65 protein-coding genes and 1 tRNA gene (2 of these 66 cut by a window edge) are annotated in these 53,345 nt (G+C 61.0%); 45 read left to right on the top strand and 21 right to left on the bottom strand.

Annotated elements, in window-relative coordinates:
* On the bottom strand, positions 1 to 264 hold the 5' portion of the coding sequence (locus GTP45_RS20855; RefSeq protein WP_161015780.1) for a GGDEF domain-containing protein. It extends 780 nt beyond the left edge of the window; 264 of the gene's 1,044 nt are visible here — the first part of the coding sequence; the start codon lies at positions 262 to 264; its stop codon lies off the left edge, out of view.
* 257 nt (positions 265 to 521) lie between these two features.
* Between GTP45_RS20855 and GTP45_RS20850 the strand changes: the two genes are divergently transcribed.
* From GTP45_RS20850 to GTP45_RS20800, 11 genes are all read left to right on the top strand, one after another.
* Positions 522 to 698, top strand: coding sequence for a Flp family type IVb pilin (locus tag GTP45_RS20850; protein WP_161015779.1), 177 nt, complete (start codon positions 522 to 524; stop codon positions 696 to 698).
* Between the two features lie 55 nt (positions 699 to 753).
* Positions 754 to 1,188 (top strand): A24 family peptidase, encoded by a 435-nt coding sequence (locus GTP45_RS20845; RefSeq protein WP_161015778.1) that lies wholly within the window; start codon positions 754 to 756, stop codon positions 1,186 to 1,188.
* Between the two features lie 87 nt (positions 1,189 to 1,275).
* Positions 1,276 to 2,640 (top strand): DUF8689 domain-containing protein, encoded by a 1,365-nt coding sequence (locus GTP45_RS20840; protein ID WP_161015777.1) that lies wholly within the window; start codon positions 1,276 to 1,278, stop codon positions 2,638 to 2,640.
* Positions 2,637 to 3,476 carry a Flp pilus assembly protein CpaB gene (gene cpaB, locus GTP45_RS20835; protein WP_161015776.1) on the top strand — a complete coding sequence of 280 codons (840 nt, stop codon included), beginning with the start codon at positions 2,637 to 2,639 and terminating at the stop codon, positions 3,474 to 3,476. Before GTP45_RS20840 ends, cpaB begins: the two co-directional genes overlap by 4 nt.
* A gap of 7 nt (positions 3,477 to 3,483) precedes the next feature.
* Positions 3,484 to 4,923, top strand: a complete 1,440-nt coding sequence (locus GTP45_RS20830) for a type II and III secretion system protein family protein (protein WP_161015775.1) — start codon at positions 3,484 to 3,486, stop codon at positions 4,921 to 4,923.
* A 2-nt stretch (positions 4,924 to 4,925) separates the two neighbouring features.
* Positions 4,926 to 5,174 (top strand): hypothetical protein, encoded by a 249-nt coding sequence (locus GTP45_RS20825; RefSeq protein WP_161015774.1) that lies wholly within the window; start codon positions 4,926 to 4,928, stop codon positions 5,172 to 5,174.
* Complete coding sequence (locus GTP45_RS20820; RefSeq protein ID WP_161015773.1) at positions 5,171 to 6,343, top strand: CpaE/TadZ family protein; 1,173 nt, start codon at positions 5,171 to 5,173, stop codon at positions 6,341 to 6,343. The genes GTP45_RS20825 and GTP45_RS20820 overlap by 4 nt, the downstream gene beginning before the upstream one ends.
* A gap of 1 nt (position 6,344) precedes the next feature.
* Entirely contained in the window at positions 6,345 to 7,691 is a 1,347-nt protein-coding gene (locus GTP45_RS20815; RefSeq protein WP_161015772.1) for a TadA family conjugal transfer-associated ATPase, read from the top strand.
* A 5-nt stretch (positions 7,692 to 7,696) separates the two neighbouring features.
* Positions 7,697 to 8,674 (top strand): type II secretion system F family protein, encoded by a 978-nt coding sequence (locus GTP45_RS20810; protein ID WP_161015771.1) that lies wholly within the window; start codon positions 7,697 to 7,699, stop codon positions 8,672 to 8,674.
* Positions 8,675 to 8,686: 12 nt separating this feature from the next.
* A complete protein-coding gene (locus GTP45_RS20805; protein ID WP_161015770.1) occupies positions 8,687 to 9,616 on the top strand; it encodes a type II secretion system F family protein in 930 nt (309 codons plus the stop codon).
* A gap of 9 nt (positions 9,617 to 9,625) precedes the next feature.
* On the top strand, positions 9,626 to 10,255 hold the full coding sequence (locus GTP45_RS20800) for a LytR C-terminal domain-containing protein (RefSeq protein ID WP_161015769.1): 630 nt from the start codon (positions 9,626 to 9,628) through the stop codon (positions 10,253 to 10,255).
* Between the two features lie 90 nt (positions 10,256 to 10,345).
* Here the strand turns inward: GTP45_RS20800 and GTP45_RS20795 are convergent, their stop codons facing one another.
* The 3 genes from GTP45_RS20795 to GTP45_RS20785 form a co-directional block, all read right to left on the bottom strand.
* Positions 10,346 to 11,116 (bottom strand): GIN domain-containing protein, encoded by a 771-nt coding sequence (locus GTP45_RS20795; protein ID WP_229258568.1) that lies wholly within the window; start codon positions 11,114 to 11,116, stop codon positions 10,346 to 10,348.
* 23 nt (positions 11,117 to 11,139) lie between these two features.
* Entirely contained in the window at positions 11,140 to 11,334 is a 195-nt protein-coding gene (locus GTP45_RS20790) for a hypothetical protein (protein ID WP_161015768.1), read from the bottom strand.
* 113 nt (positions 11,335 to 11,447) lie between these two features.
* On the bottom strand, positions 11,448 to 12,350 hold the full coding sequence (locus tag GTP45_RS20785; protein WP_161015767.1) for a LysR family transcriptional regulator: 903 nt from the start codon (positions 12,348 to 12,350) through the stop codon (positions 11,448 to 11,450).
* A gap of 153 nt (positions 12,351 to 12,503) precedes the next feature.
* Between GTP45_RS20785 and GTP45_RS20780 the strand changes: the two genes are divergently transcribed.
* Both GTP45_RS20780 and GTP45_RS20775 read left to right on the top strand, forming a co-directional pair.
* Positions 12,504 to 13,343: an alpha/beta fold hydrolase gene (locus tag GTP45_RS20780; RefSeq protein ID WP_161015766.1), complete on the top strand. Its 840-nt coding sequence runs from the start codon at positions 12,504 to 12,506 to the stop codon at positions 13,341 to 13,343.
* A 151-nt stretch (positions 13,344 to 13,494) separates the two neighbouring features.
* Positions 13,495 to 14,271 carry a transporter substrate-binding domain-containing protein gene (locus GTP45_RS20775; RefSeq protein ID WP_161015765.1) on the top strand — a complete coding sequence of 259 codons (777 nt, stop codon included), beginning with the start codon at positions 13,495 to 13,497 and terminating at the stop codon, positions 14,269 to 14,271.
* Here the strand turns inward: GTP45_RS20775 and GTP45_RS20770 are convergent.
* Both GTP45_RS20770 and GTP45_RS20765 read right to left on the bottom strand, forming a co-directional pair.
* Positions 14,268 to 15,152 carry a dienelactone hydrolase family protein gene (locus GTP45_RS20770; RefSeq protein WP_161015764.1) on the bottom strand — a complete coding sequence of 295 codons (885 nt, stop codon included), beginning with the start codon at positions 15,150 to 15,152 and terminating at the stop codon, positions 14,268 to 14,270. The two genes, GTP45_RS20775 and GTP45_RS20770, sit on opposite strands and share 4 nt — an antisense overlap.
* Before the next feature lie 66 nt (positions 15,153 to 15,218).
* Positions 15,219 to 15,581, bottom strand: a complete 363-nt coding sequence (locus GTP45_RS20765; protein WP_161015763.1) for an HVO_A0114 family putative DNA-binding protein — start codon at positions 15,579 to 15,581, stop codon at positions 15,219 to 15,221.
* Positions 15,582 to 16,152: 571 nt separating this feature from the next.
* Here GTP45_RS20765 and GTP45_RS20760 point away from each other — a divergent pair.
* The 9 genes from GTP45_RS20760 to GTP45_RS20725 all read left to right on the top strand — a co-directional run bounded on the left by GTP45_RS20760 (position 16,153) and on the right by GTP45_RS20725 (position 21,907).
* Positions 16,153 to 17,460 carry a tyrosine-type recombinase/integrase gene (locus GTP45_RS20760; RefSeq protein ID WP_161015762.1) on the top strand — a complete coding sequence of 436 codons (1,308 nt, stop codon included), beginning with the start codon at positions 16,153 to 16,155 and terminating at the stop codon, positions 17,458 to 17,460.
* A 387-nt stretch (positions 17,461 to 17,847) separates the two neighbouring features.
* Positions 17,848 to 18,081 carry a hypothetical protein gene (locus tag GTP45_RS20755; protein ID WP_217363378.1) on the top strand — a complete coding sequence of 78 codons (234 nt, stop codon included), beginning with the start codon at positions 17,848 to 17,850 and terminating at the stop codon, positions 18,079 to 18,081.
* Complete coding sequence (locus tag GTP45_RS20750) at positions 18,081 to 18,485, top strand: hypothetical protein (protein ID WP_161015761.1); 405 nt, start codon at positions 18,081 to 18,083, stop codon at positions 18,483 to 18,485. The genes GTP45_RS20755 and GTP45_RS20750 overlap by 1 nt, the downstream gene beginning before the upstream one ends.
* Before the next feature lie 104 nt (positions 18,486 to 18,589).
* A complete protein-coding gene (locus GTP45_RS20745) occupies positions 18,590 to 19,009 on the top strand; it encodes a hypothetical protein (protein WP_174821670.1) in 420 nt (139 codons plus the stop codon).
* Between the two features lie 298 nt (positions 19,010 to 19,307).
* Positions 19,308 to 19,508 (top strand): hypothetical protein, encoded by a 201-nt coding sequence (locus GTP45_RS28075; RefSeq protein WP_166454685.1) that lies wholly within the window; start codon positions 19,308 to 19,310, stop codon positions 19,506 to 19,508.
* A gap of 404 nt (positions 19,509 to 19,912) precedes the next feature.
* A complete protein-coding gene (locus GTP45_RS20740) occupies positions 19,913 to 20,524 on the top strand; it encodes a DUF6651 domain-containing protein (protein WP_174821669.1) in 612 nt (203 codons plus the stop codon).
* A 113-nt stretch (positions 20,525 to 20,637) separates the two neighbouring features.
* Positions 20,638 to 20,955, top strand: a complete 318-nt coding sequence (locus tag GTP45_RS20735; protein WP_161015760.1) for a hypothetical protein — start codon at positions 20,638 to 20,640, stop codon at positions 20,953 to 20,955.
* A 30-nt stretch (positions 20,956 to 20,985) separates the two neighbouring features.
* On the top strand, positions 20,986 to 21,345 hold the full coding sequence (locus GTP45_RS20730) for a DUF2280 domain-containing protein (RefSeq protein ID WP_161015759.1): 360 nt from the start codon (positions 20,986 to 20,988) through the stop codon (positions 21,343 to 21,345).
* A 355-nt stretch (positions 21,346 to 21,700) separates the two neighbouring features.
* Complete coding sequence (locus GTP45_RS20725; RefSeq protein ID WP_161015758.1) at positions 21,701 to 21,907, top strand: hypothetical protein; 207 nt, start codon at positions 21,701 to 21,703, stop codon at positions 21,905 to 21,907.
* 307 nt (positions 21,908 to 22,214) lie between these two features.
* On the opposite strand, the gene GTP45_RS20720 is transcribed toward GTP45_RS20725, so the two are convergent.
* On the bottom strand, positions 22,215 to 22,391 hold the full coding sequence (locus GTP45_RS20720; RefSeq protein ID WP_161015757.1) for a hypothetical protein: 177 nt from the start codon (positions 22,389 to 22,391) through the stop codon (positions 22,215 to 22,217).
* 482 nt (positions 22,392 to 22,873) lie between these two features.
* On the opposite strand from GTP45_RS20720, the gene GTP45_RS20715 reads away from it, so the two are divergent.
* The 4 genes from GTP45_RS20715 (at position 22,874) to GTP45_RS20700 (ending at position 24,971) form a co-directional block, all read left to right on the top strand.
* Positions 22,874 to 23,773, top strand: coding sequence for an FRG domain-containing protein (locus GTP45_RS20715; RefSeq protein ID WP_161015756.1), 900 nt, complete (start codon positions 22,874 to 22,876; stop codon positions 23,771 to 23,773).
* A gap of 234 nt (positions 23,774 to 24,007) precedes the next feature.
* Positions 24,008 to 24,352 carry a hypothetical protein gene (locus tag GTP45_RS20710; protein WP_161015755.1) on the top strand — a complete coding sequence of 115 codons (345 nt, stop codon included), beginning with the start codon at positions 24,008 to 24,010 and terminating at the stop codon, positions 24,350 to 24,352.
* Positions 24,349 to 24,573, top strand: coding sequence for a hypothetical protein (locus GTP45_RS20705; protein WP_161015754.1), 225 nt, complete (start codon positions 24,349 to 24,351; stop codon positions 24,571 to 24,573). Before GTP45_RS20710 ends, GTP45_RS20705 begins: the two co-directional genes overlap by 4 nt.
* A gap of 86 nt (positions 24,574 to 24,659) precedes the next feature.
* Positions 24,660 to 24,971, top strand: a complete 312-nt coding sequence (locus GTP45_RS20700; RefSeq protein WP_161015753.1) for a hypothetical protein — start codon at positions 24,660 to 24,662, stop codon at positions 24,969 to 24,971.
* 98 nt (positions 24,972 to 25,069) lie between these two features.
* Here the strand turns inward: GTP45_RS20700 and GTP45_RS20695 are convergent, their stop codons facing one another.
* The gene (locus GTP45_RS20695) at positions 25,070 to 25,360 is read right to left on the bottom strand and encodes an Ea8.5 family phage-derived protein (protein WP_161015752.1); all 291 of its coding nucleotides are present in this window, start codon (positions 25,358 to 25,360) and stop codon (positions 25,070 to 25,072) included.
* Positions 25,361 to 25,579: 219 nt separating this feature from the next.
* On the opposite strand from GTP45_RS20695, the gene GTP45_RS20690 reads away from it, so the two are divergent.
* On the top strand, positions 25,580 to 26,146 hold the full coding sequence (locus tag GTP45_RS20690; protein WP_161015751.1) for a recombinase family protein: 567 nt from the start codon (positions 25,580 to 25,582) through the stop codon (positions 26,144 to 26,146).
* Positions 26,147 to 26,169: 23 nt separating this feature from the next.
* Here GTP45_RS20690 and GTP45_RS20685 read toward each other — a convergent pair whose 3' ends face one another.
* The 8 genes from GTP45_RS20685 to petA all read right to left on the bottom strand — a co-directional run bounded on the left by GTP45_RS20685 (position 26,170) and on the right by petA (position 32,239).
* Positions 26,170 to 26,700: a hypothetical protein gene (locus GTP45_RS20685; protein ID WP_229258567.1), complete on the bottom strand. Its 531-nt coding sequence runs from the start codon at positions 26,698 to 26,700 to the stop codon at positions 26,170 to 26,172.
* A 56-nt stretch (positions 26,701 to 26,756) separates the two neighbouring features.
* The gene (locus tag GTP45_RS20680; RefSeq protein ID WP_161015749.1) at positions 26,757 to 27,878 is read right to left on the bottom strand and encodes an ImmA/IrrE family metallo-endopeptidase; all 1,122 of its coding nucleotides are present in this window, start codon (positions 27,876 to 27,878) and stop codon (positions 26,757 to 26,759) included.
* A 158-nt stretch (positions 27,879 to 28,036) separates the two neighbouring features.
* Positions 28,037 to 28,112: transfer RNA gene (locus GTP45_RS20675), tRNA-Thr, on the bottom strand.
* A 26-nt stretch (positions 28,113 to 28,138) separates the two neighbouring features.
* A complete protein-coding gene (locus GTP45_RS20670; RefSeq protein WP_161015748.1) occupies positions 28,139 to 28,624 on the bottom strand; it encodes a ClpXP protease specificity-enhancing factor in 486 nt (161 codons plus the stop codon).
* Positions 28,625 to 28,702: 78 nt separating this feature from the next.
* A complete protein-coding gene (locus GTP45_RS20665; protein WP_072788101.1) occupies positions 28,703 to 29,314 on the bottom strand; it encodes a glutathione S-transferase N-terminal domain-containing protein in 612 nt (203 codons plus the stop codon).
* 115 nt (positions 29,315 to 29,429) lie between these two features.
* Entirely contained in the window at positions 29,430 to 30,194 is a 765-nt protein-coding gene (locus tag GTP45_RS20660; RefSeq protein ID WP_161015747.1) for a cytochrome c1, read from the bottom strand.
* Positions 30,195 to 30,216: 22 nt separating this feature from the next.
* Positions 30,217 to 31,629, bottom strand: coding sequence for a cytochrome b (locus GTP45_RS20655; protein WP_161015746.1), 1,413 nt, complete (start codon positions 31,627 to 31,629; stop codon positions 30,217 to 30,219).
* A 1-nt stretch (position 31,630) separates the two neighbouring features.
* Positions 31,631 to 32,239, bottom strand: a complete 609-nt coding sequence (petA, locus tag GTP45_RS20650) for a ubiquinol-cytochrome c reductase iron-sulfur subunit (RefSeq protein ID WP_161015745.1) — start codon at positions 32,237 to 32,239, stop codon at positions 31,631 to 31,633.
* A 342-nt stretch (positions 32,240 to 32,581) separates the two neighbouring features.
* Here petA and mscL point away from each other — a divergent pair, with 342 nt between their 5' ends.
* From mscL to GTP45_RS20635, 3 genes are read left to right on the top strand one after another with little or no spacing between them, the layout of a single operon-like run.
* The gene (gene mscL / locus GTP45_RS20645) at positions 32,582 to 33,019 is read left to right on the top strand and encodes a large conductance mechanosensitive channel protein MscL (RefSeq protein WP_161015744.1); all 438 of its coding nucleotides are present in this window, start codon (positions 32,582 to 32,584) and stop codon (positions 33,017 to 33,019) included.
* Positions 33,020 to 33,055: 36 nt separating this feature from the next.
* Entirely contained in the window at positions 33,056 to 34,219 is a 1,164-nt protein-coding gene (locus tag GTP45_RS20640) for a Do family serine endopeptidase (RefSeq protein WP_161015743.1), read from the top strand.
* Positions 34,220 to 34,226: 7 nt separating this feature from the next.
* Positions 34,227 to 34,916 carry a DUF2461 domain-containing protein gene (locus GTP45_RS20635; RefSeq protein WP_161015742.1) on the top strand — a complete coding sequence of 230 codons (690 nt, stop codon included), beginning with the start codon at positions 34,227 to 34,229 and terminating at the stop codon, positions 34,914 to 34,916.
* A 108-nt stretch (positions 34,917 to 35,024) separates the two neighbouring features.
* Here the strand turns inward: GTP45_RS20635 and GTP45_RS20630 are convergent, their stop codons facing one another.
* The 5 genes from GTP45_RS20630 to GTP45_RS20610 form a co-directional block, all read right to left on the bottom strand.
* Complete coding sequence (locus tag GTP45_RS20630; RefSeq protein ID WP_161015741.1) at positions 35,025 to 36,047, bottom strand: NAD(P)H-dependent glycerol-3-phosphate dehydrogenase; 1,023 nt, start codon at positions 36,045 to 36,047, stop codon at positions 35,025 to 35,027.
* A gap of 40 nt (positions 36,048 to 36,087) precedes the next feature.
* Complete coding sequence (locus GTP45_RS20625; RefSeq protein ID WP_161015740.1) at positions 36,088 to 36,531, bottom strand: SH3 domain-containing protein; 444 nt, start codon at positions 36,529 to 36,531, stop codon at positions 36,088 to 36,090.
* 60 nt (positions 36,532 to 36,591) lie between these two features.
* A complete protein-coding gene (gene secB / locus GTP45_RS20620) occupies positions 36,592 to 37,065 on the bottom strand; it encodes a protein-export chaperone SecB (protein ID WP_072788116.1) in 474 nt (157 codons plus the stop codon).
* Positions 37,066 to 37,225: 160 nt separating this feature from the next.
* On the bottom strand, positions 37,226 to 37,486 hold the full coding sequence (grxC, locus tag GTP45_RS20615) for a glutaredoxin 3 (RefSeq protein WP_161015739.1): 261 nt from the start codon (positions 37,484 to 37,486) through the stop codon (positions 37,226 to 37,228).
* A 15-nt stretch (positions 37,487 to 37,501) separates the two neighbouring features.
* Positions 37,502 to 37,903, bottom strand: a complete 402-nt coding sequence (locus GTP45_RS20610) for a rhodanese-like domain-containing protein (protein ID WP_161015738.1) — start codon at positions 37,901 to 37,903, stop codon at positions 37,502 to 37,504.
* 100 nt (positions 37,904 to 38,003) lie between these two features.
* Here GTP45_RS20610 and gpmA point away from each other — a divergent pair, with 100 nt between their 5' ends.
* The 15 genes from gpmA to gspE form a co-directional block, all read left to right on the top strand.
* Positions 38,004 to 38,750, top strand: a complete 747-nt coding sequence (gene gpmA, locus GTP45_RS20605; RefSeq protein WP_161015737.1) for a 2,3-diphosphoglycerate-dependent phosphoglycerate mutase — start codon at positions 38,004 to 38,006, stop codon at positions 38,748 to 38,750.
* A 43-nt stretch (positions 38,751 to 38,793) separates the two neighbouring features.
* Positions 38,794 to 40,305, top strand: a complete 1,512-nt coding sequence (locus GTP45_RS20600) for a murein hydrolase activator EnvC family protein (protein WP_161016158.1) — start codon at positions 38,794 to 38,796, stop codon at positions 40,303 to 40,305.
* 14 nt (positions 40,306 to 40,319) lie between these two features.
* Complete coding sequence (locus GTP45_RS20595) at positions 40,320 to 41,705, top strand: S41 family peptidase (protein WP_161015736.1); 1,386 nt, start codon at positions 40,320 to 40,322, stop codon at positions 41,703 to 41,705.
* A gap of 30 nt (positions 41,706 to 41,735) precedes the next feature.
* A complete protein-coding gene (locus GTP45_RS20590) occupies positions 41,736 to 42,497 on the top strand; it encodes a HesA/MoeB/ThiF family protein (protein ID WP_161015735.1) in 762 nt (253 codons plus the stop codon).
* A 2-nt stretch (positions 42,498 to 42,499) separates the two neighbouring features.
* Positions 42,500 to 44,629 (top strand): amidohydrolase family protein, encoded by a 2,130-nt coding sequence (locus GTP45_RS20585; protein ID WP_229258566.1) that lies wholly within the window; start codon positions 42,500 to 42,502, stop codon positions 44,627 to 44,629.
* Positions 44,630 to 44,764: 135 nt separating this feature from the next.
* Positions 44,765 to 45,208 (top strand): type II secretion system major pseudopilin GspG, encoded by a 444-nt coding sequence (gene gspG / locus GTP45_RS20580; RefSeq protein WP_161015733.1) that lies wholly within the window; start codon positions 44,765 to 44,767, stop codon positions 45,206 to 45,208.
* Positions 45,209 to 45,224: 16 nt separating this feature from the next.
* Complete coding sequence (locus tag GTP45_RS20575; protein WP_161015732.1) at positions 45,225 to 45,692, top strand: pilus assembly FimT family protein; 468 nt, start codon at positions 45,225 to 45,227, stop codon at positions 45,690 to 45,692.
* Between the two features lies 1 nt (position 45,693).
* On the top strand, positions 45,694 to 46,068 hold the full coding sequence (gene gspI / locus GTP45_RS20570) for a type II secretion system minor pseudopilin GspI (protein WP_161015731.1): 375 nt from the start codon (positions 45,694 to 45,696) through the stop codon (positions 46,066 to 46,068).
* The gene (locus tag GTP45_RS20565) at positions 46,065 to 46,712 is read left to right on the top strand and encodes a PulJ/GspJ family protein (protein WP_308494616.1); all 648 of its coding nucleotides are present in this window, start codon (positions 46,065 to 46,067) and stop codon (positions 46,710 to 46,712) included. The genes gspI and GTP45_RS20565 overlap by 4 nt, the downstream gene beginning before the upstream one ends.
* Positions 46,709 to 47,647, top strand: coding sequence for a type II secretion system minor pseudopilin GspK (gene gspK, locus GTP45_RS20560; protein WP_161015730.1), 939 nt, complete (start codon positions 46,709 to 46,711; stop codon positions 47,645 to 47,647). Before GTP45_RS20565 ends, gspK begins: the two co-directional genes overlap by 4 nt.
* A 27-nt stretch (positions 47,648 to 47,674) precedes the next feature.
* Positions 47,675 to 48,907, top strand: a complete 1,233-nt coding sequence (gene gspL / locus GTP45_RS20555; protein ID WP_161015729.1) for a type II secretion system protein GspL — start codon at positions 47,675 to 47,677, stop codon at positions 48,905 to 48,907.
* Entirely contained in the window at positions 48,904 to 49,413 is a 510-nt protein-coding gene (locus GTP45_RS20550; protein ID WP_161015728.1) for a type II secretion system protein M, read from the top strand. Before gspL ends, GTP45_RS20550 begins: the two co-directional genes overlap by 4 nt.
* Positions 49,410 to 50,183 carry a type II secretion system protein N gene (locus tag GTP45_RS20545; RefSeq protein WP_161015727.1) on the top strand — a complete coding sequence of 258 codons (774 nt, stop codon included), beginning with the start codon at positions 49,410 to 49,412 and terminating at the stop codon, positions 50,181 to 50,183. Before GTP45_RS20550 ends, GTP45_RS20545 begins: the two co-directional genes overlap by 4 nt.
* 16 nt (positions 50,184 to 50,199) lie before the next feature.
* Positions 50,200 to 52,413 carry a type II secretion system secretin GspD gene (gspD, locus tag GTP45_RS20540; RefSeq protein ID WP_161015726.1) on the top strand — a complete coding sequence of 738 codons (2,214 nt, stop codon included), beginning with the start codon at positions 50,200 to 50,202 and terminating at the stop codon, positions 52,411 to 52,413.
* A 1-nt stretch (position 52,414) separates the two neighbouring features.
* Positions 52,415 to 53,345, top strand: the 5' portion of a protein-coding gene (gene gspE / locus GTP45_RS20535) for a type II secretion system ATPase GspE (protein WP_161015725.1). The gene runs 491 nt beyond the window's last position; the window shows 931 of its 1,422 coding nt (coding positions 1-931); it begins with the start codon at positions 52,415 to 52,417; its stop codon lies beyond the right edge, outside the window.

Here is a 53,345-nt window from a genome sequence, read left to right as displayed (position 1 = left end):
GATGCACTGCGCCAGCGCCGGGTAGCTGGAAATCGGCTCGCCCGGGTTGTGCTGGTCGGAGGTATCGACCATGCGCGCGGCTTCGCCGGCGTTGATGACGGCGCGCGGCCGGACGAAAATCTTTCCTCGGACGGTGGCCAGGGTCAACACACGTACCTGATCGGCGCGGGCAAGCTCCTGCACCGCCGAAATCACCGAGATGTCGAGCATCGTGTGATCGCGGTGACCGGTCATGTCCACCATGTGTTTCAGTAGGGAGTCCATTTGCCTTTCCAAAGAACAGCTAAGCAGGATAATAGCTTTTTGCAATCGAGGCAATTCTTGTGTGCGAAAAAAAACTTACATTGCTGAAGAATGCGACCTTTTTCCGACACTCCTGTTTATCATAGACTAAAAAAGATTCCGCACGGAAAACTTGCGTCACGTCAACTCTCCAAAAACTGGTGTCCGTATAGTGAACCCAATGGCGCAGCAAGCAGGCGCCAGAGGCTTTCTTGATGGACTAACCAAAGGAGAACGACATGAACGCAATTATCGCAGTAGCGAAGGAGTTTGCGCGCGACGAAGACGGGATTACGGCCATTGAATACGGCCTGATCGCGGCGGTGATGGCGACGGCGGTTTCGGCTGCCTTCGGGCTGCTGGGGCCGGCGCTGAATACGGCCTTTACGGCGATCGCCACCAAAATCACGGGCTAAGCACTAGCCGGAGCTTTCCGGCCCGGGCCGGAAAGCTCCTTTCGGAGACACCGTCATGCTCAACGCGATTGAAATGATTCTGATCTGCCTGGTGGCGCAAGCAGCGCTCACCGACTTGGCCTTGCGCAAGATTCCCAATGTATTGATCCTCAGCGGTTTGCTGCTGGCGCTGATCCTGCACCTGCTGAGTGGACAGCCGGGAGCGCCGCTGTCGCAGTGGCTGGCCGGCGGATGCGCCGGCTTTTTTTTATTCCTGCCCTTGTACTTGCTGCGCGGCATGGCCGCCGGCGACGTCAAGCTGATGGCCATGGTCGGCGCGTTTGTCGGCCCGTGGCAAGCGGTGCAGATTGCCGCGCTATCGGCACAGCTGGGCGGCGCGATGGCGCTGTGGATGTGGTGGCGCTACTCGTCCAAGGTCAGCGTCGGCATTCCCTACGGCGTGGCTATCGCGCTGGGCACGGTCGGCGTTGTCGCCTGGCGGCATCATTGAGCTGAGCTTGCTGCACGTCAATGTCCACAAAGCATGGCCCGATAAACTTGATTCCATACCGAAACAAGTTTCCTTGCGGAGATAACCATGCTAGCCCTTGAACCGCCATCCCCCTATACCCAGTTGCTGGACGCCGAGCCGGAAGCGGTGCTGCCGCCGCAGCCGAAATCGGTGCGCGACAGCGGCTTGCCGCAGCAGCTGATTGTCGAATTGATCGCCAAGGCGCTCTACCTCGGCGGCAAGAGCCATCTGCCGGTGCTGACCACCAAGCTGCATCTGTCGATCAACGTGCTGCGCGAGGTGCTCGACTTCATGGTGGCCGAGCAGGTGGCGGAAGTGGCGTGGCGCGGCGACTCCGACCTCGACGTGCAATACCAGCTCACCAGCGCTGGCAAGCAGCGCGCCAGCGCGTGGCTTGAGCGCTGTCCTTACGCCGGGCCGGCGCCAGTCACGCTGGAAGCATATCGCGCCATGGTCGAGCGGCAGGCCGCGCAAGCGCCGCAGGCCTGCGCCGATGAACTGGCGGCGGAATTCACCGACGATTTTCTGGCGCCGCCGGTGCAGCGCATGCTGGGCGCGGCCATGTACGCGGGCCGCAGCATGCTGCTGTACGGGCCTTCCGGCAGCGGCAAGTCGGTGCTGGCGCGCCGCTTGGGCGCGCTGCTGCAAGGACTGGTGGCAGTGCCGCATGCGATCGTGGTGGGGCAGGACATCGTGCAGGTGTACGATCCGGCGATCCACCGCGCACCCTTGCCGCGCCAGGCGCGCCTCGCCCAGCAGCCGGAGCGCCGCAGCAGCGATCCGCGCTGGGTGCTGTGCCAGCGTCCGGTGGTGGCGCTCGACGCATCGTTTGATGCGGACATGCTCGACCTGCAACCCGATGCGGCCAGCGGCTGCTATCGCGCGCCGCCGCAGCTGAAGGCCAACAACGGCTTGCTGATCGTCGATGATTTGGGCCGCCAGCGCCTACCCGCTGCCGAATTGCTGAACCGCTTTGCCCAGGCGCAGGAGCTGGAGCGCAGCGTGTTGTCGCTGGCCGGCAGCTATCACTTCCATGTGCCGTGCCGCATGCGGCTGGTGTTTGTCGCCAGTCTGCCGCCGTCGTCGCTGCTGGACGATGCATCGCTGCGCCGCGTCGGCTACAAGATTCCCATCGGTGCGCTGAGCGCCGCCAACTACCGCACGCTGTTGCGCCAGCAGTGCTTGAGCATGGGGGTGGCGTATGACGAAGCGGCGCAGCGCTATCTGCTCGATGAGCTGCATGCGGGGCGCGGCTTGCCGCTGCTGGCTTGCTATCCGCGCGAGATCATTGGCCGCGTGGCGGATTTCGCCGGCTTCATGGGCGAGCCGGCGCGCATGTCGATCGCAACGCTCGATCAAGCTTGGATCAGCATGTTCGCAGGCGGCGAGTTGCGCGCGGCGGGCGACGGTGTGGAGACGCGGATAGCATGAAAAATCGGCGCGCACTGTTGATGATGGCGTTGGCCATCGTGTTCGGACTGGGGGCCGTGGTGCTGGCCTCGCGCTGGCTGCTGCGGCAGGCGCCCGGCGCATCGAACAAGATTGTGGTGGCGGCGCAGGACGTCAATCTCGGTCAGCGCTTGACGCCGGAGATGCTGCGCCAGATCGACTGGCCGGCCGAGAGCCTGCCGCGCGGTGCACTGCGCGACGGCAGCAAGCTGGTTGGCCGGGTGCTGAAAACCAGCGTCTTGCGCGATGAACCCCTGAGTGAGGCCAAGCTGGCGCCGGCCGGCACGCTGGGCGGATTGTCGGCCTTGATCGCCGAGGGCAAGCGGGCGATCACGGTGCGCGTCAACGACGTGGTGGGCGTGGCCGGATTTGCGCTGCCGGGGAATTTTGTCGACATCATCGTCAACACGCAGTCGAATGAGCGGGCCATCTCCAAGATTGTGCTGGAGCGCATATTGGTGCTGGCCGTGGCGCAGGAAGTGGGACGCGATGAGACCAAGCCGCGCGTGGTGAATGCGGTCACGCTGGAGGTGACGCCGGCGCAGGCCGAGAATCTGGATTTGGCGCGCAGCGTCGGCACCTTGTCGCTGGTGCTGCGCAACCAGGTTGACCCGCGGCCGGGAACGACGGAAGGCGCGACCAAGGGCACGCTGCTTGGCGCCCATGAGCTGCCGCCTGCATCGCCCGCGCAGCCTGTGACGCCGCCGGTGGCCGCGCCGCCGTCGCGCCCACGCGTGCAGGTAGCCGCTGCGGTCTTACGCGCGCGATCCTGCATCGGCGTCATCGCAGGCGTGCAGCGCACGCAAGAATGCCTGTGAGCGCGCCATGGAGCCGATCCGCCAAGCGGCGCGACTGCACCTCCCTGCGCTGCTGGCAGCGCTGACGCTGGCCGTGCCCGCGTGGGCTGCCGCGCCGGTCGCCGCGCCATCGCCATCGTCCGGTGACGGCGCCGCGCTACGCTGCAGCGGGCAAGCCGCGCAGCCGGGCAGCATGCAGCTGCAACTGGGGAAGTCCACCCTCATGCGCATGCCGGAAGCGGTGCAGGCGCGCAGCGTCGGCAATCCCTCGGTGCTGCAAGCGATGCTGGTTGCGCCGGACACGCTGTACGTGGTCGGTGTCGATATCGGCACCAGCAACATGATCGTGCAAGGCCGCAGCGGCTTGTGCAACGTGGTGGAAGTGGTCGTCGGCATTGATCCCTCCGCCTTGCAGCAGTCATTGGCCGCATTGATGCCTGAGCAGAAAAACATCGAGGTCAGCGCCGCCGGCGACACCCTGGTCATCAGCGGCATCGTCGACGATGCACCGACCGCCGCGCGCGTGCTGGAACTGGCCGCCGCCTTCGTGCGCCGTCCCGCGCAGCCGCTAGACGCCGGCGGCAAGGGCGCAGCCGTAGCGGGCGCCGCAGGCGCCGCCGCCAGCAACAGCGCGGCCCAGGCAGCGCAGGCCAGCGCCCGCATCGTCAACTTCCTCAACATCGGCGCGCCGCAGCAGGTGATGCTGGAAGTGAAAATCGCGGAAGTCTCCAAGTCCCTGCTGGACAAGCTGGAAGCCGGCGTCACCGTCAACTTCGGCGGCGGCAGCTGGGCCAGCACCCTTTCGTCCAACTTCGTCAGCGGCACCTTGAAAAGCCTGCTCAGTATCGGCAACCGCGCCCGCCTCTCCGCCGACAAACAAGATGGCCTGGTGCGCATGCTCGCCGAACCCACCGTGATGGCGATCAGCGGCCAGGAAGGCAGCTTCCTGGCCGGTGGCCGCATCTTCGTGCCGGTCGCGCAGGACAACAACAAGGTCACGCTGGAAGAAAAAGAATTCGGCGTCGGCCTGCGCTTCACGCCGACCGTGCTGGCGGGCGGCCGCATCAACCTGCGCGTGGCGCCCGAGGTCTCCGAGATTTCGCGCGAAGGCATCGGCATCTCGGCAGCAGGTTTCAGTGGCGCCTCCGTGCTGCCGCTGATCACCACGCGCCGCGCCTCCACCACCGTGGAACTGTACGACGGCCAAAGCTTCGCCATCGGCGGACTGATAAAAAACAGCCAGAACACCACCATCAACGGCCTGCCCATCCTCGGCGAACTGCCGGTATTGGGGGCGCTATTCCGCAGCACCGACTTCCAGCAAGACCGCACCGAGTTGCTGTTCGTCGTCACGCCCCACTTGGTGCAGCCGCTACCTCCCAACTACAAACTGCCGACCGACAGCGTCACCGCGCCCAGCCGCGCCAAGCTATTCCTCGGCGGCCAAATGGAAGGCACCAAGGAGTAATCATGCGATATTTACCGATCCTGTTGGCGGGCCTGATCTCCGCCTGTGCCCAGACTACGCCCCAGTGGGACGCCCGCTTTGGTGTTGATACGCGCCTCGTATTGGCGCAACAGGTGATCAACCCGGCGGCGGGCCGCAACACCGATCCCGTCTCCGGCATGGATGGCCGCAGCGCGCGCGCCGCCTACGAACGCTATCAAAAAACCGGCGGCGAACCGCAGCAAGCCACGTTGATGAATGGTGCCAAATGAGAGCGCTCATGATCAGCAAGGACAGCCTGCTGCACGCGGAGATTGCGGCGCAAGGTTCGGCGCGCATGCCGGCGGTGCAGCTGATCGCATCGCGCAATGGCCTGCGCGATGCGGTGGAACGCCAGCTGCCGGAGACGCCGGAGCTGGTGATACTGGACTCCAGCGGCATCGGCGCCGAAGAGGGCGAATTGGTGGATCGCTTGAGCAAGCAGTATCCGACCGCCTCCTTCATGCTGCTGACGCGCGATCCGCAGCAGGATTTGCTGATCCGCGCCATGCGCGCCGGCATGCGCGAGGTGCTGCAACTGCCGCTGGTGCATCGGGCCTTCCACGAAGCCATGGATCGCATCGAAGTAGCGGCGGGCCTGAGTCCTGTCCGCGAAGGCAAGGTGCTGGCCTTCATCTCCTGCAAAGGCGGCAGCGGCGCGACTTTTTTATCGACCAATTTCGGCTACGCACTGGCTGCGCTGGCCGACCGCAAAGTGCTGCTGATCGATTTGCACGGCCAGTTCGGCGACGCCACGCTGTACGTCTCCGATCAAAAGCCGGCCATGACGCTGTCCGACATCTGCGCGCAGATCAGCCGCATGGACGGCGCCTTTCTGGACTCCTGCCTGGTGCACGTGGCCTCCAACTTCGGCGTGCTGGCGGCGGCCGATGATCCCAACCACACCGTGGACATGAAGCCGGAACACATGGACATCATCCTGCGCGTGGCGCGCCAGCACTACGACTTCGTGGTGCTGGACGTGGGCCGCCAGATCGACGCCATATCTTTGCGCGCGCTCGATCAGGCCGACACCATTTACCCGGTGCTGCAACTGGCGCTGCCCGATATCCGCGACGGCCGCCGCCTGCTCGATATCTTCCGCTCGCTCGGCTACCCCAATGAACGCACGCGCCTCATCGTCAACCGCTACGAGAAGGGCGGCAAGCTGCGCCTGATGGATCTCGAACAGGCGCTGGGGGCGGATGTGCTGCACACAGTGCCCAACGATTACCTGTCCGCGACCGATTCGGTCAACCAGGGCATACCGGTGCTGCAGCTGTCGCGCAGCAGCGCCGTGGCGCGCAGCCTGGCCGAGCTGGTGGAGCTGGTGGCGGCACGCCGCGTATCGGAAAGCAAAGGACTATTTGACCGCATCTTCGGTCGCAATGATGGAGGGTGAGATGAGCTTACGCGAACGCCTGTCGCATGCAGGAGATGGTCCCCTTGGCGATTTTGGCCCGCCGGGCCTGGCCGCTGCGGCCTACCAGGAGCTGAAAAAGAGCATGCACCAAACCATCCTGGATCGCATCGACCTTGAGCGCCTGAAGCGCCTGACGCCGGAGCAGTTCAAGCACGAGCTGGCGCTGCTGGTTCAGCGCATCATCGAGGAAGAGCGCATCGTGCTGAATCAGCATGAGCGGCACAACCTCGTGCTGGATATTCAGCACGAGATGCTGGGCTTTGGCCCGCTGGAGCCGCTGCTGGCCGATCCCGGCGTGTCCGATATCCTGGTCAATACCGCCGCCAAGGTCTACGTGGAGCGCGCCGGCAAGCTGGAACTGACCGAGACCACCTTCAACGACAACGCCCACCTGATGAAGATCATCGAGAAGATCGTCTCGCGCGTTGGGCGGCGCGTGGACGAATCGAGCCCGATGGTCGACGCGCGGCTGCCGGACGGCTCGCGCGTGAACGCCATCATTCCGCCGCTGGCGATTGATGGGCCGATCTTGTCGATACGGCGCTTTGCGGTCAACCCGCTCAGTATCGAGAAATTGCTCGACTACCGCAGCCTGACGCCGCCCATGGTGCAAGTGCTGCAAGCGCTGGGACAGGCCAAGATCAATATTTTGATCTCCGGCGGCACCGGCTCCGGCAAGACCACCATGCTGAACGTGCTGTCCGGCTTTATTCCGCCGCATGAGCGCATCGTCACCATCGAGGATGCGGCCGAACTAGCGCTGCGCCAGCCGCATGTGGTGCGGCTGGAAACGCGTCCGCCGAATATCGAAGGCAAGGGCGAGGTCAATCAGCGCTCGCTGGTGCGCAATGCGCTGCGCATGCGGCCCGACCGCATCATCCTGGGCGAAGTGCGCGGGCCGGAAGCACTGGACATGCTGCAAGCGATGAACACCGGCCACGAAGGTTCGCTCGCCACCATCCACTCCAACACCCCGCGCGATGCGCTGGCGAGGCTGGAGAATATGGTCGGCATGGCCGGCGTGAACCTGACGCCGCGCGCGACGCGGCAGCAGATTTGTTCCGCCGTTACGGTCGTGATGCAGGTCTCGCGCCTGACCGATGGCACGCGCAAGCTGATTAGCCTTCAGGAAGTCACCGGCATGGAAGGCGAGGTGATTGCCATGCACGAGATATTCCGCTTCGAGCAAAAAAGCGTGGATGCTCAGGGCAAGGTGCAGGGCAGTTTCTACGCCACCGGCGTGCGGCCGCGCTTTGCCGACCGCTTGCGCATGTTCGGCGTGGCGGTGCCGGACACAGTGTTCGACCCGGACAAAGTCTACGAGTAAGCGCCATGGACGCCATCTTCTCCGCCTTTGCCGTGTTGCTGTTTGCCGCCGTGATCCTGATGATCGAGGGTGCTTGGCTGTGGTGGTCGGGCGCGCACGGCAGCGCGGCGCGGCGCATCTCCAAACGCTTGCGCATGATGGCGGCCAGCAGCGATGGCGGCAGTGAACGCGTCGACATTCTTAAGCGCCGCAGCTACAGCGGCTATCCCGCGCTGGAAAAGCAGTTGCGCCGTATCGGCCGGCTCGCCTTGCTGGATCGCCTGTTGCTGCAAGCGGGTGTGCACTGGTCGGTGGCGCAGTTTATCGGCGGCTCGCTGGTGACGATCGTGCTTGGCCTGCTGCTGCCGAAGATGCTGCATGTACCGCTGCTTCCAGCCATCGGTGCGTTGATGCTGTCGATTGCCATGCCTTGGCTGCTGCTGATGAAGGTACGCGGCGCGCGCCTGCGCAAGCTGGAAGAACAGCTGCCGGAAGCAGCGGATTTTCTCGGCCGCGCGCTGCGGGCCGGCCATTCCTTCGCCAACGTGATGCAAATGGTGGGCGAGGAGATGCCGGAGCCTATCGCCGGTGAATTCAAGTTCGCCTACGAAGAAATCAACTACGGCGTGCCGATGAACGAGGCCTTGCACAACTTGGCCCTGCGCGTGCCGCTGACGGATCTGCGCTACCTCGTGATCGCGGTGCTGATCCAGCGCGAATCAGGCGGCAATCTGGCCGAGGTATTCAGCAATATCAGCCGCTTGATCCGCGCGCGTTTGAAGTTGATGGCGCAGGTAAGGGTGATGTCTGCCGAAGGCCGCATGTCGGCCTGGGTGCTTGGCTTGCTGCCGCTCGGCGTCATGCTGTTGATGATGGTGTCCAATCCCGCATACATACGGGTGTTGTGGAGCGACCCCATCGGCGTGCATCTGATGTGGTACGCGCTGGCGGTGGGCGTGGGCGGTGTTCTGTGGATGCGCAAGCTGATACGCATCCGCGTTTGAAAGGAGGCTCGCATGAACGGATCGCAAATCGTATTTCTGGCCCTGGTGTTCCTGGTGTCTGCCGGCTTGGCGGTAGCGGCCTTGCTGGTGTTTTCGCCGGTGGCCTTGCGCGAACGCTTGACCGAAGTGGTGGAACCGGGCGAAGTGGCGCCGGAGCCGGTCGGCAGCGGCTGGGTGGAGAAAGTGGCGCAGGCTGCGCAGCCGTTCTCGCGCATGTCGCTGCCGGAGGAGGGGTGGGAGCGCTCGCCGCTGCGCACGCGCTTCATGAATGCCGGCTGGCGCGGCGCTTCGGCGCCCTCGCTGTACTTCGCCGCCAAGACGCTGCTGGCGCTCGGCCTGCCGGCCATTCTCGCGCTATGCGGCGCGTTTGCATTGAACGGGCCGCAGAAGGGCTTCATGTATCTGCTGTTGCTGGTGGCTGCTGTCGGCTACTACTTGCCGAATGCAGTGCTGTCGCACAGGGCGACAGCCCGTTGCCGCGACATCTTCGAAACTTTTCCAGATGCGCTGGATCTGCTTACCGTATGCGTGGAAGCGGGCCTCAGTCTTGAACGCGCGCTGGCCAAGGTGGCCGGCGAAATCCACATCAAGAGCGTGGCGCTGGCGCAGGAGCTGCAACTGGCGCTGATGGAAATGCGCGCCGGCTTTACCAAGGAGCGCGCGTTGCGCAATCTCGCCTTGCGCAGCGGCGTGGAAGACGTCGATACGCTGGTGGCGATGCTGATTCAATCGGAGCGCTTCGGCACCAGCATGGGCGATTCCTTGCGTATCCACTCCGATAACCTGCGCAGCAAGCGTAGCGTGATGGCCGAAGAAGCCGCCGCCAAGATCGCACTCAAGCTGCTGTTCCCGCTGATCTTCTGTATTTTTCCGACCCTGATGCTGGTGCTGATCGGCCCAGCCGGCATACAGGTTTATCGCATGATGCAGGTCACTCACTAGGAGGCGATGATGATGAAGCCACTCGCTGCGGCGTGCCTGCTGCTGGCCGCGTGCTGCAGCGTGACGGTCGAGGAACCTGCCGCAGACAATATCACGCCACTGGAGCAAGCCTGCTTGCGCGATCCGCTCGATCCGGTCAAATGGGAGCAACTGGCGGCGGCATTGGCGATAGCCGGAGAACGCGAGCGCGCAGCAGCCATGTACCTGCAGGCGGCGTCGCTGCGCGCGCATGATGTGCAGCAGGATTACAGAACGCTCAAACAGGCGCTCGACGACAGCACCGCCATGCCGCGCACGCAGGTGCGTCAGATTGCTGCCGGCTTGGTGGAGGTGCTGCGTATCGGCGGCGCAGCGGTAGTGGTGCCGGTTCGGCTGGAAATCAGCAACGGCAACGGCGTCACCGGCGCAGCCGCGCGGCTTGCGCGTTCCTTGAATGTGGATGGCGTGAAGACCGTGCGCCTGTCAAACATGCGGCCTTTCGTGGAGCCGCAAAGCCGCATCGAATATCAACGCGAACAAAAGGAAGCCGCACAGACATTGGGTCGCCGCCTCAACCTGCCGCTGCAAGCAGCACGCGGCGCCACTGCTTACGCCGACATGCGCATTGTGCTCGGTCACGACGCGCGCTACCTCAAATAAAAAAACCGTCCGAGAGGAGATCTTCCTCTTGGACGGTAAAAAACACACCCATGTGTTTCTGGTGCCCGGCCCCGCAGGCCGGCGCATTCTTTACTGCCAGCTGATGCTGCCCATGCCGCGTGCGCTGGCGTTACGATTGGTTGGGTTGCCGTACACCTTGGCCGAACCCATGCCCGTCAGTTTCAGATTGGCGCTGGTCTTGGCGTAGACCGCGGCGCTACCGAGGCCGCTCATGTTGACGTCGATATTTTCGGCGCGCAGTTGCTGCGCATCGAGGCTGCCAACGCCGCCCAGGCTGGCGTGTAACTGTTTGGTCTGGCCTGCCATCTCAATGCGGCCAGCACCATTCAGATGCAGTTCGACGTTGTCGCTGCTGCCGCCGTTGACGGTCATGCCGCCCACGCCGCCGAGACGCACGTCGATATTGCGATACTGCGAGTCGACCTTGACGGAGCCTGCTCCGTCCAAGGCCAGGCGCAGATTGTCGCCGTTAAATCCGCTCACTTCAGTGGCGCCCACGCCGCCGGAGGTCAACTGGCGCAGATTGGGCAGCGTCAGTTCGGCGCGCAGCGCGCGCTTGCTGCCGAAGTGGATATTGTTCATTTTCTCGGTGCCGATGTGCAGCGTCTCGCCGCTTTGCTCGACTACCACTTTCTTGATGTCGTCTGCTTCGCCGTAGATGGTCAGCGCTGCTGCTGCGCCTTGTTTCACCTTCAGGCTGATGACGCCATCCAACTCGACCTTGACGGCGCGGGCATCGATGGTGCGGTTTTCGCTGATCACATCGGCGGCCAGCGCGGCGTGTGCGCCGCTACCAAGAACCGCCGCCAGCATCGCAACTTTCATCAATTTTTTCATCATGCGCTCCGTCGTTATCGAGTGAATTACAGGGCTGCTTTTTCAGCAGCGGTCAGGCGTTTTGCGGTGACCGTTACGGTCGGCATCACGGTGGCTTCGGCTTTCACGACAGCGGCCGTTGCGACGACTGGCTCGCTGACAGCGGCGGTGGCGAAGGTGGTGGCGCTAGCGATAACAGCTGCTGCGACGAAGATGGCTTCCATGTTTTTTGCGATGTTCATTTTGAGCTCCTTGGGGTTGAATAGTTCGTTGCGTTGAGTGAACTATAGACAAGGGCTATCCGTCCATCCACCGGGATGTGACGAACTGCAAAAAACGGGGGACAGAATGCGGTTTAGGGGTTTAAAGCCGCGCCGCACAGCAGGTGTTCATTGGCGGCGTAAAGGTGGGACAGCCATGCGGAGACGCTTTTAAAGCGCGCGATTGAACCGGCGTCGCGATGGCTCAGTAGCCAGATGTCGCGCTGTACCTCCACGCCCGCGCCGATGCGCTGCAAGCCTTCCTGCTGGCCCATGATGCAGGGCAGGAGCGCCATGCCGACGCCGGCGCGGCAGGCGCGCACCATGGTGCTCAGGCTATTCACCTTGAGTACCTTGCGCGGCTGCGGTTCCATCGCGGCCAGCCATTGCATTTCGGCGGTGCCGGCCAGCGTGTCGTCATAGGCGATCCACGGTTGCGCGCCCCAGCAGCCGCGCGGCGTGTCGGCAAACTTGGCGTGGCCGTAGACGGCGAAACCGAGATCGCCCAGTTTGCGCATCACCAGCGCGGCATCTTCGCTGGGCTTGCCGAGGCGCAGCGCGAAGTCGGCTTCGCGGCGGGTGAAGGAGAGGTTTTGATTTTCCGCTTGCAGCGTCAGTTGCAGCTGCGGGTGCTGCGCGTGCAAGGCGGGAACGTGTTCCAGCAGCCAGTAGTCAAACAGGAAATCGATGGAGGTGATGTTGACCGGGCCGGCGGTGGCGTCCGCCTCCTGCGATGACGCTTGCAACATGCTTTGCACATTGCCGTACACCGCTTCGCCGTGTTCGACGAACACCTGGCCGGCGTCGGTCAGCTGGTAGCCGGTGTTATCGCGGATGAACAGGCGCAGCTTGAGCGCCTTCTCGGCGGCGGCAATGCGACGGCTGATGGTCGATGCGTCCACACCCAACTGGCGACCGGTCGCACTCATGCTGCCGCTGCGGGCCAGCGCGAGAATCAGCGGGATGTCGTTCCAGTCGAAGTCGTTGCTTGTTGCCATGTATGGGGTCTGCGTTTTTGCAAAGTGGCCTTGCAGTGTTGTCTGTTCCGCAAACGTTTTGCGCGGTCTAAGATTCATTCCATCGCAGCTGCAGAACGTAATGACTGTAGCACAACACTGATTATCCATACATCGACTAAAAGGAAGAAGATCATGAACACTAGCTCCACCATCACCACCCGCGACGGCGTACAGATCTACTACAAGGACTGGGGCCCACGCACCGGCCAGCCAGTCATCCTGAGCCACGGCTGGCCGCTCAGCTCGGACAGCTGGGAATCGGCTGCGTTCTTCCTCGCCAATAACGGTTTCCGCGTGATTACCCATGACCGCCGCGGCCACGGCCGCTCGAGCCAGCCTTGGGAAGGCAACGACATGGATCACTACGCCGACGACCTGGCGCAAGTGATCGAAGCGCTGGACTTGAACAACATCATCCTGGCCGGCTTCTCGACTGGCGGCGGCGAAGTGGCGCGCTACGTCGGCCGTCACGGCACCAAGCGCATCGCCAAGCTGGGCTTGATTTCGGCCGTGCCGCCGCTGATGCTGAAAACCGAGAGCAACCCGGACGGCTTGCCGATCGAAGTGTTCGACGGTATCCGCAACGGCCAGTTGGCCGATCGCGGCCAGCTGTATCTCGATATCGCTTCGGGCCCGTTCTACAACTACAACCGTCCGGGCGCCAAGCCATCGCAAGGCATCATCCAGGCGTGGTACTCGCAGGGCATGCAGGGCGGCTTTAAAAACACCTACGACTCGATCAAGGCCTTCTCGGAAACCGACTTCCGCGAAGACCTGAAAAAGTTCGACAAGCCGACCCTGATCATCCACGGCGATGACGACCAGATCGTGCCGATCAAGGCTGCCGCACTGGCCTCCGCCAAGTTCGTCAAGGACGCCAAGCTGATCGTCTACGCCGGCGCACCGCACGGCCTGACCGATACCCACAAGGATCAGTTCAACGCCGACTTCCTGGCCTTCGCAAAATCCTGAGCGCCGCATGGGCTGGCGCCGGTCTATGACAAGACCGCGCCGGTGCTGCGCAAGGCAAAAGACGATCCCGAATGGCAACGTTCAATGTTGCGTTATGAATAAGTCGCGTTATACACTCGACGTATTCATAAGGTCAAAAATGAAACACTGGGTGAGCCTGTTACTGCTAGTTGGTATTGGAGCGCATGCCGCTGAGCCGTGCGCGCCGGTACGCGTGGGCTATTCCGACCGCGAGCGCGTGCCTTACTTCATGGGCAATGGCGCCGAGGTGCCGGAGCAGCCGGGCGTGCTGGTGGAACTGTTCCGCGACGCGCTGCGTGCCGTGGGCTGCCCGGTGGTGCTGGTGCGGCTGCCGGTGGCGCGGGTGCGCATCGCGCTGGTGAGCGGCGCGGTCGATATCGCGCCGGCCGACGCGCCCGACGAACCCGATGCCGGCTACGTGATCGCCACCACCGCCACTGGCGAGCCAGACCGCAAGCGCGGCCTGCGCACCGCATCTTATGTGTTCGTGCGGACGGCGGACAAGCTGCCATCCAGTACCGATCCCTTGCAATACTTTAAAACGCGTATCCTCGCCGCCAACCAAGGCACCATGCTGGCGGCGCAGCTGAAGGCGGCCGGCCTGCAGATCGACGACGGCAGCTTCAGCTCGTGGAACAACTTCGACAAAGTGCGCATGAAGCGCGTGGACGGCTTCACGCTGGCGCTGCTGACGCCGACCGCACTCGATAGCTACCTGACGGCGCGCTACGGCCAGCAATTGGCGCGGCTCGATAAGCCGGTGCGCACGTCGTTCATGTGGCTGGGCGCGAATCGCGCGTACTACCAGCAGCATCGCCAGCAGATGGAGGCCGTGTGGAACTGGCTGGGCGCGCACGGCGCGCAAGAGGTCGATGCCTTGACGCGCCGTTACGCGGCATCTCCCTAGGCCAAGCGGGCGCGGAAGAAGTCGGTGGTGCGCTGCCATGCCAGCTTGGCAGCGGCGGCGTCGTAGCGCGGCGTGGTGTCGTTGTTGAAGCCATGCTCGGTGCCGGGATAGACGTGGTACTGGAAATTCACGCCGGCTTCCTTAAGCGCTTTTTCGTAAGCCGGCCAGCCTGCGCGGATGCGTTCGTCTTTTTCAGCGTCGTGGATCAGCAGGTGCGCCTTGATGCGGGCGACGTCTTCGGGCTTCGGCTGCGAGCCGTAGAACGGGACGGCCGCCAGCAGGTCGGGCAGCTGCGTCGCCAGATAATTGGAGATGCCGCCACCGTAGCAGAAGCCGACCACGCCCAGCTTGCCGTTGCCTTCAGGCTGCTGCTGCAGCCAGCGCGCGGCGGTGACGAAATCGGCGCGGGTCTTGGTCTGATCCAGCTTGCCGAACAGGGCGCGGGCCTTGTCCTCATCGCCGGGATAGCCGCCCAGTGTGTGCAGCGCGTCCGGTGCGAAAGCGAGGAAGCCATCCAGCGCGAGGCGGCGCGTGATGTCTTCAATGTGCGGATTGAGGCCGCGGTTTTCGTGCACGACCAACACCAGCGGCAGCTTGCCCTTGGCATCTTTCGGCGAGACCAGATAGCCGCGCACGGTGCCGTTGCCGTCAGGCGAAGGCAGTTCGACGAAGCGGGCGTTGAGCCGCTTATCGTCCGGCGTGACCAGCGGTGCGGCAAAGCTAGGGCTCAGCGCCGTAAGCAAGCTGGCGGCTGTGGCGCCACCGACCGCATAGCGCGCCGCCGACGACAAGAAATCGCGCCGGCTGATACCGCCGTGAACGTATTGATCGAACAGCTTCAGAACTTCCGGGTCAAAATCAGCGGCGGTCTTGCGGGTCATGTCTCGGCTCCTTGGTATAGGGTGAAGCGCCAAGTGTAGCCCAGCCCAAGCCGCGCCTGCGTGAAATTAAATGATATCGGCGTCCAGCTTGAATTTTTGTGCGGTGAGCTGGACATGTTCCGCACCTGTGTGGTGCCGCTTGATCTTCACGATTCCCAGTCTTTCCAGTTCCAGAATGTCGCGCTGGACAGCGTCACGCTCACGCTGCAAGCGTGCTGCGATCGTGGTAACGGAATCAGGCCGTTCTTTGATCGCACGGAACAGAGCAAGAGTGTCGCTGCGCAGCAGTTTCAGCAAGTCTTCGGGATCTTCGAAACTGATGGTGCTCGATTTCGGTAGCGGCTGTCCTTGATCGATCAGCTTGGCGATCATGCGGCCTTGCTCAAGGAACTCTTCGACGGTCGCGTTGTTGATGACGGTAGTTTTCATGTTTGCCTCAGAAGTGAGGTCCAGTCGTGGTCGAAGCGTGTCTGGATATCGTCAAAATTCGTATAAGTAACGAGCTCGACCTTACCCATGTAATGGCGATGGTGGACATGATGGTGGTTGTCATAAACGGCCCGACCGTTTGTAGCGAGTGACCGTCCCATTCGAATCGACCCACACCTCGCAACGAACAAGACCGTTCCCGCGCTTTTTCGGAATGGGTGACGATTTGTCGATGATTTTTCGATCAGCCATAACGCAGCGTATCGAAGGTTGCAGCTGGGGGCTTTGCTGAAAATCAGACGGGGGAAAGCAAAAAAGCCCAGCCGGTGAGGGCTGGGCTTTTTGATTTGGTGCCGACTGCCGGTTTCGAACTGGCCACCTGATGATTACAAATCGCTGGGATTTTGGTTTTCGATAGTTTCCCTTCGGTGCCGAAAAATGCCATTCTCATAGGGGAAATCCACTATTTTTGCCATTTTGGTACTGGCGAAACTTGCCGATTCTTTCCCTTAGTTTGCTAGAATCTGCCTACACAGTGCCTACATGGCGCCTACATGGGGAGAGCAGACAGGTGGCGAAGGTGAATTTCACGGCCGACCGGGTGGCCGCATTTCAATGCGAGTCCGGCAAGCAGCAGAGCATTATGTGGGATGCGAAGACGCCGGGCTTGGGCTTGCGTGTCACCGCCGCCGGCGCGCGCTCGTACATCTTCGAAACCCGCCTGCAGGGCAAAACCATCCGCATCACCATTGGCGACACTCGGACGTGGACGGTAGCGAAAGCCCAAGCTGAGGCGACCCGCCATAAGGCACAGACTGACCAAGGCATCGACCCGCGCCAGTTGCGCGCTGAGCAGCAAGCGGCGCAGGAAGCGGTGAGGGCAGAGACTGCTGCCGCTGCGGTGCGCAATTCGATAACGCTGGGCGACGCCTGGCCGGTCTACGTGGCTGAGCGCACACCGCACTGGGGCGAACATCAAATTTCTGCGCATAGAAAAATCATCCAGACCGGCGGCGAAAAGCGAAAGCGCAGTCCGAAGCTGACCAAGGCTGGGCCACTGTCTGCGCTGGCCGGCGAGCGCCTGGTGGACTTGACCGATGCGAGGATAGAGGCTTGGGCCAAGATTGAAGCGGCATTGCGCCCGTCCAGTGCGCGGCTGGCCATGCGGCTGCTCAAAGCCTTTTTGAACTGGTGCTCTAGGCATCCTGCTTATGCTGCGGTTGTCACGGTGAATGCTGCAAAGAGCAGCAGGGCGCGTGAAATTCTGGGCAAACCGAAGGTCAAACATGACCTGCTGCAGCGCGAGCAGCTGGCAGCTTGGTTCGGTGAGGTGCGCAAGATAGGTAACCCGGTCATCGCCGCATATCTTCAGACGCTGCTAATGATTGGTGCACGCCGCGAAGAGGTCGCCGGACTGCGCTGGGCTGATGTCGATTTTCAGTGGGGCAGTCTCAAACTGAAGGACAAGATGGAAGATTTCCGAATGGTGCCATTGACGCCGTTCGTGTCCCACCTGCTGGCTGGGCTTCCACGTCGCAATGAGTGGGTTTTCAGCAGTCCCAGCGCCGATTCAGGAAAATTAGCCGAGCCGCGCATCGCCCATAACGAAGCGGTTGCCGCCGCCGGCCTGCCGCATCTTACCTTGCACGGACTGCGCCGCAGCTTCGCAACGTTGAGCGAGTGGGTGGAGATGCCGGCCGGTATAGCTGCTCAGATCCAAGGCCATGCGCCGCAGGGCGTCCGCGAGCAGAACTACATCAAGCGGCCACTGGACTTGCTGCGGAAGTGGCATGTTCAGATTGAGAGTTGGATGCTTGAACAAGCGGGCATTCAGTTTCAGCCAACGCCAGCGGTGCTGCGTCTGGTGCCTGCCACTTGACCTCATCGATTGCGATACGTAGATAAAGGGGTGGACAAATTCCTTTGCGGTGCAGTACATTACGCACACAGGCGGGATTTGCTCGCCCAGTAAAAGGCAATAACGGTTTCACCCACATTTGTTCTCCGTGTCGTAATGCAGGCCTCGAGCCTCACCGCTAGGAAGGACTAGGAAGCACGCCCGAAGCAGAACATCCGCGAGAGGGCCTTACCGCCGCGTAAGCTTCGCTCGTCCAAAGTAATCTCAGTTCAGCCCGCCAATGCGGGTTTTTTTTCGTCTCAATAATCCGTAATGCACACCGACCAGCGCATCCCGCTGGTTTTTTTTCGTCACTACCAAGCCCGCTATCCATGACCTGGAGGCGGGCTTTTTTTATGAAAGAACGATATGCATATGAATGCCAACAATGTCCACGTGCCTGCGGCTCTGGCCGCTGTGGCCCAAGGACGCGACCACATCACCACCGACGAATTTGCACGTGCGTGGTGCCTGGCGCCGCAAACGGTACGCAAGAATCACTGCCTGAAGGGGGAGTGCTGCGGGGTGCGCCCAATCAAGCGCGGCAAGTTTTTGCTGTGGCCGGTGATGGCTACTGCAGAAGCGATGGTCGGAGGTGCGTAATGAAGCGGCCGATAAGGAAGCCCCAAAAAAAGAAAGGGCCCGGGCGCGACCAAGCAATCCCAGACCTCTTCGGCAACACAGTTCCAATTCCAGATTCTACATCAACTGTTGCTCGATTTTTCGGCACTGCCAATCCGCGCTATTTGCGCGCCCTCCACGCGCTGTTAATTCGCCCAATGTCGCGCAAGCACCTCGACGACACCATCGGCTGCGCCAATACACCAGATGCGATTCTGAACATTCGCGAGCTCGGCCTCGGCAAGAGTGGCCTGCCTTGCACGATGATCGATGATACCGACCGCGACGGCCGCAGAATCAAACGCGGCATTTACAGTCTGACCGAGGCCGGCCGCCGCGCTGTGATGGGGTGGCTTCGCATGCGCGAGCGAAAGGACGGCGAATGATGACCATCCATAGCCTGCGCGCGGCCACGCTGCGCCAGGTACCGCCGCCATCTCCCGCTGTGCTGGTGCTGGTTTCCGCTTGCCTGAAAGGATGCGGAGGCTGAATGGGTATTGACCGCAGCAACCGCAAGAAAGGCGACTCAGGGCGCGACGGCGGCGGCTTCGTAGCGTTGCCTTGGTCTGTTCTCGACTGCCCCGCCTATGCCCGTCTTTCGCATCCAGCGCGCAGCCTACTGATGGAGTTCGCTCGTCAGTTCGTGCGCGACAACAACGGCCGTTTGCTCGCTTCGGCCGCCTACCTCGCATCACGAGGCTGGACTAGCAACGATGTCATCACCCGAGCGAAGCGGGAGCTGCTGGAAGCCGGATTTATCTTCGAGACAGCGAAGGGCCAACGCCCGAACAAGGCCGGCTGGTACGCGGTCACCTGGCGCACGCTGGACAAAATCGACGGCTACGACGCCGGCGTAGCAGCGGCTTTCGAGCGCGGCGCCTACCTTCAAAAACAGCTCAGGAAAAATTAACGTCCTTAGACCGTCTCACGGTGTAGAGAGGCCTCCTATTGCACCGTCTCACGGTGTAGAGACCTCGCCCACTACACCGTCTCACGGTGCAATCAGGCCTGTTTTTACCCATCTCTCTACACCGTCTCACGGTGACCATCTAGAGAAGCCATCTGCATGCGCAGTTTTCACGCCGACGGCAACGCCGAACCCGACCTTAATCACAAACGCCCGAAGGGCAGAAAGCCACCATGCAATGAACACGAAACCAGTATTTCACACGGACGGGATTGGACAACCGCTGACCGAGGATAAAAATTTGCCCCTGACCGCCGCGCAAATCCGTACCCTCGGTGCCGTCAAAGAACTGGGCGGCTGGAACACCGCGCGCGGGATCTGCGCCGCCGGCGGCGCGAATGCCTGCCTCTCCGCGTTGGTGCGCAAGGGCCTGCTGGTTGACCGCGTGTTCGGTGAGCACCAGCATTCCGGCTTCGGCACGCGCATGTGGCGTCTGGCATAGCGCAGGGCATCCAAAATATTTTGGACACCCCGCGCACCGACCCGCACCAGCACTCGGCCAAAAACTCGGCTCAGTGCTCGCGCGCCAATTCGACACCGGCAGGTGCCGGAAATCTTTCCGACACCTCGGCCCATCCCCCAGTGGGGAATGGCGCGCGCCGCCACCAGCCCGTCGGCAAGCCTGCCCGCCAGGCCTTTGCCGGCGACTACCAGCGTCAGCGAGACAACGACCTCCCGGCCGCGACCTGGTGCAGCGACCGCGGCGAGTTCGTGCCCGCCACCGGCCCGCCCCAGCGCGTGCCACCTCCGCCGCTGACTGACGACGTTTTTCGTCGGTAGTGCGCCACCGAAGACCAAACAACCGGCCGGGCGGTACCCGGAACCTGAACTGAAAGGCAAGACCCCATGAAGATCAAACTCGACTCCAATGGCAATGTGATCCTGAAAAACGGCCATCCCCTGTACAAGCTGGACGACGGCACTGAAATCGCATTCGACGCCGGCGCCGCCATGACGATGGTGCGCAATCAGGCCTTTGCCGCATCGAAGTATGTCGCCGACAACCTCAACATCCCATCCGAGGTGGCCGCCTCGGCGTTTGGCGGTGGGCTGCGTTTGGAAAAAGGCCAGTTGGTGGCGTACGGCGCCGGAGGCGTGCCGATGTACAGCCATCGCCGTCCTGGTGAACTGGCGAATCTGGATGAAGCGATTGAACAGCTGGTGGCGGCATACCCCAACCGCGACATGATTACGAAGAAAGCAGGGGCCGCGTCGCCCGCCGGCCAGCCCGGCGCCGGCCGCACGGCAACCCGTCAGCAGTTTGATGCGATGAGTCCACAAGAACGCGCCCAGCACGTCCGCAGCGGCGGCACGGTCATTGATGGCGCCAGCAAGCCCGCACCTGCACCGACCGCGCAAAACGCAGGCGCCAAGGTCATCACCCGAGCCCAGCTGGAGCAGATGCCGCACCCCGACCGCGCCGCCTACTTCAAAACCGGCGGCACCATCAAGGATTGAGAAATCGGCCCACTGAGCGGCTGGCGCTGCTTGGCTAGGCTACCCCACTAGACGAGGCCTAATCGCGTCACCACGGCGCAGTTTCGGGCCTTGCTGGGTAAACGGAGGTGAACATGAACGACAAAGAACTGACCGCCGCCGCATTGCGCTGGCACACCGCCCACGCCCGCCGCCTGGCCGTGGGCAAGGAAAAGCGCCGCATCGATGCCCAGCTGCGCGCGGGTGGCGATGACGGCTGGTGCTTGCAGCGCGTCATCCAGCAGAACGAGGCCGGCCGCCAGCTGACCGAGCTCAAGCGCAAGGAGTTGGCCGCCCTGCGCGAACTGGCCAAGGCCTGCGCCAAGCAGCGCGGCCACCTGCAGGCCGCCGACATCATCGAGCTGGACGGCATGCTGCTGACTGCTGGCGATGAGCGCTCGTCCGCGCCCTGAGCCTTTACCTGGTTTGACAAAAACGACACCATGGCTCACTTACCTACCCCCGTCGCAATCCATATCCTGCAAGGGCTCGCGTGCTTTGACACCCCTGAGCAGGTGGCCGCCTCCGTCAAAGTAAATTTTGGCTTGGTGCTGACGCGCCAGCGCATCGAGGCGTGGCACCCTGAGCGCCGGGCCGGCGCCAAGCTGGGCGCGCACTGGCGGGAGATGTTCTACGAGACGCGAGCCAAACTACTGGCCGAAATGGAGAACATCCCCATCGCCTGCCGCTCTTACCGCCTGATACTGCTGCAGCGCATGGCCGACCGCGCCGAGGCGGCCGGCAACCTACCGCTGGCCATCAAGGTGCTGGAGCAAGCGGCGCGCGAGACCAGTGAGCATTGACGGTATGCTCCGGGCGAGCGTAACACGGCGCGATGGTCTGCGAGCCGTGCAGGCCGGGCATGGTGACGCTACCCACCAGAACACGGACCAAGAACAAGATAGAAACGACACGAATGATAGAACGCATAAGAAACTCCTAGGTGAAGGCCGCAGGGGCCGATACTTGGATATAGCGTTATCCGTTTATATCGCTTCACAACTCCTGCTGAGTACCAATCGTGTTTACCCTTATTTCACAGGGAGATTCACCTATTTGTGCGCAGTTAATGCCTTGATTTCCCGAAGAAATTGATCATTCTTATCCGTAGTAGGTACGCATCAAGGTACGCAGCTGAGCGTGCTAAGATTAGAGGCCATGACTGCTGCCGCCGCCCAACTCCCGCACCTTCTCACCGATGATTTTTTCACCGATGCGCCACTGCTGCCACTCGCCATCACCCGTTCTCGCGGCGTGGCCGTCATGCGTCCGGCCAATGCCGGTACCAAGCAGCGGTATTTCTGTGGTGGCAACGAGCCCCCGATGCTGTATCGGCCGCCTGGGCCGCTGAACTGGGACGAATAGCTGGCGCTGGTTGCCTCCGTCACATGCTCGCTACCGATGCGGGAAATCCTGCATCGCCCCGAATTAGAGAAGAAATCCCGATATGGAAAATCCCATATCGACGCCGGCGGCGCGCTCCTAAATTTTCAGGAGCATCATCGCCGCCCGTCCCCATACCTTTCCCGCGCTGTCCCTCAGGACAAGTCGCGCCTGTCCCGACGACACGCACCTGAAATGCGCCTGCAACGCCTGCAACGCGTTGCAGGTCATGGCGCCCGAAGGGCTTCGAAGCCCCCTTGCAAGCCCCTTCGATGGGCCTTCGCTGCATCTAATTCACTGCGTACTGCACGCCTTGCTTGTACCAGTCACTCCCCCAAAACTCACTTATCTGACGGATTGCGTCCTCCAATGCGTGCGCCGCACCGTCGGGATAGATGCATGTCATCACTGGACTTGGGTACTTTCCATGACCAGCATCGGCTTGCATAAAAAATTTAATCTTCATGATTTAGCTCCTTGAGTAGTAGTGAGACTAATGTAAAACAACATTAGTTGACATAACTGCAAAACTTGATTTTGATTGAAAAATTTCGGCAGTGCGCAACACATGAACTCCGCCATTAATTGCTCATCTGGTAAGGCGTGGGAGCTCCAACGGAAACCCAGCCGGTTCCTATCCGATATCAAGCAAGTGGCAACGAGCGTTGAACGGCTGCTCAACAGGTGTTGAGCGTGCGTTGGTAATAACCCGGAAAGTGGGCAGCTTGTAGGGGACTATTCGTCCCTTGCAAATCTGCGACTTACCTTGGGTATGGTGCAAACCGGGATATCGGTATCGTTCGGAGGAACGACACCCGCCGACGACCCCGGAAATTTTTCCGGCGTCAGCGGCATGGCCCAAATTTTCGGGGCGTCACTCGCCCAGTCTGCCCCACTTGCTTGAGCTCCACTATATGGACATACTGACGAAAAACTAGGCGAGTGGGTATGAATCTAATTTCTTGGGAACAGTACAAGGCGCTGGTAGGCGAGCACATTCGCACGCGACGCAATATGGTCTATCGCGGACAGAGAAACGCAACTTGGTCCTTAACATCAGCGCTACACCGAACCCCTTTCGTTCGGAATGTCGGCGACATGCTGGTCTATATCAACCAAGTCTTACCTCAAGTACAAGAGGCGGTCGAGGCATGGACTGGGAAAAGTTGGGATCTATCCAGCGAATTAGGCTTAGCGGAATTTCTGGCTTTCCTTCAGCACAATGGGTTCCCCACACCAATTTTGGATTGGAGTTCGTCCCCCTTCATCGCTGCGTATTTCGCCTTTGAGGGGGTAGATAGTTTTTCCGTCCAGAGCGAGAACGTCGCGATTTACTGTTTTGACGAGGAGGCTTGGGTACGCGATAAGCCGCAAAGCAAGGACGTCGCAGATGAAAGACCTAACGTATCGATGCTTCGCCCCCGAATAATCGGCAATCACAAGCTAGCTGCACAGCAGGGCTGTTTCACTTGGTCAAATGTAGTAGACATCGAGGCGCATATCCGAGCTAACGAAACTGACGCTACAAAGTATTTAACCAAATACGAAATCCCCTCCGAGCTTCGGCCAGTGGTGATGCGGGAATTAAGTTTGATGGGCATTTCTGCCATTCAGCTAATGCCATCGGTCGAAGCTGTATGCAAGAAAGCTTTCGAAGATATGGTGGCTAGACATCTCCAAAACCCTCCGAAAAAAATCCTTTCTTACGAAGATAGCAGCAGAGAGCCGAATCGTTTTGCGGTGCGAGGAAAATTCCAAGATAAACAGTCTGTATTGAGCTTCAACCCTCAACGAATGGCGAGTGCACAAACCCCAAGCGCAACACCTTACAAACGTAAAACCTCTTGACGCAAACGGTTGCACTGGCCTATTCTAAAAAAGCACCGGACAAAGACGGTGTCTGGGGTGAGAGCCAGAAAAGACATGGGCGCACAGACGGCGCAAGCCGTTTTTTTTTCGCGTGTGCCTCCGTTCGCCCTTCAATGAGCAAGCGGTGGCAGGGAGGCTTCGGCCTGCCGGTTTCCTATGTCACCGGTCTCTCAACCCTGTCACTTGCTGCTCCCCCACGTTTGAGAGCGTGGGATGCGGTTCATCACCGACATTGGAGGCTACAACATGCCAGGCACCACCACGCCCAGCGCCAGCACGGCGCAATCGCAATTCCCCACCATTAACTCACTGTCCGCGCCAGCCGCCAGCGCCACTGCTGACGAACTGTTCGCCGCCGCCTTTTGTGTGCCGCGCGACCCGCGCAGCCCGGCGTACAAGCACGGCGTGCTGGCGGCGCTGAAGTTCCGCATCGAGGGCCGCCGCATTCCCAAGCTGTACGACCCGGCCACCGCCGAGGATGACGCCTACTATGCCGGCCAAGCGGAAGGCCACGCCATCTGGCGCCGCGCGCAGGCAGAAAGCGCAGTTGCCGTATGAAACCGCCATCGAAGGAAGAGGCCGCCGCCCTCGCACTGGTGCCGCTCACGCTGACCGCCGACGAGAACAAGCTGTTGCAACGCTACCGTGCCACGGCGCCTTACTGGCGCTCCGACATCATTGACTTCGCCAACATGGTCGCCAAGATGTTCCCGCTCGAGAGCGCGCCGACGTCGCCTGGCCGCATAAAGCTTGTGAGCGACCACGGAGGTGTGAAGTGAGCCGCGCGCGGAAGAGTGACGCGCCGGTGCTGGAGTGGCGCACGAGCATTGCGCGGGCGGGCGACCGGTTGAAGGTGTGGTGCCATGTGCGCCATCTGCTGGCCAGCGGCGCCACGGTGGTGGAACTGTTCGACCAGGTGCGGCCCGAGCTGGAACAGGCAGCCCGCATCGCCGCCGCGCGTGAACCTGACCGGCCGCCGTTGGCGTCACCAGTCGGCCTGCAGCTGGAGTTCAACGTAGCAGACCCGGAAATCTGGCTGGTACTGCACGACCCGGCCGCCTGCCTCGTAGACATGGTGGGCCAGCTAGACCGGCTGCAGCAGATGCTGGAAAAAGTGGTGACCGCCGAGCGGGCGAACATCGCGCGGTGGTTCCCGCACGCGGCGGTGCCAGCATAGTGCTGGCGCTGGAAGACAAAGGGGGTGGCAAAAGAGCACTCCCTTATTGTTCTGACAAGGGGGGCGAAACGCTATCCCCTTCGAAACGCGTAGCCCTTCTATTCTTTCCAATTCTTCGTGCACGCGTAACATTCATCGGCAGAGTTATCGTCGACTACTGCCTTGATGATGTCTGTCATCTCTCGCCGGTCGTCGAAGACGTCTGCGAGCTCACCATGCGAAACTTTGTAATTCGCAAGCTTATAAGCGCTTTCGATTTCCTCACCACCGAGATACACGCAGTCGTCGTGACTAGGGCATTGCTCTAAAACGCCGGCTTCGATAGCAATTCCCAAAGCGACTTGGCGCTTTGACTCTTCTTCCTCCATCATCCGTTTCGCACCACCCATAGTTGCCTCCTGTGCTGGTTATAACGTCGAAGTTTCAATGCGTTTGGTGTTTCCAGCATACATGATTTTTTCTGCAATATCACCGGTGTTAGAAAACGAACGATTTCTAACATCCATGAAAGGGAAGCATTCGCCATGTTGGAAATATATCCCTTGCAATTCCTAACAGGTGAATATATTCTAACAGTGTTTTCTAACAGTCTTAACCGGAGAGACACCATGGCAACCTTTGCATACGGCCGCGTCAGCACTACCGAACAGAGCGCTGACAATCAGCGCATTGAGATTCAAGCGGCCGGCCATCAGGTGGACTTCTGGTTTTCCGACACCATCAGCGGCAAGACCAGTGCGACGCAGCGCCCGCAGTTCGCCGCGCTGCTCGGTCAGATTCGGAATGGGGAAACGCTGGTGGTGGCGAAGCTGGATCGTCTGGGTCGCGATGCGCAGGACGTCGGCGCCACGGTGAAGCTGCTGGCGAGCCGCAAGATTGCCGTCATCGTGCTCCAGCTGGGCAAACTAGACCTGACCTCGCCGGCCGGCAAGATGATGCTGACCATGCTGGCTGCTGTGGCAGAGATGGAGCGTGATTTGTTGGTGGAACGGACGCAAGCTGGTCTCGCTCGCGCTAAGAGCGAAGGCAAAACGCTGGGCCGCCCGGCTAAGACGACGGCCGAGCAGCGCGTGGAAATTGTAGCAAAGTACGCGACTGGCGAAAGTGTCAGCGCTTTGGGGCGTCAGTTTGGAATATCGCGCGCAAGCGTATTGAGTGTTTTGCAAAGCGCCTAGCCAGTGATGCCATTTCCGGCCTGTTATTCTTTTACACCGAAAATCTTGACGAAAGTCGTATGTTTGGACGCAATCCACGTTGCAGTTGCATCGCCATTTCGCTCAATCGCCTCGACTATTTCACGAACCTGTTCCTTCGTCAGCATTTTTGCGCTTAACATTTTGGAAACAAGTTCATAACCATGCCACACATCGATTCCGAAATCGCTTGCAAGCTTATGCATCCCTAAGTCATCTGTGACGACTATTGCAGCTCGTACTTGCCCGAAAGCCAATATAAAGCAATCCGTTTCAGACGGTGGGGAGCGCCCATTGGTCATGTAGCTCTGGATATCTCTTAAAACCCACCCGTGTAAGACACTGGAAGCCGAATTAAGTTGAGCACGTTCTTCCGGCTTAAGACGCACCTGCTTGGCCAAACGCTCGGCTGAGAAATTATCCCCATCAAACCAAGGGAATTTGGCCCGTAAGGTGGCGCTGCGGTGCACTTCGTCTTCCACGTCCTTCAGAATCGTAAGGACATATTTTTTCTGACCAAACGGCACTCCCAGCATCGGAACCACTCGTTTGGCTAGGCGGAGATAAGCGTTCGTATCTAACAGAACAAGTGTCAATGGAGCAACTCTGAATGAAGTGCCGCCCCATCATGAATACTTACATCTAGGACTTGCTGGAGATAGCCGGGACCGGTTCCTTTTTCCCGCAACATACGACGCATCGCGTCAAAGAATTGCGATTGGAAAACAGAATGCGCGGAAGCAATTAATGCGCTTGGCTCAGGAGGGAGTGGTTTAAATAAGATTTCACTAACGAGCTCGCCCCGCGTTACTGTCCGTACAGCGTGTAATTGCTGCTCTTGAGTCCTTAACTTTGGTAGACCTTTTGCTACAGCGTATTTTTCAATCTCACAATAAACAGTAAATATTGAGATTGAATGCTCTGCTGCATATCGCTGCAGCACACCAAGTTCGCTGTGTTGAGTCTGCTTTTTTATAGCGTCGCTGTACGCAATACTTGCGACGTCTTCCGGGAAGAGAAACGCTGCGGAGAAAGCATCGGCAAAATCCTCTCCCGCATCCGTGCCAGCAAGTTCCGGAGTGTAGACGTGAGCCAATTCATGAGACATCCAGAATTTGAAATCCTCAATATGCGTATCGAGATTCAAAAATATAAATGTCACCTGCTCTTCAGGCAGGAGGATGTGCAAAGCATTTTCATGCCGCAATTTTTGGCCCCAAAGTACAGGCACAAGAATCGCATCGTTTGCTGCAAATTCGCCGATTATGTGTTGATAGCGCAATGGCGCCTGCATTCCAATACCAAGCTTTTCTCTGACCGCTTTAACGGCATTCTGCAGCGAACGGTACTCTAAGGAAGGATTATTAATCTTTGTGCGCAGAGCTCTTAGCTTTGGCAGATACTCAACAAGCGGCTTCAGCATTGTGCCCATTGCCATAGCTTTTAGGCGATGTGCATCTGTCGTTTTGGCCCCGGCTTTTTTTCGAAAGGCCACAACAGGCGCGTTTGCCTCCGGGGCAACCAGCTCGGCGAAGCTAAGCTTGAGCAACATTGCCAACTTGAGTAGTTTGTCCGGACGAGGGAAGTCACTGCCCTTCAGCCAGTTGGTCACTGCTTGAGCCGTGACCCCTACCTGTTCCGCCAGCTCTTTTTGTGACCATCCGAGCTCAGCAAGGGCAGTTTTAATAGTGGAGCTGTGTAAGGTCTTTTGCATAGCGTGTTAGGGTACGCTAATTCGATTGTCAAATCAAGTTTAATCAAGTGTACGGAACGCGACACCTATAGCGAAGCAAAATGCCTACACAGTGCCTACATGGCGTTAGATAACAAAAAGCCCAGCCGGTGAGGGCTGGGCTAAGTGCTTGATTTTACTGGTGCCGACTGCCGGTTTCGAACTGGCCACCTGATGATTACAAATCAACTGCTCTACCAAATGAGCTAAGTCGGCGTAACTTGTACGGGGCGAATTATACGCTATTTGATACGGGTCAGCGTAGGGCGGCCGCCCTTTTTCGGGGGATCGGTGTCGTCACCCGGCACAATCGGCGCTTCGGTTTTGGCTTCGCTCACCGCTGGCGGCACGGCCGACAACACCGGTGCTGCTGGCGCGTCTTCCACCACGTCTTCCGCTGGCGCCGACTGCTGGCCCAGCTGCGGTTCAAACGCCATGCCTTGGCCGTTTTCATTGGCGTAAATCGCCATCACGTTGTTGACCGGGATGTAGATTTCGCGCGAAACGCCGCCGAAGCGGGCGTGGAAGCGGATGCTGTCGTTGTCCATCTTCAGGCCCGAGGTGGCGCCGAAGCTGATGTTGAGCACGATTTCGCCCTTTTTCACGTATTCCATCGGCACCGTGGTGCTGGCGTCGACTTTGACCGCGAGGTAGGGAGTGTAGCCGCTGTCCGTGCACCACTCGTAGATGGCGCGCAGCAGGTAGGGCTTGGTTGAGATTTCAGACATGGGTCTTCCAGACTGCGGTAAAACACGGCGCGCCGCCAGCAAGTGCCAGCCAGCGCGCCGTAGTGCTTCAATGAACCATTAACGGCGCATCACCTTTTCCGACGGCGTCAGCGCTTCGATGTACGCAGGACGCGAGAAGATACGCTCGGCGTACTTCATCAGCGGCGCGGCGGTCTTCGACAGTTCGATGCCGTAGTGATCCAGACGCCACAGCAGCGGCGCTACCGCCACGTCCAGCATCGAGAACTCGTCGCCCAGCATGTATTTGTTTTTCAGGAACAGCGGCGCCAGCGTGGTCAGGCGGTCGCGGATTTCTGCGCGGGCCTTGTCGTGGCTCTTGTCGTTGCCCTTGGCGCGTTCGCTTTCCAGCGTGTGCACGTGGACGAACAGCTCTTTTTCAAAGTTGAACAGCATCAGGCGCGCGCGGGCGCGCATCAGCGGGTCGGCCGGCATCAGTTGCGGATGCGGGAAACGTTCGTCGATGTATTCATTGATGATGTTCGATTCGTACAAGATCAATTCGCGTTCCACCAGGATCGGCACCTGACCATACGGATTCATGGTCGAGATATCTTCCGGCTTGTTGAACAAGTCGACATCGCGCACTTCAAAGTCCATGCCTTTTTCAAACAGGACCAGACGGCAGCGTTGCGAGAATGGGCAGGTCGTACCCGAGTAGAGAACCATCATTTTTCTAGTTCCTTAGAAGAACAAACAGGGCGAGACCGCGAACGGCTCACCCGGATCGATCGCCCGCCAAACGCGGGCATCGCAAAACAAGCGCCGGCCAAACCGGCGCTCTCGACTATTTCACTTCTTTCCAGAACGACGCATTCAAGCGCCATGCCAGCAGGGCAAACAGCGTCATAAACAGCACCACCGCGACACCCAGTTTTTTGCGGGTCTGCGCTGCAGGCTCCGCCATCCACTCCATGTAGCCGACCAGGTCGGCCACGGCAGTGTCATATTCCAATTTGTCTAGTTTACCTGCCGACACTTGCTTATAGCCAGCAAATTGATGCGTCATTTTGCCGTGCTCGTGCGGATCGGCGACTTCCTCGGTGGTGATTTGTTGTACACCTTGCAATTCCCACAGCACGTGCGGCATGGCCACGTTTTCTACCAGGCGATTATTCCAGCCGGTTGGGCGGGTGTCGTCCTTGTAGAAGCTGCGCAGGTAGGTGTACAGGTAATCACTGCCGCTGCCGGCGCCAGACGCTTTCGCGCGCTGGATCACCGACAAGTCCGGCGGCACCACGCCGAACCATGCTTTCGCATCTTTCGGATTCATGGTGGTGGTCATCATTTCACCGACCTTATCACCGGTAAACAGCAAGTTGGCCTTGATCTGCTCCTCGCTCAAGCCCAGGTCTTTCAGGCGGTTGTAGCGCATGGAGGACGCATTATGACAGTTCAGGCAGTAATTTACGAACAGTTTGGCGCCATGCTGCAATGCTGCGAGGTTATTTGAGCGATCCGGCGCCTTGTCGAGGGTGATTCCGCCCTCGTTGGCCAAGGCCAGGCCGGGTAACAATGCCAAAATAGCAAGCAATCGTTTCGGGAAGTTCATGTGTTGTCCTTTGTGTACTTTATCAGTGGCCGTGGTAGACCACGCGGTCTGGAACCTTCTTGAACGTGCCCATGGCGCTCCACCATGGCATGAACAGGAAGAAGCTAAAGTACAGCAGGGTGCACACTTGCGACACGATGGTGCGGCCTTCGGTCGGCGGCAAGGTGCCGAGGTAACCAAGGGTCAGGAACGAGATGAAGAACACGGCGTACACGTATTTGTGCCAGTCCGGGCGGTAGCGGATCGATTTCACCGGCGATTTATCGAGCCAAGGCAGGAAGGCCAGGATCACCACCGAGGAGCCGAAGAACACCACGCCCCAGAATTTCGCATCCAGCACCTGCGGCAGCATGCCGACGATGGCCACCAGCGCAATCACGGCAATCACGGTCTTGACGCCGGTCGCCAGGCGCGATTTCAGCCAGATGAACACCACGTAGGCGGCCACGAAGAACATCAGCACCCACATGAAGTCGGCGGTGGTGGCGCGCAGCACCGAGTAGAACGCGGTGAAGTACCAGGTCGGCGCAATGTGCAGCGGGGTCTTCAGCGAGTCGCCCGGCAGGAAGTTGTTGTACTCGAGGAAGTAGCCGCCCATTTCCGGCGCGAAGAACACCACCGCGCTGAAGATGGTCAGGAATACCGACACGCCAAACAGGTCGTGCACCGTGTAGTACGGATGCGATGGGATGGAGTCGACCGGGTGGCCGTCCGGGCCCAGGTTTTCCTTGACTTCGATGCCGTCCGGGTTGCTCGAACCAACTTCGTGCAGCGCGATCAGGTGCGCAGCCACCAGGCCCAGCAGCACCAGCGGAATCGCGATCACGTGGAAGGCGAAGAAGCGGTTCAGGGTGGCGTCCGACACCACGTAGTCGCCGCGGATCCACAGCGACAGGTCAGGGCCGATCAGCGGAATCGCGCCAAACAGGTTGACGATCACCTGCGCGCCCCAGTACGACATCTGGCCCCAAGGCAGCAGGTAGCCGAAGAACGCTTCGGCCATCAGGCACAGGAAGATGGCAAAGCCGAACAGCCAGATCAGTTCGCGTGGTTTGCGATACGAGCCGTACAGCAGGCCGCGCGTCATGTGCAGGTAGACGATGATGAAGAAGGCCGAGGCGCCGGTCGAGTGCATATAGCGCACCAGCCAGCCCCACGGTACTTCGCGCATAATGTATTCGACCGAACCGAAGGCCAGGTTGGCGTCCGGCTTGTAGTGCATGGTCAGGAAGATGCCGGTAACGATTTGCAGCACCAGCACCAGCATGGCGAGCGAACCGAAGATGTACCAGAAATTGAAGTTTTTCGGGGCGTAGTATTTGCCCCATTGATCATTCCACAGCTTGGTGAGTGGGAAGCGGTCATCCACCCAGCCCAAGGCTTTTTGTGCGGCCGGTGCATCGGCCGGGAATTTTGTCTCCTTGAATGCACCCATCTTATGCCTCGCCTTTCTCGTCTTTACCGATAACCAGCTTGGTGTCGCTCAGATACATATGGCGCGGGACTTGCAGGTTGTCCGGCGCCGGCTTGTTCTTGAACACGCGGCCGGCCATGTCAAAGGTCGAGCCGTGGCAAGGGCAGAGGAAGCCGCCCTCCCAGTCATCCGGCAGCGAAGGCTGCGGGCCGGGGGTAAATTTGGAGGAAGGTGAGCAGCCCAGGTGAGTACAGATGCCGACCGCGACCAGTAATTCCGGTTTGCGCGAGCGCCACTCGTTGCGGGCGTATTCAGGGGTGAATTCTTCGGGATTGCGCTTGGACTCGGCGTCCGCCACTTTGCCGTCGGTTTTTTTCAGCGACGCCACCATTTCCGGGGTGCGCTTGATGATCCAGACGGGCTTGCCGCGCCATTCCACGGTCTTCATCTCGCCGGGGTTGAGCGTGGAGATATCTACTTCGACCGGCGCACCGGCCGCTTTCGCGCGCTCGGACGGCTGGAAGGTGCTTACTAATGCGCCCGCGGTGGACAGACCTACGACCCCGCCGGCAGCGCCAGTCGCGACCAGCAATCCGCGACGGCCTGAATCGACCTGCTTTTCGTTACTCATACAAACCCCAATCAGTCAAAGTGCGAACAAAATCTTGAGAACTGTGTACAAACTGAAAAACTGAAACCAAGGTACGAAATCCAGCAACACTACATTATAAAGTATGCATGATGCAACTCTAGCACCAACGTTGCTCGTTCCCCAAGATTTTAGTCAGCCGTACACGGCTCCCGCAGCGATGATAGGAGCTTGGGCCATGAGCAGAAATTGATGTAGGTCAATTTATAGCGTAATTCGGCTTGTAAATGCGTAAACAGCAAGCGTGTTTGGAATCCAATTGAAAAAATAGTATGATCCAAGCGCAGTTTTGTTCACAATTGACCACACAGCGAGGATAAAAATATGGCAATGATGCAGGAATTTAAAGAGTTCGCGATGAAGGGCAATGTGGTCGATTTGGCGGTCGGTGTGATCATCGGCGGCGCCTTCGGCAAGATCGTCGATTCGCTGGTGGCCGACATCATCATGCCGCCGATCGGCAAGCTGTTTGGCGGCCTGGACTTTGCCAACTACTACATTCCGCTGAACGGCCAAGCCGCGAATCTGAGCCTGGCGGAAGCGAAGAAACTGGGCGCCGTGTTCGCTTACGGGAATTTTGCTACCATCTTGCTGAACTTTATCATTCTGGCGTTTGTGATCTTCCAGATGGTGCGCCTGATGAACAAGGCGCGCAACCTGGGCCAAAAGCAGGAAGCGGCCGCCGCTGCGGCAGAACCGCCGCCACCGACCCCGGAAGATATTGTGCTGCTGCGCGAAATCCGCGACTCTCTCAAAAAATAATTCAAGGCCGCCGCCAAGGCGGCAGGCTGGACTGCGATGCGACGACTTTGGTTATTGTTTGCGCAAACGGTGACCGTCGTATTGGCACTGTATTTCGTCTACACGGCGGTGGGCCGGCGCGAGCAGCCGGCGCCGGTGCGCGTGCAGCAAATGGGCAGCGTCGAGCATCCGGCGGCGATGCTGGAGGCGGGCCCATCCAAGCCGCCGCAGTCGGCTGGCGGCTCTTACCGGGCGGCGGCGGCGCGCGCCATGCCGGCCGTGGTCAACATCATCACCAGCAAGAAACCCAAGCGCGGCAAGCATCCGCTGCTGCGCGATCCCTTCTTTAAAAAATTCTTCGGCGAGCGCGACGAGGATAGCGACGACGAATCCAGCCTCGGCTCGGGCGTGATCGTCTCGGCGCAGGGCTACATCCTGACCAACAACCACGTGGTGGAAGCGGCCGATGAAATCGAGGTGGTGCTGGCCGACGGCCGCAAAGCTGCCGCCAAGCTGGTCGGCACCGACCCGGAGACCGATCTGGCCGTGATCAAGATCGCGCTGGAGAAATTGCCGGTGATCGTGCTGGGGCAGGCCGAGCAGGCGCAAGTGGGCGACGTGGTGCTGGCCATCGGCAACCCGTTTGGCGTCGGCCAGACCGTGACCATGGGCATCATCTCTGCGCTGGGGCGCAACAACCTGCACATCAACCATTTCGAGAACTTCATACAGACCGACGCGGCGATTAACTTCGGCAACTCGGGCGGGGCGCTGGTTGATTCCAGCGGCAACCTGCTGGGCATCAACTCGGCAATTTACTCGCAGACCGGCGGCTCGGTCGGGATCGGCTTTGCGATCCCGGTCACCACCGCCAAGTCGGTGATGGAGGCCATTATCAAGTCGGGCCACGTGGTGCGCGGCTGGATCGGGGTGGAAACGCAGGAAATCACGCCCGAGCTGGCCGCCAGCTTCGACCTGACGCGCGAGAGCGGCGCCATCATTGCCGGCGTGGTGCGCAACGGCCCGGCCGACAAGGGCGGCATCAAGCCGGGTGACATCTTGCTGTCGGTCGATGGCAAGCCGGTCAAGGACACCACCAGCATGCTCAATCTCATCGCCCAACTCGCTCCCGGCGGAAAAGCTAAAATGACGGTCTTGCGGAAAAACCGCGAAACCACGCTGGATATCACGGTCGGCAAGCGGCCGGCCAATGCGAAATAAGGACACCATGCATCTGCGAGACCTGACCCAATACCTGCGCGAACTGGAAGCCAACAACAACCGCCCGTGGTTCATCATGAACAAGCCGCGTTACGACATCTTGCGCGAAGAATTCCTGCAAGTGGTGACCGAGATGATTGCCGAACTGGGCAAGTTTGATGCGCAGGTCAAGTTCAGCAATCCGAAGAAAGCCATGTTCCGCATCAACCGCGACGTGCGCTTTGCGCATGACAAGAGCCCGTACAAGACGCGCTTCTCGGCGGCGGTGGCGCCGAATGATATGCGCCGTCCAAGCAAGGCTGGCGGGCCGACTTACTACATGCAGATTGATGGCAGCGGCAAGCTGCTGTTCGGCGCCGGCGAGTACATGCCGCCGCCGCACCGTTTGAAAGCGCTGCGCCAGCACATGGTTGAGGATGCGGCGGGTTTCCGCAAAGTGTTGAAGAACAAGAAGCTGGTGGCGACGTATGGCGATATTCAGAACGAAGGCAAGTTGCAGCGTCCGCCGAAAGGCTTCGATCCAGAGCATGAGCACATTGAGTACATCAAGCTGAAGAGTTTCTTTGTGTGGACGGAGATTGATTTGCAGCTGAACAAGCCGGAGCTGCTGGTGCCGACGCTGGCGGCCGGCCTCAAAGACGCTTACCCGCTGGTCGCGTGGATGCGTGAGGCGAAGTCTGACGTGGAAGAGGAATAACCCCTAAAGCTCCAGGGGTCTGACCCCGTACGGGGTCAGACCCCACGCCACTGTCGTGGCCGATTGTTGGCGGTGTCTTGGGGCGGGGGGAAGAGCGTTTTAACCCGTTTACTCGTCCTTGGGGTCGCGGGAAAGCAAGCGGGCGACCATGGTTTGGGGTTGGTCGCCGTCAAACAGCACCCCAGCCACCGCATTGGTGATCGGCATCTCAACACCAAGCTTGGCCGACAGTTCGCGCACGGCCTTGGCGCACGGCACGCCTTCGGCTACATGCCCCAACTCCTGCACGATCACATCCAGCGCCTTGCCCTGCGCCAGCCCGAGGCCGACGCGGCGGTTGCGCGACAGGTCGCCGGTGCAGGTCAAAATCAAGTCGCCCATGCCGGTCAAACCCATGAAGGTCTCAGTCTGGCCACCCAGCGCCACGCCGAGGCGGGTGATCTCCGCCAGGCCACGCGTAATCAGCGCCGCGCGCGCATTCAACCCCAGGCCCAGACCATCAGCCGCACCGGTAGCAATTGCCAAAATATTCTTGACCGCGCCGCCGACTTCCACGCCGACCAGATCCTCGCTCGAATACACGCGCATATTGCCGCCGTGCGCAGTCTCCACCACGCTGGCGCGCAATGCCGCCGAGTCCGACGCAATGGTCAGCGCACACGGCAAGCCCTTGGCCACTTCCTGCGCAAACGACGGCCCCGACAGCGCACCACCGGGCACCGTATCGCCCAGCACTTCACGCACAATCTGGTGCGGCAGCAGGCCGGTGTCGTATTCAAAGCCCTTGCACAGCCACACCACGTTGGGAATGGAACGACCCTTGAGCGATTGCAGCAGCGGCCGCAAGCCAGCTACTGGACAGGCCGCAATCAGCAGGCTGCCGTGCTCGGCCACATGGGCCAGCGCCGCATCGAAATCGGCCGCCACTTGCAGACGCTCAGGGAAAGCATAACCGGGCAGGTAGGGATTTTCGCGGGCAAGCGCCATCGCCTGCAGGGCAGCAGCATTGCGGCCCCACAGCAGCACGTCGTGACGCTGGGCCAGCGCCATGGCCACGGCCGTGCCCCAGGCGCCTGCGCCGAGCACGCTCACCTTGCGAGCGATGCCCGCCTGTTTGTTCTTATCTTGCATGGGATCTCATTCGGCGCGTGGGAGTGCGCCGCTACGGCAATTATATGCCCCAGACTTCGGAATTTTTGACGTAACCGACCAGGCCGTCGCGATGACGCACCTTGATCCAGCCGCCGGCCACGCTTTCGCTCAGTTCCAGCAGCACGCCCTTGTCGGCGGTGAACACGGCGCTGGCCGCATCATCCGGCGTGGAGCGGATTTTCAGATTCGGGGTTTTGACGATGACGTTGCGCTTGGTGCTCAGGCCTTTAGCCTCGGTCCACGCCAGCTCGCCGTTGACGTCACGGACTTTCAGCCATTCGCCGTAGGCCAGCACCACTTCCAGCGGGGCGCCGCGCGGTACGACAAACAGTTTGCCCCCCTTGGTCGACGGCGCGTCGTACAAGATCACGGGCGCAGCGCCTACCGTTTTGAAATCATATGCCTGACTCGCGGCAGCAGCCAGCGTCATGGTCAGAGCAGCGATTAAACGGGGAAATGTCATGGCTTACCTTGGGATGGGGAAAACTGCCGCCGGACGAGCGTCCGGCGGCGGGGGAATTACTTAGTGGGTCGCGTCAGCGGCTGGGGCAGCAGCGGCTGCTTCAGCGATCGCTTGTTGACGCTGCTGGTAGAACACTTCGAAGTTGATCTCGGCCAGGTGCACTGGTGGGAAACCGGCACGGGTGATCACGTCAGCAATGTTGGCGCGCAGGTATGGGTACACGATGTTCGGGCAGCCGATGCCCAGCAGTGGATCCAGCTGTTCTGCTGGAATGTTGCGGGCTTCGAAGATACCAGCTTGTTTGCCTTCAACCAGGAATGCCACTTTGTCTTTGACTTTAGCGGTCACGGTGATGGTCACGGTCGATTCGAAGATGCCGTCAGCCAGCGGCTCGGCGCCGACGTCCAGCGCGACTTCGATGGTCGGTGCTTCCTGTTCCAGGAAGATAGCCGGCGAATTAGGTTGTTCCAGCGACAGGTCTTTCAGGTAGACGCGTTGGATTTGGAATACTGGTTGCAGATTTTCTTCAGACATGGAACGCTTTCGTTATAGTAAATCGAGCGGCACCGGCCGCCCGGATGATGTTTGCTTGGTATGGCTAGAAGACAGCTCAAATCAAACGCGAGGGCAATTGTATCAAAACCATTATGGTTTTAAAGGCTTTCCGCCCGACGTACGTTGTATTTGGTGGCTATTAGCCATTTAACAAGGGCGACAAGCCGCCAGCTTGATCGAGCGCATACAAATCGTCGAAACCACCGACGTGGGTCTCGCCGATATAGATTTGCGGCACGGTGCGGCGACCGGTCTTTTGCATCATCGAAATACGTTGCTCAGGGTCAAGATCCACGCGGATCTTCTTCAGGCCGGTCACACCCTTGGATTCCAGCAGGCGCTCAGCGCGGATGCAGTACGGGCACACGGCGGTGGTGTACATAATCACTTCGGCAGTCATCTTGCTTTCCTCCAATTACTTAGCCAGCGGCAGGCCGGCTTTTTGCCATGCGGCAACGCCACCTTCCAGGTTAACCACGTCGCCGAAGCCGGCTTTGCCCAGCTTGGCGGCGGCGGCCGAACCACGGGCGTCGCTCTTGCCGACCACGATCAGGCTACGGCTCTTGAACTTGTCCAGCTCCGGCAGGCGCTTGTCCAGCTCGGCCAGCGGGATATTCTTGGCGTCAGGCAAGTGGCCGTCGGCGTAATCCTTGGCGTCGCGCACATCTAAAATGGTGGCTTTGCCGCGGTTAATCAACATAGTAATGTCTTGCGGGCTGCCGCGCTTGCCGCGCACGGTTAAGGACGGCCACAGCAGGGCGCCGCCGGAAACCAGCACGATGGCGATCAGAAAAATATTGTCAATGAAGAATTTCACAGTAATCCAATGGTTGAACTCAATCTGCGCATTATAAAATAGAAGCTGTAAGAGTTCTCAAAGCACCGGTTTTCCAACTTTTCTTGAAAAGATAGTCCACATGTACAAAATCGTTTTCATGCGCCACGGCGAATCCACCTGGAACCTGTCGAACCGCTTCACCGGCTGGACCGACGTTGATCTGACCGAAAAAGGCATCAATGAGGCCAAGCAGGCCGGCAAGCTGCTGAAGGACGGCGGCTACACCTTCGACCTGGCTTATACCTCGGTGCTGAAGCGCGCAGTGCGCACGCTGTGGCTGGCGCTGGACGAAATGGACATGATGTACCTGCCGATCAAGAACGACTGGCGTTTGAACGAGCGTCACTACGGCGCGCTCCAAGGCCTGGACAAGGGCGAGACCGCCGCCAAGTACGGCGACGAGCAAGTGCTCGTTTGGCGCCGCAGCTATGACACGCCGCCGCCGGCGCTGGAAGCGGGCGACGACCGCGCTTCGTTCAACGATCCGCGCTACGCCGGCTTGTCGAAAGAACAAATTCCGCTGACCGAGTGCCTGAAAGACACCGTGGCCCGCGTGGTACCGGTGTGGGATGAGGAAATCGCTCCAGCCATCAAGGCCGGCAAGAAAATCATCATCTCGGCCCACGGCAACAGCCTGCGCGCCCTGATCAAGATGCTGGACGGCATCAGCGACAGCGATATCGTTGGCCTGAACATCCCTAACGGCACCCCGCTGGTGTACGAGCTGGACGCTGAGCTGAAACCGATCCGTCACTACTACCTCGGTGATGCCGACGCGATTGCCGCCGCTCAGGCTGCGGTGGCTAACCAGGGTAAGGCCAAGTAATTTGTCGTCTCCTTCGTTCCGTAAAGCAGCGCTCCTGCTGCTGATGTTATCGTCGCTGGGAGCGCAAGCCGCTCCCTTCGGCAAGGCAACCGAGCGCAGCAAGCAAAAAGCTGCCGCCGAGGCTGAACGCGCCGGCGTGCAGCAGAAGCTGTCTGCGCTCAAGAAAGACATCAGCAAGACTGAATCCGCCAAGGACGACGCGGCCGATACGCTGGCCGAGTCCGAACAGGCGATTTCGGACGCCAACCGCTCGCTGCGCGACCTGCAGCAAGAGCAGGCCGATACCAACGTCAAGCTGGTGCAGTTGTCGGCCGTGCATGACAAGCTGGCGGCCACGGTCGCCAGTCAAAAGCAGCAGCTGGCCAAGCTGCTGCGCGAGCAGTACGTGGCCGGGAACGAAGACCGCATCAAGTTGCTGCTGTCGGGCGACAATCCCAATCGGATTAACCGCGATTTGCAGATGATGGCCTACGTCTCGCAGGCGCAGGCGCGCTTGCTGGACTCGCTGCGCGCCAACCTGAAGGCCGTCGAGGTCAACCAGGAAGAGGCGCAGAACGCCAAGGACGAGCTGGAAGAAATCGCTCAGGAGCAATTACAGCAAAAAGCCAAGCTGGAGCAGGAGAAGGCGCGCCGCGCCGCCTTGCTGACCACCTTGTCGAAGAAACTGGTGGCCCAGCGCAAAGAAGCCGGCAACCTCGAACGCGACGAGCAGCGCATGACCGGGCTGGTCGACAAGCTGAACAAGCTGATCGCCGAGCAAGCCATCGCCGCTGCCGCCGAGAAGAAACGCCAGGAACAACTGGCCGCCGCCCGCGCCGCCGCCAAAGCCAAGGCGGAAGCCGACGCCCGGGCGCTGGCCAAGGCCAAGGCCGCCGAGGCGGAGCGCCAGCGCCTTGCCAAGGCCAACAGCAATACCAAGTCCGGCACCATCAAGCCGGCCACCCCGAACCCAGCCGATGCAATCGACGCCGACGAGCCGAAAGTGGCCGCTACGCGTCCGGGTGTCGGCGGGGCAGGCGGCAGCAGTGGCGCCGCCGCCGCTGGCCAGGGCGGGAGCGGATCCGGCGCTGCCGGTAGTGGCGCCGGCGCGGCCGCCTCGGTAGAAAACACGCCGCCGGCCAAGCCGGCCGACATCGCGCTGGCGCCAGCCATGCCGGCCGGCGCCTTCGCCAGCTTAAAAGGCCAGCTGCGTGCCCCGGTGGCGGGCAAGGTGGCCGCCAAATTCGGTTCCAAGCGCGGCGACGGCCCAAGCTGGAAGGGCGTCTTCATCCGCACTTCCGAGGGCGCCGACGTGCACTCGGTGGCCGGCGGCCGTGTCGTGTTCGCCGACTGGCTGCGCGGTTTCGGCAACCTGATCATCGTCGATCACGGCGGCCAATACATGAGTATTTACGGCAATAACCAATCGCTGCTCAAACGGGTCGGCGACATCGTCAAAGGCGGCGACCCCATTGCCAGCGCAGGTAACAGCGGCGGTAACGAGGAATCGGGGCTATACTTTGAACTTCGCCATCAGGGCGCAGCATTCGATCCGGCTGGCTGGGTCAAGTTTTAAGGTTCGCGGGAAAAATGGGCAACAAAGTCAAGAGCATCGGCCTGATCGGCCTCGGTATGGTGGCTGGTGTTGCCGCCTCGTTCCAGTTTTCCGCCATTGCGCAAAAAGTTACCGGCAGTCCGCTGCCGATTGAGGAACTGCGCCAGCTATCCGACGTGTTTGGCCTGATCAAGAGCGATTACGTCGAAAACGTCGACGACAAAAAGCTGCTGACCGAAGCCATTTCCGGCATGGTGTCCTCGCTCGATCCGCACTCGGTCTACCTGGATAAAAAAGCCTTCCGCGAAATGCGCGAGACCGTGGCCGGTAAATTCGTCGGCGTTGGCGTCGAAGTGGCGCTGGAAGACGGCTACATCAAAGTGGTCTCGCCGATTGAAGATACGCCCGCGTTCAAGGCCGGCATCAAGGCTGGCGACGTTATCACCCGCATCGACGGCTCCCTGATTAAAGGCGTGTCGCTGGATGAATCGGTGAAAAAGATGCGCGGCGAACCGCGCTCCAAAGTGAGCATCACCATCAGCCGCAAGGACGAAGACAAGCCGCTGGTGTTCAACATCGTGCGCGAAGAAATCCGCGTGCAAAGCGTGAAGGCCAAGATCGTGGAACCGGGCTACGCGTGGGTGCGCATCTCGCAATTCCAGGAACCGACGGTGGAAGACATGGCGAAGAAAATCACCGCCCTGTACCACCAAGACCCGAACATCAAGGGACTGGTGCTCGACCTGCGCAACGATCCGGGCGGCGTGGTGCCGGGCGCGATCGGCGTGTCGGCCGCCTTCCTGCCGAAAGACTCGGTGATCGTCTCCACCAACGGCCAACTGGTCAGCTCCAAGGAGACCTTCTACGGCCGCCAGGAATTCTACGCGCCGCGCGCCAAGACCGACCCGCTGGCCAAGCTGCCGGCCGCACTGAAAGACGTGCCGATGGTGGTGCTGGTGAACGGCGGCTCCGCCTCGGCGTCCGAAATCGTGGCTGGCGCGCTGCAAGACTACAAGCGCGCCACCATCATCGGCCAGCAGACCTTTGGCAAAGGCTCGGTGCAAACCCTGCGCCAATTGACCGCCGATACCGCCGTCAAGCTGACCACCGCCCGCTACTACACGCCGAAGAACCGCGCCATCCAGGCACTGGGCATCACGCCGGATTTGAAAGTCGATGAAACGGCGGAAGGCGATGGCCTGAACCGCTTGCGCGTGCGCGAAGCCGACCTGCAAAAACACCTCGGCAACGACAAGGATCCGCAAGCGGAAGCGGCCAAGCGCGATCCGCAGGAAGAGGAACAAGCCATCGCTGCCTTGGCCAAGAAAGCCAAGCCGGTGGAATTCGGCTCCAAGGAAGACTTCCAGCTGGAGCAGGCGCTGAATCACTTCAAAGGCTTGCCGGTCAAACTGTCCAAATAAACCGCTGCGCGCCACCGCCGCAGAGCGACGATGAACGACTTACAATTGCTGCGCTACTCGCGCCATATCCTGCTCGACGAAATCGGCATCGAAGGCCAGCAAAATCTGCTGGACGCGCACGCGCTGGTGATCGGCGCCGGCGGCCTCGGTTCGCCGGCCGCCATGTATTTGGCGTCGGCCGGCGTTGGCCATATCACGCTGGTCGATAACGATACGGTCGATCTGACCAACTTGCAGCGCCAGATCGCCCACACCACGGAGCGCGTCGGCCAGTCCAAGGCCGAATCGGCGCGCCTCACGCTCCAGCAAATCAACCCTGAAATCATCGTCACCGCGCTGAACGAGCGCGTAGATGATGCGCGCCTCGCCGAGTTGGTCGCCGACGCCGACGTGGTACTCGACTGCACCGACAACTTCGCCACCCGCCACGCCGTGAACCGCGCTTGCGTGGCCGCGAATAAACCGCTGGTGTCGGGCGCGGTGATCCGCTTCGATGGCCAGATCAGCGTTTTCGATCCCCGCAGCGGTGAGCAGCCTTGCTACTCCTGCCTGTTCCCGCAGGATCAGCAATTTGAAGACGTGGCCTGTTCCACCATGGGCGTGTTCGCGCCGCTGGTGGGCGTGGTTGGCGCCATGCAGGCGGCCGAAGCGCTCAAGCTGCTGATGGGCGTGGGCGGCTCGCTGGCCGGACGCTTGATGATGTTAGACGGATTACACATGGAATGGACGAGCATCATCGTCGGGCGCAATGGCGCTTGCCCGGTGTGCGCCGCTCAAACAAAAGGAGATTGAACTTGCTGAACAAACGCCTCGCCGTACTGCCTCTCGCACTGGCCGCTGCCTTTAGCGCGCACGCCGCCACGACCACCACCAAGTACCTGATCATCTCCGAAAACGCCAACAAGCAAATCGGCCAGCAGATCGTCGAGCGTCATGACGACGGCCTGACCAAAGTCATTTTCGGATACAAGGATAACGGCCGCGGCCCGGATCTGGAGGAACAATTCCGCGTTGGCGCGGACGGCACCATGACCGAGTACGCCGTCAAAGGCAATTCGACCTTTGGCGCGGTGGTGAACGAGCAGTTCAGCCGCAAGGGCGATCAGGCCACGTGGAAGTCGACCTCCGAGCAGGGCGCCAAAACCGTCAGCGGCGCGGCCGCCTACCTGCCGCTGAATTCCTCGTTTGAAGTAGCATCGGTGGCCATTAGTGCGGTAGCGAAAACGCCGGACGGCAAACTGCCGCTGCTGCCATCGGGCACCCTGTCGCAGCGCGTGCTCGATAGCGTGGAAGTCACCAGCGCCACCGGCCAGAAACAAACCGTGAATTTGCTGGCGCAAACCGGCATCGGCCTGTCGCCGTCGTTCTACTGGGCCACCGCCGGCGCGCAACCACGCCTGTTCGGCGTGATCATGCCGGGCTTCGGCAACGTGCTGGAAGAGGGTTGGCAGTCTGCCGCGCCGGTGCTGGGCCAGCGCCAGAAAGCCGCCGAGCAGCAGATGCTGACCGACGCCGCCGCCAAGTTGCAGCACCCGCTCGACGGCCTGACCGTGGTGCGCAACGCGCGCATCTTCGATAGCGAGAAAGCCACTGTCGGCCAGCCGTCCGACATTTATGTGCTGCGCGGCCGCATCACCTCCATCCAGCCAGCCGGTTCGCCAACGCGCAACGCCGACAACGTGATCGACGCCGCCGGCCGCATCGTGCTGCCTGGCCTGTTCGACCTGCACGGCCACGTCGACCGCTGGTCTGGCGCGCTGAATATGTCGACCGGCGTCACCAGCGTGCGTGACATGGGCAACGACAACAAGCAGCTGCAAGCCATGCTCGATGAAACGGCTGCCGGCAAGCTGCTGGCGCCGCAGGTGGTGCCGGCCGGCTTCCTCGAAGGCGAGAGCCCATACAGCGCCAATCTCGGTTACGTCATCAAAGACCTGCAGCAAGCCAAGGACGCGATCGACTGGTACGCGCAGCGCGGCTATCCGCAGCTGAAGATTTACAACTCCTTCCCGAAAGCCATCCTGAAGGACACCATCGCCTATGCGCACAGCCGCGGCATGCGCGTGTCCGGCCACATCCCGGCCGGCCTGCGCGCGCAGGAAGCGCTGGACGCGGGCTACGACGAAATCCAGCACATCAACCAAGTGCTGCTGAACTTCCTCGTCAAGCCGGATACCGAAACGCGTAACCTGAACCGCTTTGTGCTGCCTGCTGAAAAAGTAGCGGATCTCGACTTCAACTCCAAGCCGGTGAAGGACTTCGTCGCCTTGCTGGCCAAGAAGCAGATTTCGATCGATCCAACCATGGCCACCTTCGCCTTCCTCAAGCAGCGCGACGGCGATATGAACGAGCCGTATGCGGCGCTGGCGGCGAACATGCCGCCGGACGTGGCGCGCGGCTTCAAGGTCGGCACCATGAAGATCGATGGCGACGCGCAGCTCAAGCGCTACGAGAAGTCCTACGCCAAGATGGTGGAATTCGTCGGCCTCATGTACAAGGCCGGTGTGCCTATCGTGGCCGGTACCGACGATATCGCCGGCTTCACGCTGCACTCCGAACTGGCGATGCTGGTCAAAGCCGGCCTGACGCCGGCGCAGGCGCTGCAAGTGGCAACCCGCAACGGCGCGCGCTACACCCGCACCAGCAATGACCGCGGCAGCATCGCAGCGGGCAAGCTGGCCGACATCGTGCTGGTGGACGGCGATCCGACCAAGAACATTGAAGACGTGCGCAAGGTATCGGCAGTCATCACGCGCGGCTACCTGATTTACCCGCAGGAGATTGACGCGGCGCTGGGCATCGCGCCGTTCGTGAGCGATGCGCCGCAAGTGAGCAAGGGCACGGCGCCGGCCAAGGTAAGTTATGGCGGCGGCAACGAAGGCGCCCGCGCCCGGGTGGAAGCGAGCGCCCGTAAACACGACTAAAGCGTAAGGTCTTGTAAAGAAACTGTCATATTAAGGGCGCGTTAAGCGCTAAAACGGATAAATTAGGGCCAAAAGTCGCAAGGGCCCTGATTCCGCCTTATACTCTGCACTCATTTTTATTTGTGTTGTCATACTATGAAAAAGCTGAACCTTCGCAGCCGCGCGCAACGCGGCTTTACGCTGATCGAAATCATGGTGGTCGTGGTGATCATGGGCGTGCTGGCCGCGCTGGTGGTGCCTAAGCTGCTGAGCCGCACCGGCGAATCCAAGATCGCCGCCGCCAAGGTCGATATCGCGACCCTGATGCAGGCGCTGAAACTGTACAAGCTGGATAACCAGCGCTACCCGACCACCGAGCAAGGCCTGCAAGCCCTGATCGAAAAGCCAACCGGCGGCCCAGCGGCTAACGGCTGGAAGGCCGGCGGCTACGTTGAGAAGATGCCGAAAGACCCATGGGGCAATCAGTATCAGTATCTGTCGCCGGGCATCAAGGGCGAGATCGATATCTTCTCCTACGGCGCTGATGGTCAACCTGGCGGCACCGGCGACGACGCCGATATCGGCTCCTGGGATAACTGATTACTGATCGCTGATCATGCGCCGCGAGCGTGGCTTCACGCTGATTGAACTGCTGGTGGTGATGGTCATCTTGGGCATCATCCTGGGGCTGGTGTCGCTCAACGCGCTGCCGGGCCAGAAGCAGTCGATGCAGCAGGACGCCAAGCGCATCGCGCTGCTGCTGCAACTGGCGCGCGATGAAGCCATCGTGCGCAACCGCCAGATCGCCTTTGAAGCAGGCCCGGAAAACTACCGCTTCATGATCCGCAACGACAACAAGCAATGGGAGCAGGTGGTTAACGACGACCTGCTGCGCGAGCGCGAATTCAAGAACGCGCCGGTCACGCTGCTGCTCGACCCGGCGCCGCCGCTGCCGGAACCCACGCTGCGCATCATCTTCGGCCGCGAGCCGGTCGACAAACCCTTTGTGCTGAATATGGTGTCCAGCGACGGCGCCAGCATCGCCATCCGCGCCGACGGCATCGGCCATTTCACGGTGGATTGATATGCGCCGGCCATCGTCTCATCGCGGATTCACCATGCTGGAAGTGCTGGTCGCACTGATGATCGTCGCCACCGCGCTGATTGCGTCGCTGCGCGCGGTCGGCAGCCTTACCTCCAACAGCGATGGCCTGCGCGCCAATATGATGGCCACGTGGTCGGCCGAGAACCGGCTGGTGCAAATGCGCTTGTCCAAGTCCTTCCCGCCGATCGGCAAGCAAACCTACGAATGCCCGCAGGGCGACCTGCTGCTGATGTGCGAGGAAGAAGTCATCGCCAGCCCGAACCCGCGCTTCCGCCGCGTGGAGGTGAGCGTGTTTGAAGCCGCACATCCTGAGCGCCGCATCATCAAGCTGGTGCAACTGGTGCTGAGCCCATGATGATGAAACGCGTTCATCGACAGCCTGGTTTCACGCTGATTGAACTGCTGCTGGCGATTTCCATCCTCGCCATCATCGCGGTGCTGGGCTGGCGCGGGCTCGATAGCATCATCCGCTCGCGCTCCACGCTGACCGCCGGCATGGAGCAGACGCGCGGCCTGCAACTGGCGTTCGCGCAGATGCAGAGCGATTGCGAGAATCTGGCCGATAGCGCGCTGCTGCAAAGCCGCGCCTTTATGCAGGCAGAGAATGACCGCATCACGTTGGTGCGCATGGTGATGGGCGAAAATCAGCCAACGCGCTTGCAGGTGGTGTCGTACCGCGTTGTGGGCGGCGTGCTGACGCGGCGCGAGTCGCTGGCTACCCGCGAACTGACGCAACTCGACAATCTGTGGCAGGCCGCGCTGGCCGATACCGATTCCAGCATGGCTGCCGTGGCGCTGCAATCGGGCGTGCAAGGCATGGCGACGCGCTTCTGGATTCCCGGCGCGAGTACCGGCAATGCAGGCTGGCGTGCCGCGGCCGGCGTGTCGACTGCGGGCGCCGCTGGCAGCGCCAATCTCCCGACCGGACTGGAAGTGTCGATGACGCAGCAGGGCCAGGAAATCCCGATGGTGAAGTCCTTCCTGTTGGGGGCTCTATGAAGCCGCATTTGCAACGACAGCGGCAACGAGGCGTGGCCGTCATCACGGCGCTGCTGCTTACCACGCTGGCGGTGACCATCGTCACTAGCTTGTTCTGGTTGCAGCAGGTGCAGGTGCGCTCGATGGAAAATCAGCGCCTGCAACTGCAAACGCGCTGGATTTTGCGCGGTGCGCTGGATTTGAGCCGCTTGATCTTGAATCAGGACTTTAACGACTCGCCACTTGTCACGCAACTGAACGGCATTTGGGCCACGCCGCTGGAAGAGACGCGGCTCGATGATTACGTCGAGCGTGAGCGCCAGCAGGGCGAGAACTTCAACGCCACCCTGTCCGGCCGCATGATCGATGCGCAGTCGCGCTACAATCTGGCGAATCTTGCCGGTGCCGGCAAGCAGCCCAACACTGCTGAGATAGAGGTTTTCGAGCGCCTGCTGAACAATTTGCGGCTGGATTCCAGCTTGGCGCGCGGCGTGGCGGATTTGGTGACCAATGCTCAGCCCACACCCGCGCAGCAAACCACCACGACCACCCAGCCGGTTGGACTGGTGCGGGTGGAAGATCTGCTGGCGGTGGCGGGCTTTACGCCGCAAGCCGTTGAACAGCTGCGCGACTATGTCATCATACTGCCCAGCGCCACGCCGCTGAACGTGAATACTGCACCGGCAGAGTTGTTGTCGGCACTGGTGCCTGGACTGTCGCTGTCGGATGCTGCGGCCATGGTCAGCACACGCAAGACCGTGTACTACCTGAACACGGGGTCATTCACGGGGGTGTCGCAGATGCAGGGCAAGAAGGCCGGTGTGAGTTTCAGTGTGCGCAGCGACTACTTCCTGGCCTACAGCCGCGTGAAACTGGACCGCGCCACGCTGGAAACGCAGTCGCTGCTGAAGCGTGCAAGAGGCTACACCACGGTGGAATGGATACGGGAATACTAGAACAGCGATGAACGAAAGCGAGATCCTTTGACGACATTATTTATTCGCTATCCGGCCAAGGCCAGCGTCGACAGCGGCGCGGCCCAGACCTGCCCGTTCGCGCTGGTGGGCGACGGCGGCAACCTGCTGCAACAAGGTTCGGCGCCGCTGGGCAATCTGGCAGACCTGGTGGCCTCTTCGCGCCGCGTAGTGCTGCTGCTGGCCGCGCCGGACACCACCCTGCTGCGCGTGAAAGCGCCGCCGCTGTCGGCCGCCAAGCTGAAGGCCGCGCTGCCGGCGCTGGTGGAAGAACAAGTGCTGGGCGATCCGGCTGATTGCGTGCTGGCCGCCACCGCTGAAGACAGCGAAGGCCTGCGCACCGTGGCCGTAGTGCAGCGCGCGTGGCTGGAAGTGCTGGTCAAGGCACTGCTGGCGCAAGGCGCGCATTCGGTGTCGGTGGTGCCGTCGCAACTGTGCCTGCCGTTCCAGCCGGGCGCCGTTTCGGCCACCCTGCTGCAAGGCGATGCAGGCTTTGACCTGATCCTGCGCCAATCGCAATTCGAAGGCCTCGGCCTGACGCTGCCGGCGCAACCGCAAGCCGCGCTGCAAACCCTGCGCGCACTGGCCGGCGACCAGCCGGTGACGCTGTACCTGAACCAAGCGCAGAAAGCACATTTTGAATCGCTGGCCGCCGAGATCCCGCACCTGACGCTGGAAGAAGACCAATGGCAGCACTGGGTCGCCGCAGCGCGCAGCGCAGGGCTGGACTTGGCGCCGGCATTGGGCGCCAGCGGCAGCTCGGCGCGCGCATGGCAGCGCTGGCGCTGGCCGCTGCGCATCGCCGTGGCGGCGCTGCTGGTCAACGTGGTTGGCCTGAACATCGAATGGATGCGCCTCAAGAACGAGGCCAAGGCCGTAGATCAGGCGATGAAGCAGACCTTCAAATCGGTCTATCCGAAAGAGCCGCTGATCGCCGCGCCGCTGGATCAGATGAACCGCAACATCCGCCTCGCCAAAGCCAATAGCGGCGAAGTCGGCGCGGATGAATTTGTGAACCTGAGCGCCGGCTTCGGCGAAGCGCTGAGCGTACTGCCGCGCCGCGACATCATCGCCACGCTGGAATACAAGGATCACGCGCTGGTGGTCAAGGTCAAACCAAACACCGTGGACGCAGCCGCCGTAGCACAGCTGCGCTCCGCGCTGACCGGCCGCAAGCTGGATCTGCAAGAGCCGACGCCCGGTTCATGGAAGATCGTGCCGGCGGCGGGAGGAAAATCATGAGCAAGCCGAATCAATTCCAGGAACTGCGCACCCGCGCCGACACCTTCTGGCAGGAGCGCACCGACCAGGAACGCAAGCTGCTGCGCATCGGCGGCATCGTGCTGGGACTGGGCCTGTTCTACTCCGTGCTGATAGACCCGGCGCTGAGCGGCCGCGCGGCGCTGCATAAATCGCTGCCGCAGATGCACCAGCAAGCGGCCGAGATGCAGAACATGGCGCGCGAAGCGCAAGCGCTGCAAAGCCAAAACACCATCGCGCCAACGCCGATGACGCGCGATAACCTCAACGCCGGCCTGGCCGCGCGTGGCCTCAATCCGCAATCGCTCAACGTCACCGGCGAATACGCCAAGGTGCAGTTCAACGGCGCGCAGTACGCCGGCGTGGTGGCCTGGCTGGACGCCATCCGCATCGAGAGCCGCATCAACGTGGTGGACGCCAGCTTTACCGCGCAAGACGCGCCGGGCGTGGTCAACGCCAGCCTGACGCTGCGCCAGGGAGTCCGATGAAGCGCGCCATGCTATGGTTGCTGACCGTGGTGCTGACGGTCGTGGTGACGCTGCTGGTGTTTTTCCCGGCCGCGTGGCTGGGTTCCATTGTTGAGCAGCGCACCGGCGGCCGTTTGACGCTGGGGGATGCGCAAGGTACGCTGTGGCGCGGTTCCGCCTTTATCGGCGGCGCGGCAGGCAATAACAGCCCGGTCACACCGCTGCTGCCGGGGCGTTTCAGCTGGAAGATTTCGCCGCTGGCGCTGGTCGGCATGGTGGAACTCCAACTGGAGAACCCGGAAGCGCTATTGCAGCCGGTGACCTTCCACGGCGGCTGGTCGCAATGGCAGTTGAGCCCATCGGCGCTGCTGCTGCCGGCCGAGGGCTTGGCTGGTTTGGGCGCGCCGCTCAACACCATGGCGCCGAGCGGCACCATGCGCTTGTCGTGGACCGGCTTGGAGCTGGTGCTGGCCAATCGCCAGTTGAGCGTTGAAGGCCGCACCACGCTGGAGATGACCGACATGGCGTCGCGCCTGTCGTCGATCCGGCCGCTGGGCAGTTACGCCATGGCGCTGGACTGGCACGGCCAGCAGGCGCAGTTGACGCTCAGTTCCGTGAAAGGGCCGCTGTTGCTGAGCGGCCGGGGAAGCTTGAATAACGGCCGCTTACAGTTTTCCGGGCAGGCCGAGGCAGCACAAGGATACGAAGAGACGCTGGCCAATCTATTGAATTTGCTGGGCCAGCGTAAGCCAGGTTTTGACCGCAACGTCATCGCATTAGAGTTCCACTAAAGATAAAGTTCAGACTATGAAAAACCAGTTCGTGAGCAAACCCAATCTTCCTGCGCTGCGCCGTTTGAGCGCAGGTGCGATGCTGTGCTGCGCGATCAGCGCCGCGCCGACCGCCGCGCTGTTGCTGCCCGTGGTGGCGCATGCTGCGGCCGACGACGCTGCGCTGAACTTTGTCGGCGCCGACATCGAGTCGGTCATCAAGGCAGTGGGCCACTACACCAACATCACCTTCGTGATCGATCCACGCGTGAAAGGCACGCTGACCGTGGTCTCGGAAAAGCCGGTGACCAAGTCGCAGGCCTTTAGCCTGTTGACCTCCGCGCTGCGCCTGCAAGGCTACGCGGTGGTCAGCGGCGACGGCTACGCCAAGGTGGTGCCGGAAGCGGACGCCAAGCTGCAAGCCGGCCCGACGCAGGTCGACGGCACGCAGGCCAAGGGCGATCAAATCGTCAGCCAGATTTTCCGCTTGAATTACGAGTCGGCCAACAACGTGGTGACGGTGCTGCGTCCCTTGATTTCGCCGAATAACACCATCAACGCCAACCCTGGCAACAACAGCGTGGTGGTGACCGACTACGCCGACAACGTCAAACGCCTGGCTAAAATCGTCGCTGCGCTGGATGCGCCGGCGGTGGCAGACCTGGACGTGATCCCGGTGCGCTACGCCATCGCCAGCGACCTCGCGGCCATGATGAACAAGCTGCTGGATTCTTCCGGCGGCGCTGCCGATGGCGGCAAGACCTCGGTGCTGGCTGACCCGCGCACCAACTCGCTGGTGCTGCGCGCACCGTCGGCGGCGCGCGCCAACCTGGCCAAGTCGCTGATCGCCAAACTCGATCAGCCGACGCAGGAATTGGGCAATGTGCACGTGGTCTACCTGAAGAATGCGGAAGCCACCAAGCTGGCGCAGACTTTGCGCTCGGTGGTGTCGGGCGAAGTGTCGCAGCAGAGCGCCAGCGGCAGCACCAACTCGCAGACTGGCAACAACAATAGCGGTGGCTTCGGCAGCAATAACAACAACAGCACCGGCAGCAGCAACACGTCCGGCGGCGGCAGCACCGGCCCAAGCAATCCGCTGCTGAGCGGCTCGGGCAGCAACCAGCAGCAGGGCAGCGGCGGCGGTTCGGCCGGTTTCATTCAGGCCGACGCCAGCACCAACACCCTGATCATCACCGCGCCGGAATCGGTGTACCGCAACCTGCGCGCCGTGATCGACCAGCTGGACGTGCGCCGCGCGCAGGTCTACATCGAGTCGCTGATCGTCGAAGTCACGTCCGACAAGGCGTCCGAGTTCGGCGTGCAGTGGGTCGGCGCCAGCGGCAACGCGAACAGCACCTACCGCATCGGCGGCCTGCAATCGTTCACCACTGGCGGCACCGATAGCGCGCTGACCTCGATCTACGCCAACAAGGGCGCCGGCATTCCGAACAACGGCCTGTCGATTGGGGTCTTCAAGCAGATCGGCGGCGCGCTGGGACTGGGCGCGCTGGCGCACTCGCTGGAATCGGACGGCAACGCCAACATTCTGTCGACGCCAAACATGGTCACGCTGGATAACGAACTGGCCACCATCCGCGTTGGCCAGAACGTGCCTATCCTGACCGGCCAGTTCACCACCACGTCGGGCACCAACAGCAATCCATTCCAGACCATCGACCGCAAGGACGTCGGCCTGACGCTGAAAGTACGCCCGCAGATTTCCGAAGGCGGCACCATCAAGCTGGCGATTTACCACGAGACGTCGAGCGTGGATAAGTCGACCCTGACCGCGCAATCGGGCATTACGCTGAACAACCGCGTGATCGAAAATAACGTGATCGCCGATGACGGCCAGATCATCGTGCTGGGTGGCCTGATTGAAGATACGGAAGGCGACGGCACCGACAAGGTGCGCGGCCTCGGTGATATCCCTGTGCTGGGCAACCTGTTCAAGTCGCAGTCGCGCACCCGCAAGAAGACCAACCTGATGGTGTTCCTGCGCCCGGTCGTGATCCGCAACAAGGAGCAGAGCACCAGCCTCGCCACCGACCGTTACGACTACATGCGCAGCCAGCAGGAAGCGATCAAACCGCCGGACAGCATCCTGGTGCAGGATCTCGGCCAGCCAGTGCTCCCTAAGCTGCAAAACGGCGCGCCGGTCAGCGGCGGCGCGGTTGCCGCACCTGTGCCGCCGGCGCCTGTCCCCGTCCGCGCGCCGGGCGCCGCCGAAAACGTCAAGCCGCAGCAGTGATATGAGCAACCTTCTCCCTTACGCCTTCGCCCGCGATTTCGTGGTGCTGGCCCAGCACAGCGAAGATGCGGAACACACGGTCGATGTGCTGATGTGCGGCGCTACCGCGCCGGCGGCGATTGCCGAGGTGTCGCGCCGCTTCGGCCGCATTCAGCTCAAGCACATGACGCGCGCCGATTTGGAAAGCGCGATCGCTGCCGCTTACGCCAGCTCGGGCGCCAACGCCTCCATGGTGGCGGAAGAATTCGACGCCGACCTGGATTTGACCAAGCTGCTGCAAGACGTGCCGGCGATTGAAGACCTGCTGGAATCGTCCGACGATGCGCCGGTGATCCGCATGATCAACGCGCTGCTGACGCAGGCGCTGCGCGACGGCGCTTCCGATATCCACATCGAGCCGTTTGAGCAAACGTCCGTGGTGCGCTTCCGAGTCGACGGCACGCTGCGCGACGTGGTTCGTCCGCGCAAGGCGATTCACGGTTCGCTGATTTCGCGTATCAAAATCATGGCGCAGCTGGACATCGCCGAAAAGCGCCTGCCGCAGGACGGCCGCATCACGCTGCGCATCGGCGGCAAGCCGGTGGACGTGCGTGTCTCGACGCTGCCGACCGGCCACGGCGAACGCGCTGTATTGCGTTTGCTGGACAAGGAAGCGGGCCGCCTCGATTTGAATCACCTCGGCATGAGTGAAACCATGCTGCCGAAGTTCGATTCGCTGATTAACCAGCCGCACGGCATCGTGCTGGTGACCGGCCCTACCGGCTCCGGTAAAACCACCACGCTGTACGCCGCGCTGTCGCTGCTGAACGCCACCACCACCAACATCATGACGGTGGAAGATCCTATCGAGTATGACTTGCCGGGCGTTGGCCAGACGCAGGTCAACCCGCGTATCGACATGACCTTCGCCAAAGCCTTGCGCGCGATTCTGC

It is taken from the genome of Duganella rivi (genome assembly GCF_009857435.1).
GTDB lineage: Bacteria > Pseudomonadota > Gammaproteobacteria > Burkholderiales > Burkholderiaceae_D > Rugamonas > Rugamonas rivi.
The sequence above is the reverse complement of the archived record's forward strand: the minus strand, read 5'-3'. Positions and strand labels throughout refer to the sequence as shown.

What these genes read in the sequence shown, in the direction of transcription:
- GTP45_RS20850 (WP_161015779.1), top strand. Translation starts at nt 522, where the DNA reads ATGAACGCAATTATCGCAGTAGCGAAGGAGTTTGCGCGCGACGAAGAC.
- GTP45_RS20845 (WP_161015778.1), top strand. Translation starts at nt 754, where the DNA reads ATGCTCAACGCGATTGAAATGATTCTGATCTGCCTGGTGGCGCAAGCA.
- GTP45_RS20840 (WP_161015777.1), top strand. Translation starts at nt 1,276, where the DNA reads ATGCTAGCCCTTGAACCGCCATCCCCCTATACCCAGTTGCTGGACGCC.
- cpaB (WP_161015776.1), top strand. Translation starts at nt 2,637, where the DNA reads ATGAAAAATCGGCGCGCACTGTTGATGATGGCGTTGGCCATCGTGTTC.
- GTP45_RS20830 (WP_161015775.1), top strand. Translation starts at nt 3,484, where the DNA reads ATGGAGCCGATCCGCCAAGCGGCGCGACTGCACCTCCCTGCGCTGCTG.
- GTP45_RS20825 (WP_161015774.1), top strand. Translation starts at nt 4,926, where the DNA reads ATGCGATATTTACCGATCCTGTTGGCGGGCCTGATCTCCGCCTGTGCC.
- GTP45_RS20820 (WP_161015773.1), top strand. Translation starts at nt 5,171, where the DNA reads ATGAGAGCGCTCATGATCAGCAAGGACAGCCTGCTGCACGCGGAGATT.
- GTP45_RS20815 (WP_161015772.1), top strand. Translation starts at nt 6,345, where the DNA reads ATGAGCTTACGCGAACGCCTGTCGCATGCAGGAGATGGTCCCCTTGGC.
- GTP45_RS20810 (WP_161015771.1), top strand. Translation starts at nt 7,697, where the DNA reads ATGGACGCCATCTTCTCCGCCTTTGCCGTGTTGCTGTTTGCCGCCGTG.
- GTP45_RS20805 (WP_161015770.1), top strand. Translation starts at nt 8,687, where the DNA reads ATGAACGGATCGCAAATCGTATTTCTGGCCCTGGTGTTCCTGGTGTCT.
- GTP45_RS20800 (WP_161015769.1), top strand. Translation starts at nt 9,626, where the DNA reads ATGATGAAGCCACTCGCTGCGGCGTGCCTGCTGCTGGCCGCGTGCTGC.
- GTP45_RS20795 (WP_229258568.1), bottom strand. Translation starts at nt 11,116, where the DNA reads ATGATGAAAAAATTGATGAAAGTTGCGATGCTGGCGGCGGTTCTTGGT.
- GTP45_RS20790 (WP_161015768.1), bottom strand. Translation starts at nt 11,334, where the DNA reads ATGAACATCGCAAAAAACATGGAAGCCATCTTCGTCGCAGCAGCTGTT.
- GTP45_RS20785 (WP_161015767.1), bottom strand. Translation starts at nt 12,350, where the DNA reads ATGGCAACAAGCAACGACTTCGACTGGAACGACATCCCGCTGATTCTC.
- GTP45_RS20780 (WP_161015766.1), top strand. Translation starts at nt 12,504, where the DNA reads ATGAACACTAGCTCCACCATCACCACCCGCGACGGCGTACAGATCTAC.
- GTP45_RS20770 (WP_161015764.1), bottom strand. Translation starts at nt 15,152, where the DNA reads ATGACCCGCAAGACCGCCGCTGATTTTGACCCGGAAGTTCTGAAGCTG.
- GTP45_RS20765 (WP_161015763.1), bottom strand. Translation starts at nt 15,581, where the DNA reads ATGAAAACTACCGTCATCAACAACGCGACCGTCGAAGAGTTCCTTGAG.
- GTP45_RS20755 (WP_217363378.1), top strand. Translation starts at nt 17,848, where the DNA reads ATGCATATGAATGCCAACAATGTCCACGTGCCTGCGGCTCTGGCCGCT.
- GTP45_RS20750 (WP_161015761.1), top strand. Translation starts at nt 18,081, where the DNA reads ATGAAGCGGCCGATAAGGAAGCCCCAAAAAAAGAAAGGGCCCGGGCGC.
- GTP45_RS20745 (WP_174821670.1), top strand. Translation starts at nt 18,590, where the DNA reads ATGGGTATTGACCGCAGCAACCGCAAGAAAGGCGACTCAGGGCGCGAC.
- GTP45_RS20740 (WP_174821669.1), top strand. Translation starts at nt 19,913, where the DNA reads ATGAAGATCAAACTCGACTCCAATGGCAATGTGATCCTGAAAAACGGC.
- GTP45_RS20735 (WP_161015760.1), top strand. Translation starts at nt 20,638, where the DNA reads ATGAACGACAAAGAACTGACCGCCGCCGCATTGCGCTGGCACACCGCC.
- GTP45_RS20730 (WP_161015759.1), top strand. Translation starts at nt 20,986, where the DNA reads ATGGCTCACTTACCTACCCCCGTCGCAATCCATATCCTGCAAGGGCTC.
- GTP45_RS20725 (WP_161015758.1), top strand. Translation starts at nt 21,701, where the DNA reads ATGACTGCTGCCGCCGCCCAACTCCCGCACCTTCTCACCGATGATTTT.
- GTP45_RS20720 (WP_161015757.1), bottom strand. Translation starts at nt 22,391, where the DNA reads ATGAAGATTAAATTTTTTATGCAAGCCGATGCTGGTCATGGAAAGTAC.
- GTP45_RS20715 (WP_161015756.1), top strand. Translation starts at nt 22,874, where the DNA reads ATGAATCTAATTTCTTGGGAACAGTACAAGGCGCTGGTAGGCGAGCAC.
- GTP45_RS20710 (WP_161015755.1), top strand. Translation starts at nt 24,008, where the DNA reads ATGCGGTTCATCACCGACATTGGAGGCTACAACATGCCAGGCACCACC.
- GTP45_RS20705 (WP_161015754.1), top strand. Translation starts at nt 24,349, where the DNA reads ATGAAACCGCCATCGAAGGAAGAGGCCGCCGCCCTCGCACTGGTGCCG.
- GTP45_RS20695 (WP_161015752.1), bottom strand. Translation starts at nt 25,360, where the DNA reads ATGGGTGGTGCGAAACGGATGATGGAGGAAGAAGAGTCAAAGCGCCAA.
- GTP45_RS20690 (WP_161015751.1), top strand. Translation starts at nt 25,580, where the DNA reads ATGGCAACCTTTGCATACGGCCGCGTCAGCACTACCGAACAGAGCGCT.
- GTP45_RS20685 (WP_229258567.1), bottom strand. Translation starts at nt 26,700, where the DNA reads ATGCTGGGAGTGCCGTTTGGTCAGAAAAAATATGTCCTTACGATTCTG.
- GTP45_RS20680 (WP_161015749.1), bottom strand. Translation starts at nt 27,878, where the DNA reads ATGCAAAAGACCTTACACAGCTCCACTATTAAAACTGCCCTTGCTGAG.
- GTP45_RS20670 (WP_161015748.1), bottom strand. Translation starts at nt 28,624, where the DNA reads ATGTCTGAAATCTCAACCAAGCCCTACCTGCTGCGCGCCATCTACGAG.
- GTP45_RS20665 (WP_072788101.1), bottom strand. Translation starts at nt 29,314, where the DNA reads ATGATGGTTCTCTACTCGGGTACGACCTGCCCATTCTCGCAACGCTGC.
- GTP45_RS20660 (WP_161015747.1), bottom strand. Translation starts at nt 30,194, where the DNA reads ATGAACTTCCCGAAACGATTGCTTGCTATTTTGGCATTGTTACCCGGC.
- GTP45_RS20655 (WP_161015746.1), bottom strand. Translation starts at nt 31,629, where the DNA reads ATGGGTGCATTCAAGGAGACAAAATTCCCGGCCGATGCACCGGCCGCA.
- petA (WP_161015745.1), bottom strand. Translation starts at nt 32,239, where the DNA reads ATGAGTAACGAAAAGCAGGTCGATTCAGGCCGTCGCGGATTGCTGGTC.
- mscL (WP_161015744.1), top strand. Translation starts at nt 32,582, where the DNA reads ATGGCAATGATGCAGGAATTTAAAGAGTTCGCGATGAAGGGCAATGTG.
- GTP45_RS20640 (WP_161015743.1), top strand. Translation starts at nt 33,056, where the DNA reads ATGCGACGACTTTGGTTATTGTTTGCGCAAACGGTGACCGTCGTATTG.
- GTP45_RS20635 (WP_161015742.1), top strand. Translation starts at nt 34,227, where the DNA reads ATGCATCTGCGAGACCTGACCCAATACCTGCGCGAACTGGAAGCCAAC.
- GTP45_RS20630 (WP_161015741.1), bottom strand. Translation starts at nt 36,047, where the DNA reads ATGCAAGATAAGAACAAACAGGCGGGCATCGCTCGCAAGGTGAGCGTG.
- GTP45_RS20625 (WP_161015740.1), bottom strand. Translation starts at nt 36,531, where the DNA reads ATGACATTTCCCCGTTTAATCGCTGCTCTGACCATGACGCTGGCTGCT.
- secB (WP_072788116.1), bottom strand. Translation starts at nt 37,065, where the DNA reads ATGTCTGAAGAAAATCTGCAACCAGTATTCCAAATCCAACGCGTCTAC.
- grxC (WP_161015739.1), bottom strand. Translation starts at nt 37,486, where the DNA reads ATGACTGCCGAAGTGATTATGTACACCACCGCCGTGTGCCCGTACTGC.
- gpmA (WP_161015737.1), top strand. Translation starts at nt 38,004, where the DNA reads ATGTACAAAATCGTTTTCATGCGCCACGGCGAATCCACCTGGAACCTG.
- GTP45_RS20600 (WP_161016158.1), top strand. Translation starts at nt 38,794, where the DNA reads ATGTTATCGTCGCTGGGAGCGCAAGCCGCTCCCTTCGGCAAGGCAACC.
- GTP45_RS20595 (WP_161015736.1), top strand. Translation starts at nt 40,320, where the DNA reads ATGGGCAACAAAGTCAAGAGCATCGGCCTGATCGGCCTCGGTATGGTG.
- GTP45_RS20590 (WP_161015735.1), top strand. Translation starts at nt 41,736, where the DNA reads ATGAACGACTTACAATTGCTGCGCTACTCGCGCCATATCCTGCTCGAC.
- gspG (WP_161015733.1), top strand. Translation starts at nt 44,765, where the DNA reads ATGAAAAAGCTGAACCTTCGCAGCCGCGCGCAACGCGGCTTTACGCTG.
- GTP45_RS20575 (WP_161015732.1), top strand. Translation starts at nt 45,225, where the DNA reads ATGCGCCGCGAGCGTGGCTTCACGCTGATTGAACTGCTGGTGGTGATG.
- gspI (WP_161015731.1), top strand. Translation starts at nt 45,694, where the DNA reads ATGCGCCGGCCATCGTCTCATCGCGGATTCACCATGCTGGAAGTGCTG.
- GTP45_RS20565 (WP_308494616.1), top strand. Translation starts at nt 46,065, where the DNA reads ATGATGATGAAACGCGTTCATCGACAGCCTGGTTTCACGCTGATTGAA.
- gspK (WP_161015730.1), top strand. Translation starts at nt 46,709, where the DNA reads ATGAAGCCGCATTTGCAACGACAGCGGCAACGAGGCGTGGCCGTCATC.
- GTP45_RS20550 (WP_161015728.1), top strand. Translation starts at nt 48,904, where the DNA reads ATGAGCAAGCCGAATCAATTCCAGGAACTGCGCACCCGCGCCGACACC.
- GTP45_RS20545 (WP_161015727.1), top strand. Translation starts at nt 49,410, where the DNA reads ATGAAGCGCGCCATGCTATGGTTGCTGACCGTGGTGCTGACGGTCGTG.
- gspD (WP_161015726.1), top strand. Translation starts at nt 50,200, where the DNA reads ATGAAAAACCAGTTCGTGAGCAAACCCAATCTTCCTGCGCTGCGCCGT.